Here is a 55,784-nt window from a genome sequence, read left to right as displayed (position 1 = left end):
CACGCGGGGATGGTCCCAACCAGGGCGCCTGGTCAGCGGTGGAGACGGCGTGCTCCCCGCGCACGCGGGGATGGTCCCAATGGCGTGTTCTTCCTGCGTAGCGCTACGTCGTGCTCCCCGCGCACGCGGGGATGGTCCCGCCAACTCGATGCTGTACGGCGCTGCCTGGCGGTGCTCCCCGCGCACGCGGGGATGGTCCCTCACGCAGGCCGCCGAGCGGCTGGAGGAATTCGTGCTCCCCGCGCACGCGGGGATGGTCCCTTTCACGTCAGCTTCCCCGAACTGGGAGAGGCGTGCTCCCCGCGCACGCGGGGATGGTCCCGTCACCGTCCACTACGACGAAGTCCGCAAGGAGTGCTCCCCGCGCACGCGGGGATGGTCCCACCCAGCGCGCGGTCGAAGACCTGAAGTCGGCGTGCTCCCCGCGCACGCGGGGATGGTCCCTATCCAAATGGTACAGAAATGACCGATTATCCGTGCTCCCCGCGCACGCGGGGATGGTCCCTGATGTCTGTTTCGACCGCCCGTTGGGCGTTCGTGCTCCCCGCGCACGCGGGGATGGTCCCATGTCTCGGTTCTCAGTGCTTACGGCGATGTTGTGCTCCCCGCGCACGCGGGGATGGTCCCTGGCCTTCCACGACCCAGCGACAGGCGAATGCGTGCTCCCCGCGCACGCGGGGATGGTCCCCTCAGCTACTCGGCCGGCCACACTGTCGCTGTGTGCTCCCCGCGCACGCGGGGATGGTCCCGCGGCGGGCAGGTCGCCTTGGGCGGCGAGTCCGTGCTCCCCGCGCACGCGGGGATGGTCCCTCCTCGCGCGCTTCAGCGCGGCGGGCGGCCTTGTGCTCCCCGCGCACGCGGGGATGGTCCCTGGATCCTCTACGTCTCCCGTGACCCCGAGGTGTGCTCCCCGCGCACGCGGGGATGGTCCCTGCAGGACGACGACACGCCGCTCCTGCTCGACGTGCTCCCCGCGCACGCGGGGATGGTCCCAGGCCGGCCTTGATGTCCTTGAGTCCGGCCTTGTGCTCCCCGCGCACGCGGGGATGGTCCCCGTGAGCGTTCCCGGAACGGCCCCCACCCTGTGTGCTCCCCGCGCACGCGGGGATGGTCCCTCCGCAGCCTGGCGACCAGAGCCAGGCAGATTGTGCTCCCCGCGCACGCGGGGATGGTCCCGTCAATCCGTGTCAGCACCAGGGGGAAACCGTGCGCTCCCCGCACTCGCGGGGATGGCCCCGATCCGCGCAAGGGCGACATCACGGTGGCCGAGTGCTCCCCGCGCACGCGGGGATGGTCCCTCCATAGAAACCACGAAGGCCCCCGCGCCATTGTGCTCCCCGCGCACGCGGGGATGGCTCCAGGTCAGAGAAGCGCACCTTTTCGCCGCTTGAGTGCTCCCCGCGCACGCGGGGATGGCTCACGCCGACTCAATTGCCGTCGGGATGGTCTCCGTGTACTCGCCACGCAAGCGGAGATGGTCCCGAGGGTCTGAGAAGCGCTCGAACGGGCTGCCGTGGCACCGATCCCCCTTGCCAAGCGTGCTTCCGGATTACGTGTAACGTGCGTGTATGGCAGCCGGCATGGAGCAAGAGGCATGAACTGATGACTTCGGCAACACTCAACGGCTGCGTAATGGGACGGCACTTCATATGGTGGGGATGCAAGATTTGAAGCCTGCAGCTTGCTCAAGGGTGAGGTTAATATGACTGACTACTTGCAGGTCGTTTCCACCGCGAGCAGTCAGGAAGAGGCCGTACGGCTTGCTTGGGGCGCAACGGAAGCTCGACTTGCTGCCGGTGTGCAGATCATGGGCCCTATTCGATCAATATATTGGTGGGGCGGGAAGATTCAAGACGCAGAGGAGTGGCGACTTGTAATAAAGACCACCTCTGATGCCCTACCTGCACTTGAATCATATATAAAGGCGAACCACGGCTATGAGGTGCCCGAGATCGTTGCAACCCCCATCGTAGCTGGCAGTGTCGAGTACTTGTCATGGGTGAGAGCTGTAACTACCCAAGACCGCTCTTAGCTTTAGCTAGGTCTTCGAGGAACACTCGGACTGCTTGTTGGTGCTGCCAGCGACGTAGTCCCTGCGCCAGCACATCAAAGCGTGGCAACCAGATGGCCGACTCGATGTCGCGTGATGCGGCCAATCCTTCTCTTGCCAGTCTTGCCGCTTCGGTCACTGAGCCGCGTGCGAGATGTGCGGACGCCAGATCTCCGAGGATGATGGCCGTTCGCTTCTTGTCCAGTTCCGGAAGTCGAGCGATCATCAGCCGTGCCGCCTCTTCGGCCTCCTCCAATTTGCCAATTTTGGAGTACGTCGAGATGCGGAAGGAGTCCAGGCGATTTTCGTCGAGGAAGCGCGTCCAGACGCGATCGTCTGCGGGATCGGCAATGTGGAACGCGTCTTCGGCTTGGTGCCATGATCGGAGAGCTGTGGCTTTGTCTCCGAGTGCGCCGCTCTCCTCAGCGTGCCGTGCGGCCAGCCACGCCACGGTGGCGGGTGAGACGGAGTCTGACACCAACTCTAACGCGTTGCCCAGCAGCGCACGGGCGCGCCCATGGTTGCCCTTCCCGCTAGGGATGTAGCTGCGGTACCCGTACGCACAGGCCACGATCGCCGGGTCCCCAGCCTCCTTCGCGGCGCGTTCGGCGGTGTCGTAGAAGTTCCGGGCCGTGGCGGTGCTGCCCATGTCGCTGGCGATCCAGCCCGCCAGCACGCAGCTTTCTCCGGCCGTGGTTATGAGCCGGTTGCGCAATCCTTTCTTGGAGTGATCGGCTGTGCCGCGTAGGTGTGTGCTCACATCTTTGATGTGAACGGAAAGACCTCTGAAGATGACGTTGCCGGGAAGCATCTCCTCCAAGCGATGGAATCCCGCAGTGCGCGCTTCCATCTCTCGCACGGTGGCCTCACTAAGAACCGTTGAGTCACCGAGAGCATAGTCCAGCTGCTCCCATACTTCGCTTTGTGCGGATACCGCTGTTGCGCTGACCTTCGCGGCCATGCTGAGCATTTCACGGCGTTTCACGTCGTCACCCCTCCTCCCAATTGCTTCGGCAAGCAATTGCAGGTCGAACGTGTCTGTCGGCAGGTGAAGGCCGTTGCTGGTCGCGTGATTGGCCGTGCCTTGCATGCCGCCTGGTGCGGTTAACCCCATGGCCTGGCGCAACCGGGCAGGCATGGACAGACCCTCAGCAACCTTCTCAAAGGTAGCCAAATCCTCTGCCTGCCGCTTGCCGCGCTTGTACTCGCTCAGCCGGCCCTGCGCGATCCCCGTGAGTCCTGCGATCTGGCCCTGGGTGATGCCGTACTTGCTCAGAATGCGAACCATCATCCCGACATCACGCCGCTGACATGCCTCATACATGTCCTGACGTGCGAAGACACCCTCTAGGGTCTCGCGAAGATCACGCTGGTCCAAGGCCATTGTGCGTGTTTTCCGTTTCGTCTAGCCCGCCCGGAGGGGGAATGCCGGCGTGCCTGTCAATCTCATCGTGATATATCACGGCCACATTCTCCAAGGGTTCTGTCAGCTGGATTGTTGACCATGTCACCGTGATGCAGTCACGGGCGGGGCTAGGGGAACGGCACCGCGCGGCTCTTCATTTCGTATTGACGGAACTGGAGGCATGCGCATGCTGATCACTCCGAACCGCAAGCCCAGCACTCCCGCCGATGCTGCTGAGCGGCTGCGCCGCGAGCTAGAAGACTTTGATGTCGAGGCTGACATAAATGCCGACAGCAAGATCGCATTAGTGTCCATCTGGATAGATCTAGTCGTCTGGTGCGATACCACCTCCTATCGCTGGTGGTCAGGTCGAACATCGCCACGAGGTCGCGTCATGGCGTTCTGCCCAGCCGACGATCCGACCACTGCCGCACGCCGCATCGCCCGGCGATTCGAAGAACTCCAAAGCCGTCCGCCGATGTCCAGCGCCGTCATGCCAAAGGGAACCCACGATGGGGATTGCCACCTACCGCGGCAGGTATCACAGCATCCACCTGCCTCCACCACAGCGCAGCGGTGCGCCGTCCAAGATCGCATGGAATGATCCACAGCACGCTGATCGTGTCCGAGTGCGGGCATGGACATGCGACTGCCGCGCCGTCTTCTACGAGCTGTGTCACGCCTACGGCCAAGGCTTCATCCGCAGGACCGTGCAAGGCGAACACGGCCCGAGCGAGGTGTCCGAGAGCGACCGAGTATGCGTCAAGGACGCCCAAGCGCTCTGGGAGGCGCTGATCTCCGGTCACGCTCGCTAGAGCCGACGCGGCCGCACGTGGTGCATCTCCGGAAATAGCCTGGGGCTCTGCCATCCTCATCCCGCTGCCGTCGCGTCTTCAACACCCCCGGCAAGGTCTGGTAGTGCCTTTTCTGGCACTCGTTCCCACGGACCTTGCCGGGGGCCTTTTGCGTGTTGCCCCAGGTAGAAGCCTGGATTATTACACGACGATATTTCACGTCGGGATGCTTTGATCGCACCGCAATATCGCATCGCGAAATGGGTGGCCCTCGCATCTGAACTTACCTTCACGGTGTCCGAAAAGGTTCGCCACCGATCGAAGGGAGCGATGCGAAATGGCCCTCACCTCACTGATCACACAGGCGGGACTGACGGCAGCGCAGATCCTCAGCAGTGCCCGTCACCCCCACCTGATCACCGGCGTGCGTGCCCTCGCAGAGCTCTCGGACCTCGGAACCGAAACGTTCACAGGCCTGTCGGGTGTCACAGCGATCTCGCTGTTGGTGCTTGGGCTCCACGTGTTGGCGGACCTTCTCGAAAGCGGCGCAGACACTACCTCGCGCCCATCCGCCGATACGGAAGGAAGGTGATCGCAGATGCGTATCCCGGTGTCCAACAGGTTCACAGGTACCTGCGTTTGTGGCGCGATGACGGAGCGCGGAAGCCGCTCGTGCCGCAAGTGCGTGGCGCGAGGCCGCTGGCGGCGGCGCAAGGCTCCCTTCGCCATGGAGTGGAGTGGCCCATGTTCGTAGCCGTCGCCATCGCCGCCGCCACGCTCCTGGTCGTGACCGTTCTGACCATCCTCATCGCTTCTCTCGTGATGAGGCACGAGGACGCCCATCTGCAGTACGGCAAGCCGCCGACGACGCTTGCCCGGCTCACCCGCCGGCTCATGGGGCTGTACGTCAACACCCCATGCCGTACCGCAGAGCCCCCGCCGTCGCCCCCAAACCATGGCCGACGCACACCCGCCGAAAGGAGGTGAGACATCCGTGACCGTGACGATGCCCTTGGTACTGCTCACGGGCGCCGTGCTGTTCATCGCGTGGCGCTACCTGAGAATGCGGGCCTGGCACGCAGCAATCGCCGTGCTGTTCGGCTTCCTGCTGGCCGCCACCACGCTCGCCCCCGAGATCTGGAGCGCGATCCGTTCCGCTCTGGCCTGGATCACCGGCCGCTGACCTCGTCCGATCGACCGAAGGAGGGATGCCCAGTGCCCTACCGCCACCCCTATCCACCATCCGATCTTCTGGAGGTTCTCCACCGACACCAGACCGCATCACACCTGCTAGCAGTCTTCACCCGGACCACTCCCGGCCTCGACGATCTTTGGCACGAGTTGTTCGCCATGCTCGCCGACACACCGACCCTCACCACCGAGATCACCGCCCTTCGCGCCGCACTCGACGCCATGCGCGCCCAGCACGCGAACCTCATCGCCGCCGCACGCGCCACACTGGCCGCACACCACGAGGGCGAGCACGACCCGCTGTTCTACCTACGTGATGAGCTGGACGCCCAGCTCGCCGCCGGCCGGCGAGCGGGTGAGGCTCGATGAGCCGTCACCGCGCTTCCCGTCACGAGATGCGCCGCAAGGCGCGCCGCATGCGCCGCCTGGGCGTCCAGCCCATCGCCGATGTCTCCGACGTCGAGTTCGCCGAACTGATCACTTCAGGTATCGCCCGATTCCTGTGGCGCTACCGCTCCGAAGCCACGCCGATCACGATCGCAGTCCTGTCCGTCCCAGCGGGGATGGTCCTCCACCGTTGGTATCCCGCCTGGTGGCCCGCCGTGGCCCTCGTGACCGCCACCATGGCGGGCGCACTGGCCATCGCGGGACGGTGGGTCAACCTGACACGCGCCATCGAACGCGGCTATGCCGCCATCACCACAGCTGTCCTCGGGGGATGGCTGACCGCCGCCACCATCATGGGGCCGCTCTCCAACCCACTGCCTGCCGTTCTGACGCTGGGCTGCCTGGTGCTGGCGGTCCCGTGGTGGGCGCACCGCCGCCGGCGCGCTCGCGTCCGCGTCGAGCGCACGCTCGCGGCCTGGCCGGAGATCTCCCCAGCCATCGGCCTAGCCGGATCCCGCATCCAATCGGCGATCGTGGACCTGTGGGGATACCGCACCCGCATCGCGCTTGCCCGAGGTCAGACCGTAGAAGACGCGATAGCCCGCATTCCAGGGATCGAATCCGCCCTAGGCACCCGCCGTGGCGCCGTCCGCATCCAACCCGTTCCCGAGAAGGCCAACCGCCTGGAACTACGGGTGATCGAAACCGACCCGCACGCCGACGCCATCTCCTGGCCCGGACCATCCGTCTCCACCATCCGCGACCCGATAGAGCTGGGCGTCTTCGAAGACGGCAGCCCCGTGCGGGTCTCCTTCAAACGCCGTCACGCCCTGGTCGGCGGCGTAGCGGGAGCCGGCAAGAGCGGCGCCGTCAACGTCCTCATGGGCAACCTGTCCGCCTGCCCCGACGTGATCGTGTGGGGCATCGACCTCAAACGCGGCATGGAACTGCTGCCCTGGCAAGCCTGCCTCGATCGCGTCGCCGTCACGCCCAAGGAAGCAACCGCGCTACTCAGGGACGCGGTACGAGTGCTGGACGGGCGCGCCGACATGCTCGCCATGCGCGGGCTACGCGTGTGGGATCCCGCCCCTGACGCACCCGCGCTGATCATCCTGATCGACGAATACGCCGAACTGGTCGACGACGCACCCGAGGCGATCGGCTACGCCGACTCGATCGCCCGCCGTGGCCGCGCCGTGGCCGAGACCCTCATCGCCGCCACACAACGTCCGTCCCAGAAGGCGATGGGCAACAGCGCCGTCCGCTCCCAGATGGACATCCGCATCAGCTTCCGGGTGCGGGAACGCAGGGACGCCGACCTGATCCTCGGCGCGGGGATGCACAAGGCCGGATGGCACGCCGACAAGCTGGACGCGCCCGGCAAGTTCCTGCTCAGCGCCCCAGAGTTCGACATCCCCCGCCGCGGCCGCACTTACCTCCTCAACGACGACACGGTCCAATGGACAGCGATCCAGCACGCCGACCGCCGTCCTGTACTGGATGTGATCTCACTCGCAGCCCTCCACGAGCCCCCGTGCGAGCGCGAAGAGACCGCAGAGGATCCGCATCAACCTAGGGGCAGACATGCCCGCCAAGCCGCGTCACAGGCAGCAGAGGACGCGTTGAGCGCGGCTCTCAGGGACGCACCACGCGAGGGAGCCAGCATCGGCGATCTTCTGGAGGCGGCAAGCATGAGCCGTCCCACCCTGTACCGCCGGTTGGCCCAGCTCGAAGATCAAGGCATAGCCGTACAGGTCTCCCGCGGTCGCTGGCGGAGCGCGGCTACCGACGCCGAATACCCGGCGCTGGGTGACGAAGAGTAATCGTCTCAACGTCTCATTGTCTCGCCGTCTCACGCGCGCCTGCACATAGACGCGAGACCGAACGATGAGACGAGACATCGAAACGAGTACGGACTGTAGCGACAGGCCATGCGTCGGGAGCATCCGCACGCCGATCAAAGGGCGTGCGGAGATCCCGGCAGAAGGGAGCCGCATCGACCGAATCGACAAGGGAGGAGGGATGCGCATGCAGGCATACACCGTCGAACAGGTAGCCGAGATGCTCAGCATCGGCCGCGACAAGGTCTACTTCCTGCTCCGCACTGGACAGCTCAACAGCATCAAGATCGGCAAGCTCCGCCGGATCACCGATCAGCACCTTGCCGACTTCGTCTCCTCACTGGAAGCCATCGACCAAGCGTAGAACAGCGTGCTACGTTGCTCTACAGGCCCGGGTGTGCGGCGTCAGCCGTACACCCGGACAAGCGCCTCTTGATAACTCCAGGCACAGAAAGGAAGCCGCCTATGTCGGGCGACCGTACAACGCTGCCACCCGTCCGGGTGGACGCGGAGCTGAAGGAACGTCTCCGCAGGTACGCCGCCTCACAGGAGCGAGATGTGTCGTGGGTGATCAGGAAGGCGATCGAGGAGTACCTGAACCGCCACGAGCAAAAGGAGTGATTCCTTGGCGAAGATCCTGATCGGCTAGTACGAAGCGACCATCTACCCCGAGGGAGACGGGTACACCGGAGCCATCTCCCTCGGGTTCAGCCCCGACGGCAAGCGCCAACGCGTCAAGCGCAAGGGCAAGACCAAGGCAGAGGTCAAAGCCAAGCTGATCAAGGTAGCCCAAGAGCTTGAAGCAGGCGTCAAGGCGTCGGAGAACTACACGGTCCGCGAAGCCGTCGAAGACTGGCTTTCCAAGGGGCTCAAGGATCGCTCGGAGGGCACCGTGGCCAAGCTGCGGAGTCTCGCCGAAACGCACGTCATACCGGGGTTGGGGAAGGAAAAGCTCCAACGCCTCCGTGCCGATCAAGTAGAGGAGTGGCTGGACAAGCTCTCTCACGAGTTGGCCACCCGAAGCCTCGCGGAAGTCCACGCAGTTCTGAAACGGGCCATCCGCCATGCGCAAGCGCGCGACCTGGTTCTCAGGAACGTGGCTGAGCTGGTGGTCACGCCAAAAGGCAGGCGTGGCCGGCCGAGTCGAGCGCTCGCGCAACAACAAGCCGAAGCGGTGCTCAAGGCCGCAGAGTCGTCGGACCTCCACGCGTACGTGGTGCTCAGTCTCACGACGGGCATCCGTACCGAGGAAGCCCGCGCGCTGCGTTGGGATCACGTAGTCGCCTGGGTGAAGTCTCGGAGATCCTGGCGTCCGGTACCCGAGGTGGGGTTCGCTCACGAGCGGTTCGCCATCTACGTGTGGCGCGCTGATCGGGTGGGAGGCGACACCAAGACGCGTAAGTCGCGTCGAACCTTGGAACTGCCCCAGCTCGCGGCCAATGCGCTCCGAGGGCATCACGCGAAGCAGATCGCTCGCAGGGAGGAGATCGGCGAACTCTGGGAGGACTTCGGCTTGGTGTTCACCACCGATACCGGTGCTCCCTTGGACGCCGGAAAAGTCCGGCGATCCTTCAGGAAGATCACAGCTCAGGCGGGGGTCGGCAAGAACTGGACTCCCCGCGAACTCCGTCACTCGTTCGTTTCGATCATGAGTGACCATGGTGTGTCCATCGAGACCATCGCCTTGGGGCACTCCGGCACCAGCGTCACGGAGGAGGTCTATCGGCATCAGCTGAAGCCGGTGATCACCAAGGGTGCCGAGACCATGAACACGATCTTCGGCGACAGCTAGGGAAAGTCCGACTGAGGTGGCTCCCCGTTTGGCTCCCCATCGACCTTCAGAGAACGAAAAAGAGGCCTCGGATCTCTCCGAAGCCCCTTCTCACCTGCACCTACTGGGTCGGGGTGGCGGGATTTGAACCCACGGCCTCTTCGTCCCGAACGAAGCGCGCTGCCAAGCTGCGCTACACCCCGGTGCACGCCCGTCTTGTGCGTGCCTGCATGAGTCTAGCGGACTTCAGCAGTACATGTGACCCGTCAGCGCCGCGGGACCAACGTCAGCAACGAGGCCTCGGGGAAGCACGCGAACCTAACAGGCGCGTAAGGCGACGTCCCGAGCCCCGCCGACACGTGGAGCCAGGCGGACGAGTGCCGGTTCAGGCCCTTCACGCGCGCCCTGTCGATGCCGCAGTTGGTGACCAGCGCCCCGTAGAACGGGATGCAGAGCTGGCCGCCGTGCGTGTGGCCGGCGAGCAGGAGCTGGTAGCCGTCGGCGGCGAAGCGGCTCAGGTTGCGCGGCTCGGGAGAGTGCATGACGCCGAGGCGGAGGTCGGCGTCGCGGGGGGCGGGGCCGGCGACGAGGTCGTAGCGGTCGCGGTCGATGTGGGAGTCGTGGATGCCCGCGACGGCGACGTCGAGGTCGCCGACCTTTATGCGGGCGGTGGTGTTGTTCATGTCGAGCCAGCCCTCGGCGGCCATGCCCTCGCCGAGCTCGCGCCACGGCAGGGAGGGGACGTGCTGGCGGCGGTCGTTCTTGGAGGTCCGCCAGAGGTAGCGGGCGGGGTTCTTGGGCTTGGGCGCGTAGAGGTCGTTCGAGCCGTACACGAACAGGCCGGGACGCGACAGCAGCGGCTCCAGCGCGTGGAGCAGGGAGGGGACGGCGTCGACGTGGGCGATGGAGTCGCCGGTGTTGACGACGAGGTCGGGCTCGAGGGAGCCGAGGGAGCGCACCCAGTTGATGAGCATGCGGCGCCCTGGCGTCAGGTGCAGGTCCGACAGGTGCAGGATGCGCACGGGCCGCTGGCCGCGCTCCAGGACGGGCACGTCGAAGCGCCTGAGGCGGAAGCTGTTGCGCTCGACGACCGAGGCGTAACCGAGGCCGGCCAGGCCGAGGCCCATCAGGGACAGGGGGATTGCGACAGCTTTCCTCATCTCTTCATCATGCCTGAAAGGATGGAGCGCATGAGCGCATTGAAGGACAAGCTGAAGGCCGACCTGTCGGCCTCGCTGAAGAGCAGGGACGAGGTACGCCTGCGGACGATCCGCATGGCCCTGGCCGCGATCAACGTGGAGGAGGTCGCGGGCAAGGAGGCCAGGGAGCTGTCCGACGACGAGATCATCAAGGTCCTCACCAAGGAGGCCAAGAAGCGTCGTGAGGCCGCGGAGGCGTTCGGCAACGCGGGCCGTGAGGAGCAGGCCAAGGCGGAGCTCGACGAGCAGGCGGTGCTGGACGAGTACCTGCCGGCGCAGTTGTCGGACGAGGAGCTCGGCCGCATCGTGGACGAGGCCGTCGCCGAGCTCGGGGTGTCGGGGCCGCAGGCGATGGGCCAGGTGATGAAGGTCGTCAACCCGAAGATCGCGGGGCGCGCCGAAGGCGGGCGCGTGGCGCAGATCGTGCGCGCGCGTCTCTCCTAGACCTCTGCGGGCGGGGGCGCGCCACCGCGGACGGGCGCGCCTTCCCGACCTCCTCGTCCATACGGCTGGACGGCGGCGCCACTGCGGACGGCAGCGCCTCCAGCCCGTAACGGCAGGACGGCGGCGCCATTGCGGACGGGAGTGCCTCCAGCCCGTACGGCAGGCCGCCGGAGGCCCCGTGGAGCCTCCGGCGCGCGGCAGGGTCAGGCCGCGCCGTCCGGGGGTGCAGGGGTCAGCCGCGCCGTCCGGGAGTGATGGGCTTGTCCCGGCCGTTGCCGTTGCCGCCGTTGTCCGCGCCGTTGTCCCAGATGTCGAGCGGGCTCTCCTCGTCGTCGGCGTTGCCGAACGGGCTGTCGCCGCGGTCCCTGTCCTTGTCCTTCTTCGGCGGCTTCGGCGCGCAGCTCTTGGTGCACCCGCCGTACGTGTCGCTGTCGTACGGGTGGAACGAGGCGGCCTCGATGCCCTTGAGGGCCTTCATCATCGAGTCCTTCCAGATCCGCCCGGAGATCGAGGCGCCGTACACGTAGGCGTAGTAGCGGCCGCCGATGGTGACGCCGGTCAGGTCGTGGTTGAAGGCGCCGCGCGGGTCGCCGAGGCTGACGGCGGAGGCCAGGTTGGGGGTGTAGCCGGCGAACCACGCTGCGGTGTAGCCGTCGGTGGTGCCGGTCTTGCCCGCCGCGTCACGGCCGATGCCGCCGACCTCGGTCATGGTGCCCCTGGTGAAGACGCCCGACATGACCTCGCTCACCGCGTCGGCCACGCCCTCGTCGACGACCTGCTTGCACTTGGGCTTGGCGGCGGTGACCTTCCCGTTCCTGTCGCGGACCTCGGTGATGGCCATCGGCCTGCAGTACTGGCCGCGGCTGGCGAAGACGGCGAAGGCGCTGGAGACGGTCACGGGGTCCATCTCGTTGACGCCCAGCGTGAAGGTGGGGACCTGCTGGAGCTTGCCGCCGTCGGCGCGCTTGATGCCGAGCTTCTCGGCCATCTTGACGACCTTGCAGAGGCCGACCTGCTCCTCGAGCTTCATGAAGAACGTGTTGACCGAGCCCAGCGTGCCGGTCCTCAGGGTCTTGAAGCCGCCGCCGCCCTCGCTGGAGTTGAAGACCTGGTGCGAGGATCCGACCCGCAGGCCCTTGCAGTCGCGGAACGGGGTGTTCTCCACCGCCGGGACGTTGTAGGTCTTGCCGGTCGAGTTGCCGTCGTCGATCTTCCAGCCGTTCTCGAGCGCGGCCGCCAGCGTGAAGGCCTTGGCGGTCGAGCCCTGCTGGAAGCCGACGCCGCCGCCGTGCTTGCTGTCGGCGGCCAGGTTGATCAGGGTCTCGTTCTTCTTCTTGTTGTCACCGAACTTGCGGCTGGCGGCCAGTGCCTTGATCTCGCCGGTGCCGGGCACGACGATGGCCTGCGCGGCGGCGGGCTTGTCCTTGGCGAAGACGTACTTCTTGATCGCCTGTTCGGAGGCCGCCTGCATCTTCGGGTCGAGCGTGGTCTTGATGCGCAGGCCGCCCTGCTGGAGCAGCTTCTCGCGGTCCTCGGGGGTGGCGCCGAAGTCGGGGTTGGTGAGGATCTCGTGCTTGACGTAGAGGCAGAAGTACGGGTACTTGCTCTCCTCGCAGCCGCCGGGGATTTGGGTGCCCTTGAAGCCCAGCTTCTCCTTCTTGGCCGCGGCCGCCTCCGCCACAGTGATCTTCTGGAGCTCGGCCATCCGGTCGAGGACGGTGTTGCGACGGTTGAGGAGATAGTCCCTGGCGGTCTTGCCCAGCGTCGGGTCGGTACGCACCGGGTTCTGCACGGCTCCGGCCAGCGTCGCCGCCTCGGAAAGGTCGAGTTCGGCCGCCGACTTGCCGAAGAAGCGCTTGGCCGCGGCCTGGATGCCGTAGGCGCCGGCGCCGAAGTAGGAGATGTTGAGGTACTTCTGAAGGATCTCGTCCTTGGTGTACTTCTCCTCGATGGCCATGGCGTAGCGCAGCTCGTTGAGCTTGCGGTTGACGGTCGGCGCGATGGCCGCCATCGCTTCCTTCTTCGTCTTGGCCTTGTTGAACTGCACCAGCTTGACGTACTGCTGGGTGATCGAGGAGCCGCCCTGGACCACGCCGCCGCCGGTGAGGTTCTTGGCCAGGGCCCTGGCCGTGCCCTCCAGGTCGATGGCGCCGTGCTCGTAGAAGCGGAAGTCCTCGATCGAGATGATCGCGGTGCGCATCACGGGGGCGATCTGGTCGATCTTCACCGACTCGCGGTTCTGGTAGTAGAACTGCGCGACCTGCTTGCCGGTGGAGTCGTAGATCTCGGTGCGCTCAGGAAGCGGCGGTTCGTCGAGCTTCTCGGGTCTGAGGGCCAAGGTCTCGGTGGTCGACTTGGCGGTCAGGCCCACTCCGCCCACGGCGGGCAGGGCGACGGCGGCGGCCAGCACTCCCGCGGCCGTGCCGGCGGCGAGAAGCCGCACGACGTTCACGAACGGGTTCGACTGATCTTTGCCCTGAGCTTGCACGGAACCAAGACTACGTCGAAAGCGAGGCGTAATCGGTAACCGGACCTCATTTCGCCTTGACTCGGCGAGGTGACTAGTCATTCCCGGTCAAGGCCCTAGCGAGAAATTGGTCCTGCCGGGGTCTGTCGGCCCGAAGGTCTGGTTGCGTACGTTCTCCTCTGCGGCAACAGAATACGGAGGCTCGGCGCCCGCGCCCGTCGGCCCCAAATGACGACTGACCACCTAAGGGGAGTGGGGTCGAAACATGTGGATCACGGATTGGACCTCCCGTGCCGCCTGTCGGGGTGCGGACCCGGACGCGCTGTTCGTCCAGGGTGCCGCTCAGAACAGGGCGAAGCTCATCTGCCGAGGATGCCCGGTCCGTACCGAATGCCTCGCTGATGCACTGGACAACCGCATCGAGTTCGGGGTGTGGGGCGGTATGACGGAACGGGAACGGCGTGCGCTGCTCCGGCGGCGGCCCGACGTGGACTCATGGCGCGAGCTGCTTGAGTCCGCGAAGGAGGAGTACGAGCGGACGAACGAGCTGATCGCCGGCTGACGTCACGACTGTACGGCCGGCGGATCATCGCCGGCCGTACAGTCGCGTTCTCGTGGTGGGCGACTCCGCTAGGCGCTGCGTGAGACGGCGGCGTCCCCCGCCAGCAGCCGCCCGATCTCGTGAAGACCCTCCAGGTCGTGGACGTCCTGCGGCATCGCGGCGACCTCGACGACGGGCACAGTGGGGTGGGCGGAGACGAAGTGCTCGCGCTCGCGGTGCTCGCGGGCGGCCAGCTGCATCCGGCCGGCGTGCAGGCGCAGCACGGCGGCGGTCAGCTCGTGCTCGCCTCTGGTCTCCAGGTCCTCGGCCGCGGCCGCGCTGCGGGCTGCGGAGAGCCCCGCGGCGGGCGACAGGTGCACGCGGTTGATCACCAGCCCGGCCAGCGGCATGCGCTCCTCGGCGAGCCTCTCCACGAAGTAGGACGCCTCGCGCATCGCGTCACGCTCGGGCGCCGCCACGACCACGAAGGCCGTGCCGGGCGCCTGCAGCAGCTTGTAGGTCATCTCGGCGCGCTGCCTGAATCCGCCGAAGACCGCGTCGAGCGCGGAGACGAACGTCTGCAGATCCTTGATCACCTGTGCGCCGAGGAGCTTCGTCATCGCTCCGGCGACGAGCCCGAACCCGGCGTTGAGCAGTTTGAACGCGCTGCGCCCTCCGGCCTTGGCGGGGGCCATCAGCAGCCTGATGAAGCGCCCGTCGAGAAAGCGGCCCAGCCGTTCGGGCGCGTCGAGGAAGTCGAGCGCGGAGCGGGAGGGCGGCGTGTCGACGATGATCAGATCCCACTCGTCCGAGCGGCGCAGCTGGCCGAGCTTCTCCATCGCCATGTACTCCTGCGTGCCCGCGAAGCTGGAGCTGAGCGACTGGTAGAAGGGGTTCGTCAGGATCTGGCGGGCCCGCTCGGGGTCGGCGTGGGCCTCGATGATCTCGTCGAAGGTCCGCTTCATGTCGAGCATCATGGCGAACAGCTGGCCCTCGCCGGCCGTGTGGACCAGGCGGGGGGTGTTGTCCAGCTCGGTCAGGCCCATCGACTGGGCCAGCCTGCGCGCGGGGTCGACGGTCAGCACGACGGCCCTGCGGCCCCGCTCGGCGGCGCGCAGCCCCAGCGCGGCGGCGGTGGTGGTCTTGCCCACGCCACCGGAGCCGCAGCAGACCACGATGCGCGTGCCGCGATCGTCGAGGATCGCGTCGACGTCCAGAACCGGGGGGATCCTGGTCACTAACCCTCCTCCGTCGGCCTCGTGACCGAGGTGCCGCGTCCGTTGGTGACCTCGCGTCGCTCGATCACGCCACTCCCTTGGTGCAGATGGTCTCGGCCAGCTCGTACAGCCCCGCCAGGTCGACGCCGTCTGCCAGCAGCGGCAGCTCGTAGCGTGGGATGCCGGTCTCCTGCAGCGCCGCCCGCTCGGTCTTCTCCAGCTCGGTACGGCGGGCGTGCTCCACGACCTCCTCGGCCAGAGCCTCCGCCACCGCGGTGGCGTCGCTCGATCCGTCGGCCAGTCCGGCCGCCTTGAGGCCCAGCGCGATCTCCGCGGCGTCGAATCCGCCCTTGACAGCCGAGTCAAGAACGGCCTTGGGGAGCAGTGATTCACGCACCATGTTGATGAAGATTCCACCGACGGGAAGACCGGCCGAACGCAATTCGGCAATGCCATCGAGCGTTTCCTGAACCGGCATCTCCTCTAGAACCGTCACGAAGTGGACAGCTGTCTCGGGAGATTTCACCACGCCGCTCACGAGATCCGAATGGTTCTTGATCGGGCCGACCCTCGCCAGGCCGGCGACCTCCTGGGTCACGTTGAGGAAGCGGCTGACGCGGCCCGTGGGCGGGGCGTCGAGCACAACGGCGTCGTAGACGCGCCTGCCGTCCTTGCCGCGCCGCCGTACCGCCTCGGTGGTCTTGCCGGTGACCAGCACGTCGCGGAAGCCGGGAGCGACGGTGGTGGCGAAGTCGACGATGCCCATCTTGGTGAGCGCGCGGCCGGCGCGGCGCATGCCGTAGAACATCTCGAGGTAGTCGAGCATGGCCTCTTCGGGGTCGACGGCCAGCGCGTGGACGTCGCCCCCTCCGGGGGCGACGGCGATCTTGCGCTCCTCGTACGGCAGCGGCGGCAGGTCGAAGATCTGCGCGATGCCCTGACGGCCCTCGACCTCGACGAGAAGAACCTTGCGACCGCCTGAGGCAAGGGCCAGGGCGAGCGAGGCGGCCACTGTCGTCTTGCCGGTGCCGCCCTTACCGGTCACGACGTGGAGTCGCACGCCGTCCCAATCGGTGTCCCTAGCAGTCACACCTGCCAGGCTACCGAACGGTTACTTGCTGTCCGCCTTTGATATTCCTCACACTGGCGGGCCCCACGGGTCTCCCCTGCCACAGGGAACCCATACGTGGCGTCCGGTGGATCGGACGGTGGTTCGGGTGCCCGCGCACGGCCGGAGGGCAGGTGGGTCACTACGCTTGCCTCCATGAAGAAATGGGAGTATCTCACCGCTCCGGTGCTGATCCACAGCACCAAGATGATCCTCGACAACTTCGGCGCGGACGGCTGGGAGTTGGTCCAGATCGTGCAGGGTCCCGACGGCCAGGGTCTGGTCGCCTACTTCAAGAGGGAGAAGGCATGACCCCCGAGGAGAAGCTGGCCGAGCTGGGCCTGACCCTGCCCGAGGTCGTCGCGCCTCTGGCGGCCTACGTTCCCGCCGTGCGCACGGGCGACCACGTCTACACCTCGGGCCAGGTTCCGATGGTCGAGGGCAAGCTGCCCCTGACCGGCAAGGTCGGCGCCGAGGTGAGCGTCGAGGAGGGCCGCGACCTGGCGAGGATCTGCGCGCTCAACGCCCTGGCCGCGGTCAAGTCCCAGATCGGCGACCTGTCCAAGGTGAAGCGGATCGTGAAGGTGGTCGTGTTCGTCGCCAGCGCGCCGGACTTCACCGCCCAGCCGCAGGTGGGCAACGGCGCCAGCGAGCTGCTGAGGGACGTGTTCGGCGACCTCGGCGTGCACGCCCGCAGCGCGGTGGGCGTGGCCGTCCTGCCGCTGGACGCCCCGGTCGAGGTCGAACTGATCGCGGAAGTTTAGTAGAAAGTCCATCATGACCGAGTGATGTTCTAGAGGAGGTCATGTGGACAACGGGATCCCGCTCCCCGGCGAGTTCGGCGAGCGAGCACGAGACATCCTGGCAGGACGTGTCCAGCCGGTCCCAGCGCGGGACGCCGCCACGGTGGTGATCCTGCGCGAGGGGCCGCAGGTCTACCTCCTCAGACGCAAGGCGACCATGGCCTTCGCCGCGGGCGCCTACGTCTTCCCCGGCGGCTCGGTCGACCCGCGCGACACCGACCACTCCGTCGCGTGGGCCGGTCCCTCGCCCAAGGAGTGGGGCGAGGTGTTCCACGCCGAGGAGAAGACCGCCAGGGGGCTGGTCTGCGCCGCCGTACGGGAGACCTTCGAGGAGTCGGGCGTGCTGCTCGCCGGTCCCGGTCCCGACACGGTCGTCGCCGACACCACGGGCGACGACTGGGAGGCCGACAGGATCGCGCTGATCGACAGGAGCCTGGCCTTCGCCGACTTCCTCGACCGGCGGGGCCTGGTGCTCCGCTCCGATCTGCTCAAGCCGTGGGCGCACTGGATCACGCCCGAGGTCGAGCACAAGAGGTTCGACACCCGCTTCTTCGTCGCCGCCCTCCCCGAGGGGCAGCGCACCCGCGATGTGGGAGGAGAGGCGGACAAGGTCGTCTGGCAGCGGCCGGCCGAGGCGATCGAGCTGGCGCACAAAGGGGAGATCTTTCTCATGCCACCCACCTATCGGACGCTCGCCGAGCTGTCAGGACACGACGACGTCGAGTCGATCCTCGCGGCCGAGCGGGAGATCGTCACCATCATGCCGAGGGCCGTCGAACGCGACGGCAAGGTGTGGTTGACGACATGAGCGGCCTCTACGTCCCGCTGGCAGGACCCGACGGGACGCGCACCGACCACGCGGAGAACGTCCTCGCGCCCAACCCCTCGGAGATGACGCTCGAGGGGACCAACACCTGGGTCATCGGCACCACCGACGTGGTCGTCGTCGACCCGGGTCCCGACGACGAGGCGCACCTGCGCAGGGTCGCCGAGCACGTGGGCAGGCGCAGGGTCACCGCGATCCTGCTCACCCACGGCCACCACGACCACAGCGGCGGCGCCAAGCGCTTCGCCGAGCTGGTCGGCGCGCCCGTGCGGGCACTCGACCCGCGGCACAGGCTCGGCGACGAGGGGCTGTCCGACGGCGACGTGATCGAGGTCGGCGGCCTGGAGCTGAGGGTGTACGGCACGCCGGGGCACTCCTTCGACTCCCTGTGCTTCTGGCTGCCCGCCGACAGGGCCATGCTGACCGGCGACACCGTCCTCGGCAGGGGCACCACGGTCATCGCGCACGACGGGAACCTGGCCGACTACCTGAGAACGCTCGACCTGCTGCGCGCGACGGCCGAGGAGCTCGAAGCGGAGACCCTGCTACCCGGTCACGGGCCCGCGCTGGCCGACCCCGTCTTCGCGCTCGACGGCTACATCGTGCACCGGCGCGAGCGCCTCGACCAGATCAGGGCCGCGCGCGCCTCCGGCGCGAGGACGCCGCGCGAGATCGTGGAGATCGTCTACGCGGACGTCGACACGGCGCTGTGGCCCGCGGCCGAGATGTCGGTGCGCGCCCAGGTGGACTATCTGGACCGGTTGTAGAGGCGCTCCATGTCGAGGATGACCACGGCCTTGGCCTCGATGCGGAGCCAGCCGCGCTGGGCGAAGTCGGCCAGCGCCTTGTTGACCGTCTCACGTGAGGCGCCGACCAGCTGGGCCAGCTCCTCCTGAGTGAGGTCGTGGTGGACGCGCAGGCCGTCGTCGGTCTTGGTGCCGAACCGCTCGGCCAGGTCGAGCAGCGCCTTGGCCACGCGTCCTGGCACGTCGGTGAAGACCAGGTCGGCCAGCACGTCGTTGGTGCGCCGGAGCCGCTGGGCCAGCGCGCGCAGCAGGTGGAGCGCAACCTCGGGGCGGCCGGTGAGCCAGGGGCGCAGGTCGTCGTGGCCGAGCCCCGCCAGCCGCACATCGGTCAGCGCGGAGGCGGTGGCCGTACGAGGTCGGGGGTCGAACAGGGACAACTCGCCGAACATCTCGCTCGGCCCGAGCACGCTCAGCAGGTTCTCGCGGCCGTCGGGAGCTGTGCGCGACAGCTTGATCTTGCCCTCGAGAACGACATAGAGCCTGTCGCCCGTCTCGTTCTCGCTGAACAGGGTCTGTCCCTTGGACAGCTGAACCTCGGTGATGCTCGTGCGCAGCGCAGCCGCGCTCTCGCGGTCGAGCGCGGCGAACAGGGGGGCCTTGCCCAGCACGTCTTCGGTGTTCACTCTGCCTCCTCAGCAGCCATTGTGACGTACCCCACTGCAGAGGTCAGGAGTGACCCATGCGCAATGGCTTGAGGGGATGCCACCTGCTGGTCGCCACGAAGTACCCAGGACGGAGTTTACGGACTGAACACTCCAAAGCGTTACTCAATGGATCGTTGCCCGGCATGAATCGGCTGGCCATACGCTTGCGGGATGGCGACGAACCGTAAGTGGGGGTCGGAGACCCAGCTGGGGCGGGTACGGCGGGCGCGGCGGATGAACAGGATCCTCGCCGAGACCTACCCTGACGCCCATTGCGAGCTCGACTTCACCAACCCGCTCGAGCTGCTCGTCGCCACGATCCTGTCGGCCCAGTGCACGGACAAGCGGGTCAACATGGTCACTCCCACCCTGTTCGCGAAATATCCCACCGTCGAGGACTATGCGGCCGCGGACCCCGCCGAGATGGAAGGGATCATCAAGTCCACCGGGTTCTTCAGGGCCAAGACCAACAGCATCATCGGGATGGCCCAGGCCGTGTGCGCCGAGCACGGCGGCGTGGTGCCCGGACGGCTCGCGGACCTGGTCAAGCTGCCGGGAGTGGGGCGCAAGACGGCGAACGTGGTCCTCGGGAACGCCTTCGGAGTCCCGGGTCTGACCGTGGACACGCACTTCCAGCGGCTGGTGCGGCGCTTCGGGTGGACCGAGGAGACGGACCCGGTGAAGATCGAGCACGTGGTGGGGGAGCTGATCCCCAAACGGGAGTGGACCGTGTTCTCGCATCGGGTGATCTGGCACGGGCGGCGCATCTGCCACGCCCGCAAGCCGGCGTGCGGGGTGTGCCCACTGGCCGCTCTCTGCCCGTCGTACGGCACCGGGCCCACGGACCCCGAGCAGGCCGCCAAGCTGGTCCGCTCGGGCCCCTTCTCGTAGCCCGTCAGACCCCTTGAACAGACCCCTCGGACCCCTGTGAAAAGCTCCGTCAGACCCCTTGAAGAGGTCGAGGCCGGCGGCTCCCGCCGTGCTGACCTGCGAAGATCGGCGTTTCGCCGGAGACCGAGGCGACCGGCTGGAAAGGTGGCCTCGAACGGCAGGGAAGCCCGCGCAGGCGCGACGCGTTGGAGGTATGCGTGACCGACGTCCCCGACTGGTTGGACAGGCTGGCCGCCCGAGCCGTCCACACCCCCGTCCCCCAGGGCCTGCGCCCGCCCGCCAGAGGCGGCCGCCCGGCCGCGGTGCTGATGCTGTTCGGGGAGGGCCCCGACGGCCCCGACCTCCTTCTCATCCAGCGCAGCTCCCGTGGCCGCAGGCACGCAGGCCAGCCCGCCTTCCCCGGCGGCGGCGTCGACCCCGAGGACGACGGGCCCGTGGGCGCCGCGCTCAGGGAGACCGTGGAGGAGACCGGCGTCGACCCCGAGGGCGTGAAGGTGCTGTGCACGCTGCCCGAGCTGTTCGTCTGGCACAGCGACAACAGGGTCACCCCGGTGATCGGCTGGTGGCACACCCCGTGCGCGGTGTACGCCGCGGCTCCCGACGAGGTGGAGTCCGTGGAGCGGGTCCCGCTCGCCGAGCTGGTCGACCCGGCCAACAGGGTCACGATGCGCACGCCGAGCGGGCACGCGGGCCCCGCGTTCAGGGTGCGAGGGATGCTGGTGTGGGGGTTCACCGCGATGGTGCTCGACGCGGTACTGCGCGAGGGCGGCCTGGAGCGGCCGTGGGACTCCGCCCGGGTGGAGGACCTACCGCCCGAGGTCCTCGACCTGGCCGCCCGTGGCTAGCGCGAGCCCGAGCGTCGCCCAGTCGGCCACGTCGTCGTCGCCGTCGCGCGTGAGCCTGCGCAGCGCCGCGAGACCCGCCGCGTCCGGTGGCCGGCCCAGCACGTTCGGCAGCGCGTAGGCCGCGCCGTACCTGACTCTGGCGTCGAGGTGGGCGGCCAGCTCGATCACCGACGGGAGCGAGCGGGGATCCCCGAGATGGCCGAAGGCGATCAGTACGGAGAACAGCACCATGGGGTCGTCCTCGCTGGCGGCGAGGAAGCGCAGCACGGGAAGCGCCCTGTCCTTGAAGCTGACCAGCTGGCCCATGATGTCGACGCCCAGCAGGCGTTCCGCGACGTCGTCGCCCGCGCACAGCCGGCGCGCCTCCGTGAACGTCTCGAGGTCACCGCGCTCCTGCAGCGTGGAGATCACGTGCCAGCGCACCGGTCCGTCAGGATCGGTGTCGTCGAGTGCCGCCTCGATGAGCTCGCGCATCATGGGCAGGGTATTGCCCACGCAGGGCGGGTCCTAGCGGAAGACGTTCACGCTTGACCGTATCGCTGGATACCTTTGAAGCGTGCGCGGTGATCTGCTCGACCTCATACTGATCGGCCTCGTGATCGCCTTCGGCATCTCGGGGTACCGTCAGGGCTTCATCATCGGCGCGATGAGCTTCGTGGGATTCGTGGGCGGAGCCGTGCTCGGCGTCTACATCGCGCCGCCCATCGCCAAGGCCGTGGTCGACGGCGAGACCGAGCAGGCACTGCTCGCGATCGTGATCGTCTTCCTGGCGGCGACGATCGGCCAGTTCGCCTCCTCCACGATCGGGGCGGTGGTGCGCAGCCACGTCACCTGGGAGCCGGCGCGGGTGGCCGACGCCGTGGGCGGCACGTTCGCCAGCGCGCTGTCGGTGCTCGTCATCGCCTGGCTCATCGGATCGCTCGTCGTCTCCACGTCCTTCACCGTGCTCAGCACCCAGGTGAAGGACTCCCTGCTGCTCAGCACCGTCGACGAGGCCGTGCCCGACGCCGCGCGCAACTGGCAGCAGCCGTTCAAGGACTTCATCGACAGGTCCGAGTTCCCTCCCGTCTTCGACGCCATCGCCAACGGGCCGTTCGTCGAGGTGCCGCCGCCCGCGCCGCGCAGCCAGCTGCAGGGGCCCAGGCTGCAGAAGGCGCAGAAGGCGATCGTCAAGGTGCAGGGCACCGCCCCGAGCTGCAGCAAGCGCATCGAGGGCACGGGGTTCGTCTACGCCCCCGACCGCATCATGACCAACGCGCACGTGGTCGCGGGCGTCACCAGAGACCTCAGGGTCACCGACCAGGAAGGCAGGTCGCGCGACGCCGAGGTCGTGGTCTACAACCCCAAGCGCGACATCGCCATCCTCCACGTGCCGAACCTGGGCATCCAGCCGCTCGCCTTCGACAGCTCCGCCGAGAAGGGCGACAACGCGATCGTCGCGGGCTTCCCGAAGGGGCAGGGGTTCACCGCCGAGTCGGCCCGCATCAGGATCAAGCAGATGGCCAAGGGGCCCGACATCTACCGGGCCAGCGAGGTCGAACGCGAGGTCTACGCGATCCGCGGCAAGGTCCTGCCAGGCAACTCGGGCGGCCCGCTGCTGACCGTCGAGGGCAAGGTGTTCGGCGTCATCTTCGCCGCCGCGACCAACCAGGCCGAGACCGGCTACGTGCTGACCGCGGGCGAGGTCAGGCCGGACGCGGTCAAGGGCGAGCACGACACCACGCCCGCCGACACCATGGACTGCGACTAGAGCGCGTCGAGGACGGCGCGGATCGCCGCCGCCGGGTCGCTGCTCTCCTCCAGCGAGAGCGCCAGCCTGGCCACCCCGTCGTACGGCATGCCGTACCGCTGGACGCGGGCCGCGCCGCGGGAGAGCAGCGTGACGGCGCCGCGCCCGTTGCCTCGCTGCAGGTGGGTGAGCCCGACGCAGATCTGCGCGAGGCCCTGCCACAGCTCCCTCTCGTCGTCGGGAGCGCACTTCCAGCGGCCCTCGAAGACCTCGTGGGCGTGGAAGGGACGTCCGTCGGCCAGGAAGGCGCGGGCGTCGGCGAGCGCCTGCTCGGTCGTGGGCGCGTAGTCGTCGGGAACCCGGGGAACGCCCTCCGCGCCGTGGGGGAGCGGCCTGCCGTACTCGTCTCGGGGCCTCGCGTTGCGCGGCCGCCCCTGCGGGTCCCTGTCCCTCATCGGACCGGCTCCGGGTCGGCCAGCCAGGACAGCAGCTCGGCGTCGAACGTCTCGGGCGTCTCCTCGTGCGGGAAGTGCCCGGCCCCCTCCACCACCCGCCACCGGTACGGCGCGGCGACGTAGCGGCCGGAGCCGTTCGCGGTGCGCGGCAGGACGCAGGTGTCGAGCGCGCCGTGCAGCTGCAGGGTGGGCGCCTCGACCTCGGTGCGCATGGCGCGGGCGTAACGCATGCCGTCCGGGCGCAGCTGGGAACGGCCGAACCAGCGGTGGTACTCCAGCGCGCAGTGGGCGACGGCCGGGATGCCGAACGCCTCGCGGTAGACGCGCGCGGTGTCGGCGTCGGGCCAGCCCGGCCGCGACCAGTCGTCGAGCAGCCGGCCCACCAGCTCGCCCTCGCGGCGGGTCAGCCGCCGCTCCGGCAGGAAGGGCAGCTGGAAGCCGAAGGCGTAGCCGCTGACCTTGAGCTGGCCGAACGGGTCGGTCCGCAGGGCGCTGCGCAGCCGGACCGGATGCGGAGCGGACACGGCGACCAGGCGATGCACGGACTTGGGGTCGGTCACCGCCATCGTCCAGGCCAGCAGGCCGCCCCAGTCGTGGCCGACCACGATCGCGCCCGTCTCGCCGAGCGCCCGGATCAGGCCCGTGGCGTCACCGGCCAGCGTCGGCAGGTCGTAGCCGCGCGGAGGCTTGTCACTGCCGCCGTAGCCGCGCAGGTCGACGGCGACGGCGCGGTAGCCGGCGCGCGCCAGGCTCGTCAACTGGTGCCGCCACGTCCACCAGAATTGCGGGAAACCGTGCAGCAGCAGCACGAGCGGCCCCTCGCCCGCCTCCACGATGTGGAAGCGGGTGCCGCCCGCGTGCACCGCCCGGTGCGTCCACGGCCCTTCCAACTGGACGTAACTCTCGTCAGGCATCAGGTTTCACCATCTCGCCCTCCGGCGTGGCGATCTCCTTCAGGCCCTTCAGCGATCGGGTGGTCCGCCTCATCCCGGCGAGGCCCTTCAGCCTGCGGACGCCGACGAGCACCAGCACGCCGGCCACCAGCAGGTAGAACACCGTGACGATGGTGAAGGCCAGCCACGTCGGCAACCCGACCTCCACGAGCACGTACGCGATCGCGAAGGAGGCCAGGATCAGGCACAGGTGCGCCATGAAGGCGGCAGCCGCGAACAGCCCGGCGGCCGTGCCGACCCGCTTGGCGTCGAACCTGAGCTCGGCCTTGGCGAGCTCGATCTCCGAGCGGACCAGGGTCGAGATGTGATCGCTCGCCTGAGCGACCAGCGCGCCCAGGGATTCTTCCTCGGAAGTCTGCGGCATGAACGTCTCCTATCGGGGCCAGGTGCCCGTGTCAAACATCATCCAGTCCATTGCGACGCCTGCGCACGCGGACGTGGAGAAGCACAGCCGCCAGCACCGATGCCACGAGGCTGGCGGCGAGGATCCCCGTCGTCACGGCCGTGGCCCGCGACTGGTCCGCGCCGAACGCGAGGTCGCCGATGAGCAGCGACACCGTGAACCCGATGCCGCCCAGCAACGAGACCGCCGCCATGTCCCGCCATCGCAGCTCCTCCGACAGCCTGGCCATGCCCAGCCGTACCGACAGCCACGAACCGCCGAACACGCCAAGGAACTTACCGATGACCAGTCCGGCCATCACTCCCAGGACTACCCGATCACTGAAGATCATGCTCAGGCTGTTCCCGTCGAGCCGTACACCGGCCGACAGGAACGCGAAAACCGGCACCGCGAACCCCGCGGAGAACGGCCTGACGTAGTGGTCGGCCAGCTCGGCGGGCGAGCTCTCCTCGTCGCCGTCGGCCGTGACCCTGGTCAGCAGGCCGAGCGCGACCCCCGCCACCGTCGCGTGCACGCCGCTGACCTCGACGAAGTACCAGGCCAGTACGGCGAGCGGCAGCAGGATCCAGAGGCTTCTGACGCGTCTGCGCTGCAGCAGGCCGTACGCGGCGAGCAGGGCGGCGCCGACCAGCAGCATGACCACGTCGAGATGGTCGGTGTAGAAGATCGCGATGATCGTGATGGCGCCGAGGTCGTCGACGACGGCACAGGTGAGAAGGAACGCGCGCAACGCGGCGGGCATCGCGCTGGCCGTCACCGCGAGCACCGCGAGGGCGAAGGCGATGTCGGTGGCGGTCGGGATCGCCCACCCCTTGGCGGCGTTCTCCTCGCCCCAGCTCACGGCGAGATAGACGATCGCGGGGACGACCATGCCGGAGATGGCGGCGATGATGGGGAGGGCGGCTTTGCGGAGGTTGGCGAGCTCGCCGTGAACGAACTCCTCCTTCACCTCCAGGCCCGCGACGAAGAAGAAGACCGTCAGCAGGCCGTTCTGTGCCCACTTGTAGAGCTCCATGTCGAGATGGAGGCCTGAGGGGCCGACGGTGGTCGTGCGGAGTGCCTCGTATGAGTCGTACGAGACGTTCGCCCAGACGAGGGCGGCGACGGTGGCGAGCAGCATGATGACGCCGCCGATGGTCTCCGCGCGCAACGCTTCGGCGAGTGTGCGGGCGTAGCGGACGGTCGGTCGGAGCGGCCACACTTCGGCGGCTCGGCGCACGGTCTTCCCCCTTGGTGTTCGGGTGCGAACAGGTCGTGTTCCCCGCCGACCAGACTTCCCGGCACACCTGGGCATGATCCTACCCAGACCCATCACCTTGGCCTTCCACGGGGAAGGCCGGCCCGCCCCTCGACCTCCGGCCCGCTGGTGAGGAAGGCCCGCCCGCCTCTCGAGTCCCGCTCGGCTGGAAGCTCGGTCTCGCCATCAGGGCAGAGCTGCCGGAAACTCGGCCTCGCGGGGCCGGTGGAACAGGAAAGACCCCGGCCCCGCGCCCAGGACGGGCCGGTGACCGGGGTCTCTCAGAGGTCCCCGAGTGAAGGGGCGCGCTCAGTCCTCCGACTTCGCGCTGGGCAGCTTGTCGGAGATCAGGTTCATGACCGTGCTGTCCGCCAGCGTCGTGACGTCCCCGATGCTCCTGTTCTCCGCCACGTCACGCAGCAGGCGCCGCATGATCTTCCCTGACCGCGTCTTCGGCAGCTCGGGCACCACCAGGATCTGCCGCGGCTTGGCGATGGGCCCGAGCGTCTTCGCCACGTGGGCCCGCAGTTCGGCCGCGATGTCGTCGCTCTCCTCCGCGCTTCCGCGCAGGATGACGAACGACACGATCGCCTGTCCCGTGACCGGGTCGGTCGCGCCCACGACCGCCGCCTCCGCGACCTTGGGGTGCGACACCAGTGCCGACTCCACCTCGGTCGTCGAGATGTTGTGCCCCGACACGAGCATGACGTCGTCGACCCGGCCGAGTAGCCACAGGTCGCCGTCCTCGTCCCTCTTCGCGCCGTCGCCGGGGAAGTACATGCCCTCGAACCGCGACCAGTACGTGTCGATGTACCGCTGGTCGTCGCCCCAGATCGTCCGGAGCATCGAGGGCCACGGCTCGCGCACGACGAGGAAGCCGCCGCCGCCGTTCGGGACGCTGTGGCCCTGGTCGTCGACGACGTCCGCGCTGATGCCGGGCAGCGGGCGCATCGCGGCGCCCGGCTTGCCTGCGGTCAGCCCGGGCAGCGGGCTGATCATGATGGCGCCGGTCTCGGTCTGCCACCAGGTGTCGACGACGGGGCAGCGCTCGCCGCCGATGTGCTCGCGGTACCAGACGTACGCCTCGGGGTTGATCGGCTCGCCGACCGAGCCCAGGATGCGCAGGGACGACATGTCGAACTTGGCGGGGATGTCGTCGCCCCACTTCATGAACGTCCGGATCGCCGTGGGCGCGGTGTAGAGAATCGTGATCTTGTACTTCTGGATGATCTCCCAGAAGCGGCCGCGGTGCGGGGTGTCGGGCGTGCCCTCGTACATGACGCTGGTCGCGCCGTTGGCGAGCGGGCCGTACACGATGTAGGAGTGTCCGGTCACCCACCCGATGTCGGCGGTGCACCAGTAGATGTCGGTGTCGGGCTTGAGGTCGAAGACGGCGTGGTGGGTCCACGCGGTCTGCGTCAGGTAGCCGCCCGTGGTGTGCAGGATGCCCTTCGGCTTCCCCGTGGTGCCGCTGGTGTAGAGGATGTACAGCGGGTCCTCGGCGTCGTGCGGCTGCGCCTCGTGCTGGTCGCTCTGCCGCTCGACCAGGTCGTGCCACCAGATGTCGCGCTCCTGCGCGGCGACCTCCTGGCCGGTGCGGCGGACCACGAGGACGTGCTCGACGCCGGGGGTCTGCGCGACGGCCTCGTCGACGGTCGGCTTGAGCGCGGAGGGAGCGCCGCGGCGGTATCCGCCGTCGGCGGTGATGACGAGCTTGGCGTCGGCGTCCTCGATGCGGCTCTGCAACGCGCTGGCGGAGAAGCCGCCGAACACCACCGAGTGGATCGCGCCGACGCGGGCGCACGCCAGCATCGCGACCGGCAGTTCGGGGATCATGGGCATGTAGATCGCCACACGGTCACCCTTGGTCACGCCCAGCTCGGTGAGGGCGTTGGCGGCCTTGTTGACCTCGCGCTGAAGGTCGGCGTACGTGATGGTACGGCTGTCGCCCTCCGGCTCGCCCTCCCAGTAGTAGGCGACCTTGTCGCCGTTGCCCGCCTCGACGTGCCTGTCGACGCAGTTGTAGGCGATGTTGAGCTCGCCGCCGACGAACCACTTGGCGAACGGCGGGTTCCATTCGAGGGTGGAGTCCCATCGTTTGGCCCAGGTCAACCGTTCGGCTGCACTCTCCCAAAACGCCAGCCGGTCCGCCTCGGCCTCCGTGTAGGCGGCGGCGGTGACGTTGGCGGCCGCGGCCAGGTCCGCTGGTGGTGCGAACCGGCGGTTCTCCTGTAGCAGGTTGGACAGCGCCTGAGGCTCGGTGCCAGGGGTCTCCGGGGCCACTTCATGCTCCTTCATATGGCCAGATTGAGTGTTGCTGTCCCACTTCACCAGGCCACCTGGGGGCACCACAAGAGGTCTAGACAGGTCTGTACCGAGAGCTTGCCGCTGACCAGGGCCGCTGACAAGTGCTATTAAACCGTTGTAATCCTGAAATCTGAGAATTACGGAATGGGTCGCGGCGAATTGCTAGCTACTGGCGGGTAAGGTCGGATCCTGTGAGTGACCCATTGGCAGTCATTGCCGACCTTCCCGGAGTTCCCGAAGCCGTTGAAGAGGCGCGCGAGGCCGTCGACCGGTTGTACCGGCACCGCGTTCTGCGCCGCCGCAGCCCCGAGGTGTCGGCCGAGGCGGCGCTGCGCGGCGCGCGGGCGTCGGCCGCGCTGGCGGGCCACGACGTGCCGCTGGACGTGCTGCGCAGGGGAGAGGCGTCCTCGCCCGTCGTGCAGGGCGCGCTGAGGGCGTCGGCGGAGCTGGGAAGGCTGGGCTCCACCTGGAGAAGCGCTCCGCGGCAGGTCCTCGCCAGGCTGCACACGCTGGCCGCCGTCGGCCTGGCCGCGCAGGAGGACCTCGGCCGTCCCCGCCACGGCTCCGGCGACTTCGCGCCCGACCCGCTGGGTCTCGGTCCTGTCCCCGGCGCTGAGGAGACCGCCGTCAGGATGGACGCGCTCGCCTCGCTCGTCGGCAGCCCGTCCAAGGCGCCCGCACTCGTCCTGGCCGCGATCGTGCACGCGGAGCTGGCCGTACTGCGCCCCTTCGGGGTGGCCGACGGCGTGGTCGCGCGCGCGGCCGAGCGGCTGACGCTCGTGGAGTTCGGCCTGGACCCCAAGTCGCTGGTCCCTGCGGAGGTCGGCCACCTGGAACTGCCCTACGCGGAGGGACTTCGCTCCTACCTGTCGGGCACGGCTGAGGGCGTCGCGGCATGGGTACGGCAGGCCGCCGCCGCGGTCACCTGGGGCGTCAAGGAGACCACGGCGATCTGCGAGGCGATGCAGCGCGCATAGCCGAGGGCTGTGAGGGTGGTGGCCTGGTGGTGTGGCGCGCGCGCCGGCGGCTGTGAGGGTGGTGGCCTGGTGGTGCGGCTCGCGCGCCGGCGGCTGTGGGGTGGGTGGTGGGTCGGTGCCCGCATAGCTGACGGCGCCCCATGAAGAGACGCCGTCCGCCGGCGCGTCACACCGGGTTACCAAGCGTGCAACTTTCATTCGTCGGAGCGGGTCAAGCCCGTCTCGACGCGCCTCCCGCGGCTGGTCGCGCGTGGGTACCCGGCAGACGCACCCGGACATGTCGTCCGTGTCACCTTTCTACGTCGAATCGGGGTCGATGGGAACCCCTTGGACCAAGACCTTTACTCGGGTCCATGGATCACGGAGCGTGATCTAGCGGTCTGTAGTCGTTCAACTACGCCCCAAAAAAACTAGCGAAAATTGGAGATTGCTCCTCGACGAAACTCGAGTCGATCGGGCAGCATACGGGGGTATCTCCCGAAACTGGAGCGACTGTGCATGGGATAGCTTTGCAAGTCCCTTGCCATGCTCTGGTTAAGTGTTGAAAGCTTTCTTCTGAAACGGGACCGGCTCTACCCCCCCGGAGCCGGACCGGTCAGGCGACCCCCGCTCTCCCCCCCGGCGGGGGTCGCCGCTTTTTATCCACAGAACCTCGTTCTGTCCCGCGCGCCGACCCGTCCCTCACACATGCTGTGCCTCCGCTCGTCAGGAGGCACCCATGACCCGACCCCTCGTCATCACCGAGGACCGCGACCTGCTCGACGACCTGGTGCGCGTCGCCGCCGCGGCAGGCGCCCAGCTCGACGTCGCCCACGCCCCCGCGCTCGCCCGCCCCTTCTGGGCGCACGCGCCGATCGTGGTGGTCGGCGACGACCTGGCCGACCCGGTCGCAGAGACGGGCCCGCCCCGAAGGTCCAGGGTGTTCCTGGCCACGCGGAAGCCCGGCGAACCCGAAAGCTGGCGCAGATGCGTCGCCGTGGGCGCCCAGGCGGTGGTCGAACTGCCCGAGGGCGAGCTGCGGCTGGTGGAGGAGTTCGCCGACGCGCTCGATCCTTCACCGAGGGCCGGGGTCGTCGTGTGCGTCGTGGGCGGCAGCGGCGGCTCGGGCGCCAGCCTGCTGTCGGCCTGCCTCGCGCTCGCGGCCGCGCGCCGCAAGCTCCGCACGCTGCTCGTCGACGCCGACCCCCTCGGCGGCGGCATCGACGTCCTGCTCGGCCAGGAGGAGGCGCAGGGCGCGCGGTGGGCCGACTTCGTCTCCCGCGAGGGCCGCGTGAGCTCCGCGGCGCTGCGAGCCGCCCTGCCCGCCTTCGGCGACCTGACCGTGCTCGCCTTCCACAGGGGCGAGGTCGCCGCCATCCCCGCCGAGGCGATGCGATCGGTGCTGGAGGCGGGCGGGCGCGGCTTCGACCTCGTGGTCGTCGACCTGCCACGCCACCTCGATCCCGCCTCGGCCGAGGCGCTCAGCAGGGCCTCGGCCACCCTGCTGCTGGTCACGGCCGACGTCAGAGGGGTGCTCGCGGCCGCCCAGGTGCTCGGCGAGGTCAGGCGCCACACCGGAGAGGTGAGCATGGTGCTGCGACCGGGGGTGCTCGAGGAGGCGGTCGTGGCCACCTCACTCGGCCTGCCGTGCGCGGGCCACCTCGCCGACCAGCCGCGCCTGGCGGGCGCGCTCAACAAGGGCGACCTGAGCCTCATCGACGGCCGCTCGGTGCTCGGGCACTTCTGCGCCACCCTCCTGACCGACCTCATGGCCGCATGAACGGCGTCTCCAAAGAACTGGTCGAGGCGGTCAGAGTCCGCCTCGCCCGCGCGGGAGTCGAGCCGAGTGCCGCGCAGGTCGCCGTCGCCCTGCGTGCCGAGAAGTCCGTGTACGGCGACGCCGAGATCCTGGCCGTGGCCCGCGCGCTGTGCGCCGACCTCATCGGCGCCGGGCCGCTGGAGCCGCTGCTGGCCGCGCCGGACGTCACCGACGTGCTGGTCAACGGGCCGCGCGAGGTGTGGATCGACGACGGCCGCGGGCTGCGGCGCACCGCCGTCACCTTCCCCGACGACGGCGCGGTCCGCCGCCTCGCCCAACGACTGGCCGCCGCGGCAGGACGCCGCCTCGACGACGCGTCGCCGCACGTCGACGCCCGTCTCGCGGGAGGTGTTCGCCTCCACGCGATCCTGCCGCCGATCGCCTCCGAGGGCACGTGCGTGTCGCTTCGCCTGCCGCCCCGCCGTACCTTCACGCTCACCGACCTGGTCGCCGCCGGAACCATCCCGCCCGAGGCGGTCGCCGTCCTGACGGCCGTCGTCGAGGCCCGGCTCGCCTTCCTCGTCACAGGCGGCACGGGCACCGGCAAGACCACCCTGCTCAGCGCCCTGCTCTCCCTGGCCGACCCCGGAGAACGCCTGCTCCTCGTCGAGGACTCCGCCGAACTCCGCCCCCTCCACCCCCACGTGGTCCGCCTCGAGACCCGTCCCGCCAATCTGGAGGGAGCCGGTGGCGTCGGCCTGCGCGATCTCGTACGGCAGGCGCTGCGCATGCGACCCGACCGGCTGGTGGTCGGCGAGGTACGCGGCTCCGAGGTCGTGGACCTGTTGGCCGCCCTCAACACCGGCCACGAGGGCGGCTGCGGCACCCTCCACGCGAACACGGCGGCCGACGTGCCGCCCCGTCTGGAGGCGCTGGCCTGCGCGGCGGGGCTCAGCCGGGAGGCGGTGCACAGCCAGCTCGCCGCGGCGCTCGACGTGGTGATCCACCTGTCCAGGCGGCGGTCCGACGGACGGCGGCGGGTCTCGGAGATCTGCCTGCTGTCGCGCAGGACGTCAGGGTTCGTCGAGGCGGATCCTGCCTTGACGTTCGACGAGCAGGGACGTCCACGCATCGGCCCCGCCTACACGGCCTTGACCACCAGAGCCTCCTGCGCCGCCTCCCCCTGACCCCGCCACTTCACGAGCAGTCACCGAACCCCGCCACCGCCTCACCTCTCGGATGTGTCGCGTCTCGGATGTGTCGCGTCTCGGATGTGTCGCGTCTCGGGTGCGTCGTGCCTCGGACGTGTCGCGCCTCGAACGTGTCGCGCCTCGGATGTGTCGCGCCTTAGGGAGCGCGCGCCTCGGAGAGGCCGTCGTGCCTTGGGCGGACCGCGACGGGGAGAGGTCACGTCTTGGACGCGCCGCGTCTCGGAGGGGTCGTGCACTGGACGCGCCGCGTCCCGGATGTATCGCGCACTGGACGCGCCGCGCCTTGGAGAGGTCTCGCCCTTGGACACGTCGCGCTTGGAGAGATCGCGCCTTGGACGCGCCACGCCTCGGACAGCAGGTCGTCGAGCTCGTCGCCCATCGATTCACAGGAGCACCCATGACCGTCATCGCCGCGCTCTGCGGAGCGCTCGCCCTCTGGCTGTGGACCGGACCCACCCACGCCCGCCTCCGCCTCGACCGCCTCTTCGGCGCCCCACCATCACTCCCGTGGTCGTCGTCTCTCTGGGACACGCTGACACGCCCGTCCGCCGCGCGCCGAGCCGAGTCCTGGCACGTCGCCTCGATCGAGCTGTGCCAGGCGCTCTCGGCCGAGCTGGCCGCCGGCCGTACCCCAGGAGAGGCGCTCACCAGGGCCCTGGCCGCCGTCGACCTCCCCGGCCCGCTGGACTCCTTGGCGGCAGCCGCCAGGGACGGCGGCGACGTGGCGGCGGCCCTGCGTGAGGCCGCCCCCGCGCAGGGCGGCGAAGGGCTGCGACGGCTCGCGGCCTGCTGGGAGGTCAGCGTGTCCGTGGGCGCGGGTCTCGCGGTGCTGGTCGATCGGGTCGGCAACTCCCTGCGCGTCGCCCAGTCCCATCGAGCGAGGTGTCCGCCCAGCTCGCGGGCCCCAGAGCCACGGCCAGAATGCTCGCCGCCCTGCCCGCTCTCGGCCTGCTCATGGCCGCAGGCCTCGGCATGAACCCGCTGGGGTTCCTGTTCGGCAGCCTGCCAGGGTTGGGCTGTCTCGTCGTGGGGGTGGCCCTCGACGCCTGCGGCCTGTGGTGGACCCACCGGATGTCGTCCCGAGCGGAGTCCGCATGATCATCGCGATCTGCTGCGCGTTCCTTGCCGTCTGGCTCTGGTTTCCCTCGCGGAGCCCCACGGACCGCCTCCGCGCCCTGCGCCCCACCGTCCCGCCCGACAGCGGGGAGCGGCCCTCGCCCGCCGACTGGTTCCCTCATCCCGTCGTCGTCAGTGGACCGCGTCCCGCCAACGGACCGCTTCCCGTCGGCACCGGCGGCCATCGTCTCGTCGGTACCGATGGCTCTCGTCCCGTCGGCACCGGTGGCCATCGTTCCGTCGGTACCGATGGCTCTCCTCCCGCCGCCGCCGGTGGCTCTCGTCATGTCGGTGCCGGGGGACCTCGTCATGTCGCGGGTATGGGACGAGGCCCGGACCGTCGTGCGGTCATGTCCGGCTGCGGGATCGCCGTCATCGTCGCGCTCCTCCTCGGCGGTCTCTCAGGCGTCATGGCAGGCCTGGTCGTGGGGAGCGCGGCCACCGTACTCGTCCACAGGAAAGCCGCCCATCAGTCACGCGGGGACCGCGAGCGCATCGCCGCCGACCTGCCGTTCGCGACGGACCTGATGGTCGCCTGCCTCCAGGCGGGCCAGCCCGTCAGCGCCGCCACCGAGATCGCCGCAGCGGCCGTCGGCGGCCCTCTAGGACAGCGCCTCGCCTGGGTGAGCGGTCAGCTCCGCCTCGGCGCCGACCCCGAACCTGCCTGGATGGTTCTCGCGCGGGAGCCCTCCATGGGTCCGCTCGCCCGCGCCATGTCCCGTGCGGCCCAGAGCGGCGCGCCCATCGCCGACGTGCTCACCCGCCTCGCGGACGACGCCCGCCAAGCCTCTCGTACGGCCTCCCTCGCTGCTGCCCGCAAGGTCGGCGTGCAGGCCGTCGCCCCCTTGGGCCTGTGCTTCCTTCCCGCCTTCGTCCTGCTGGGCATCATCCCCGTCGTCGCAGGTCTCGCCACCGGCGTCCTCATCCCTTGAAGCGCCGAGGATCCGTTGTCCCTGAAGCGCCGAGAGACCACGGTGTCCCTTGAAGCGCCGAGACCACGGTTGCAGGACCGAGACCACGTTCTCCCTTGAAGGACCGAGACCACGTTCTCTCCTGAAGGATCGAGACCACGTTTTCCACAACCTCTCTGAAGTGCGAGAACGCGTTGTCCACAACCCCTCCGCCCGTCCCCCGCTCATCCACAGAACCGCGCTCGGCTCCTCCTCACCTCCCGCCGCCCAGCGAACCTGGACCCCGAGCGCCGGACACCGCCCGGCCCCACCCCTGGGAGGCAACGATGCGACACCCCCGCACCATCACCCCGATCACCCTGCGCGTCCGTGCCACCGTCCACAGGCTGTGGACCACCCGGACCGCCCAGGCCGCCCGCCTCGGCCTCGACCGGGGCATGTCGACCGCCGAGTACGCCGTCGGCACCATCGCCGCATGCGGCTTCGCGGCCCTGCTCTTCAAGGTCGTAACCAGCACCGAAGTCCAGGAGATGCTCACCACCTTGGTCAACCGCGCACTCAACACCGCCGGCTGAACCTCGCAGACCCTCACCTGACACGTTCCGACCTCACGCCTGCCACCTCGGGGGCCACGGCCCGTACCCGGCCCCCGAGACCCCCTCCCCATCCACCGCGGAGCCCCCGATGCCTCGCTTCCCGGCCAATGGCCACGCCAGCCACGATCGATCCCCAGGCCCCGTCCCCTCGCCCAACCCGGCCACCCCATGACCAACGACCCAAGCCTTCGGCCGCTGCACCCTCCCTCCGATCCGCCAGGTCGGCCGGCGACGGTTCGCCTCGACCCGCCAGGTCGGCGGCACCCTCCCTCCGATCCGCCGGGTCGGCCGGCGACGGTTCGCCTCGACCCGCCAGGTCGGCCGACGACCGTTCGCTTTGACCTGTCAGGTCGGTTGACGGTCACGTGCCTCGTTCCAGCCGGTCGGCTGGCGGCTGTTCGACTCGGTCCGCCGGGTCGGCCGGTGGCTGTTCGCTTTGGCCCGTCGGGTCGGTCGACGGCCACGTGCCTCGTTCCAGCCGGTCGGCCGGTGACCGCTCGGCTCGACCCGCCGGATCGGTCGATGAGCATGCGCCTCGCTGCGCTCGGTCGGTTGATGGCCGCTCGCCTCGTCTCCTACCGCAGGCCGATGACCATGCGTCTCGTCTTCCACGGTTGGCTCACATCACACGGTTGGTTCACGCGCGCTCGCCCCGCTTCTCTCGTTCGGCTAACGAGGCCGGCCTCGGATGGGCGCGACCGGCCCTCGGACGACCGGCTTTCGGACGGCGACCGACCTTCGGACAAGGGCCACACTCAGCTGGACAGCACCTCCCGGCCACCCCTACCGGCGTGCCGATCGAGGGGCTCCGTGACTGCGGAGACCGCCGCCGTGCTCCCGGCCCTCATGGTCGTCCTCGCCGCGGCCCTGTGGGCGGTCACCGTGGTCAACACCCACCTGCGCTGCGTCGACGCCGCACGCACGGGCGCCCGAGCAGCCGCCCGCGGAGAACCCCTCGCCCAGGTACGCGAACGAACCAAGGCCATCGCTCCCCGCGGTGCCCGGGTGGACATCACGAGAGGGGCCGACGTCACCCGCGTCGACATCACCACCCAGGCTCGACCGCCCTGGGCCTCCGCCCTTCCTCCCGTGGAAGTCAGAGCCTCGGCCACCACGGCCACGGAACCCGGCGCCGCCCAACCCTGACCCTGCCGACGCCCGCCAACCGCCGTACCCTCACCAGCTCAGGAGTCGCCATGAAAGGCCCCCAGCCACCCGTCGCCAGCACTGCGGAAGCCAGACGAAGGACGTCATGCGACGCTCGTCGGACAACCGTGCGATGTGACCTCGAACGGCCGCCCACGCCGCGCGATCCACGGCGTCCACTGTCGAAAGGTCTTCAACGGCCAGTCGCACCGCGTGGTGGCCAGAAAGTCGCTGTGTCACGTGAGAGAGGCTCGGCGACGTTGTGGTGTGTGGCCCTGTCGGCCGTGCTGTTCACGGTCGCGATGGCCTTCGCGTTGGTCGGAATGGTCAGAGTCGCCCACCATCGCGCCCAGAGCGCTGCGGACCTGAGCGCCTTGGCGGCTGCCAGATGGGCGCTCGCGTCCCCGGAGAAGGCCTGCGCGCAGGCGTCCCGCCTGGCGGCCCGGAACGGCGCCGAGCTGGTTCGGTGTGCGCTTACAGAGGCCACGGTCGACGTGACGGTCTCCGTCGGCCTCTCCCTCCCCGGCGTCGGCGAACGCACCGTTCATGCCCGCGCTCGCGCCGGTCCGGCCATCGCCACCCCGGGTCTCCCGACGTCCTCAAGTCCGTGAATCGACCCGTCCACACTGTCGAGTCCACGGCTGTTGCACCGAGGCCGCGACCATGGCCGAGCCGACCCTGCCTCGTGTGGGATGGAGCCAACCGCAGGGCGGACTGGGATGTCAGCGGCCGGGTCGGGACGCCACAGCTGGGCGGGCCGGATTCTGACGGTCGATCCAGGACGTCAGCGCCCGCGTGAGCCGGCTGTTGGTCGGTGTCGGAGTCTGGATGGGCCGGGCGCTGGAGGGCGGGGCGGATTCCGATGGTCGGTCCAGGACGTCAGCGGTCGGGTGAGCCGGCTGTCGGGTGGTCGGTGTCGGAGTCTGGGCGGGCCGGGCGCTGGAGGGCGGGGCGGATTCCGATGGTCGGTCCAGGACGTCAGCGGTCGGGTGAGCCGGCTGTCGCGTGGTCGGTGTCGGAGTCTGGGCGGGGCGGACGCTGGAGGGCCGGCCGGGATTCAGCGGCGGTGCGCGCTACATGCTGGCGGGGTGGCTGGAATCAGTCGCGGGGCGAATCGGGATGTCAGGAAGCGGGGTGGGCCGGGATGTCAGGAAGCCGGGTGGGCCGGGATCTCAGGGAGAAGGCGGTTGCGGAACTCAGCGGAAGAACAGGTACACCGCGGCATCGCGAGCCAGGAGGAAGCCGACGATGGCGAGCGCCCAACTGACGGCCGATGCCGAGTGCTTGGCCATCCAGGCGCGTAACCGCTCAAGCTTGGGCTCCAGCCAGCCTCGTGCGACGCCACGAAGCCCGATGAGCACCAGAGGCGGCAAGATCATGATGAGGACATATGCCACGAGCAACGGCACCCACTGCGTCGCGGTCAGCTTCGACGTCGTCATGATCCCGATGGCGGCGAGGTACGGCACCATGGTCGCCACCTCGAGCAGCCCCGCGGTGAGGCCCAACGTCACCATCGCCCGGGGCCCGCCCACGCGTGGTTCGAAGCGGTGCTCGGGCTTGCCGAGCTTCTTGCGCCGTTTGGGGTCGAACCGGAAGCTCAGCGCGAACAGGCCGACGCCGAGGGCGAGCTGGACCATGTAGGCGCCACGGCTGTGCAGCACGTCACCGAAGCTCTCCAGCAGCGTGGACAGGCCCAGCATGAGCGCTACGCCGACCAGGAAGTAGAAGATCGCGACCGTGGCGAGATAGATCATCAGGCGCGAGACCTGCGACCGTTGCGAGGACAGCAGCAGGAAGACGGGGATCCCCAGAGTGCCGAAGCTCGTGCTGTCGACGATCGCCAGTGCGGCGAGGGTCAGCAACAGGGCGATTGTCATGATTCGATTCTTCCGGCCGGCAGCTCGGATCACCTCCTCCCGCGGACCCAGCGCGGCATACATCTTTGTGCTCACCCGGGCGCCCGTGCCGAAGGGGCCGTGGATTCAGAACGCCGGGCTACCGGAGGGTTGAAGGGCACGGCGTGGCGGAAATGCGGATGCGGTGCCGATGCGTGGCTCAGCAGGATGGCGGGGTGGGATCAAGCACAGGGATCGGTGGTGGCGGGAGGGGCGGCCACCGCGCAGGGTGGGTGGGTCGGCGCGTTCGGCAGGACGGCGGGTGCCGCTGTGCAGGGTGGGTCGGAAGGATGGCGAGCTGGGGCGGTCACCGCGCAGGGTGGGTGGGTCGGCGCGTTCGGTAGGACGGCGGGTGCCGCTGTGCATGGTGGGTCGGAAGGATGGCGGGGTGGGATGGGCCACTGGCGCAGGGTGGGTCGGCCGCCGCGATCGACAGGAGGCTGGCATGGTGCTCGTTCTACCGCCCCGTTCGGTCCTCGATGGCTTCGGGCTAGGGGGCGATCCTGTCCCGCTTCCGGGGGGTGAAGGGCGGAGCGTGCGGGTCGGGGATGCCGTCCTCAAGCCTGTGGACGACCGTGAGGAGGCCGAGTGGTCCGCGAATGTTCTCGCGCGGCTGGCCGGGGACGGGTTCAGGGTGCCGCGTCCGCTCGCCTCCCCCTCAGGAGATCACGTGGTCGATGGCTGGTCGGCCGCCGAGTTCCTGTGCGGGCGAGCCGGTCCGATAGGCCGATGGCCCGAGTTGCTCGCGGCGGGCAGAGCCCTGCACGAGGCGCTGCGCGGGACGCCCAGGCCGGCGTTCCTCGATCGGCGTTCGCATCCGTGGGCCGTGGCCGATCGGGTGGCGTGGGAGGAGGTGACGGTTGAGCCGCTCGCCGTACTGAGAGAGCCGTTGGCGAGGTTGGCGGCGATGAGGCGGCCGGTTGACGCGCCACATCAGATCATTCACGGGGATTTAGCCGGCAACGTGCTTTTCGCTGACGGGTCAGATCCCGCGGTCATCGATTTCTCGCCATATTGGCGACCCGCCGCGTACGGCGAGGCCATCGCGGTGGCCGACGGGTTGTTGTGGTGGGAGGCGGGGCCGGAGCTGATCGGCTTGGCCGACGGAGGCGACGACTTCCGCCAGTTGCTGGTACGGGCCCTCATCTTCCGGCTGTTCGCGCTGGACGGGTTGTGCAAGGAATCCGGGAGGGAGGTACCTGAGCGCGAGGTCGAGGGGTTCGTCTCCGCGACGGACGGCCTCGGCTGACGTTATGGGATGGAAGGGGCTTGAGAGGGCAATGTCGCAATCGAATCACGACTTCTTAGACGACGTGTCCAAGAGCGGGAATTCTCACATAAGGTCGCGCTTACTTCGGTCCATGCCGTCTGGTGTCGAGGTCTGTAATCTCGCGGACCTTTGTCGCTAGGCTGCACGACACCGTCGAGGCTGACGGTTGCGGATTCGAGGAACTGGCACTTCCGGTCGCCGTTTGGTCGCTCGTCGGGGGCGAGGGGTCGGGCGGTGCGAGGCTCTCGATGAAGGGGAAGCGTCGTGACGGCAGTTCGCAGGCTGATGGCCGCAGGCGTGGTGATGCCGATCGTGATCGGCGTCGCGGTGTTCGGCGTGGCGACGCCGGCGCAGGCGCGAGCGGATATCGACATGCCGTCACGGGTGACGACGAACGCGCCGGTCACCATTCAGGGCACCGTCGACCTGGCCTTCGACGCCGTCCTGTACGTCGACGGCACCGAGGTCGCCAAGGGCAACCAGCGCGTCACCTACACGTGGAACCCCGCCGAGCACGCCAACGGCAGCTTTCAGATCCGGCTGGTCCAGAAGGGCAAGCTGCTCGGCGGCAAGTGGGACGAGAACACCTCGACGTTACGGCAGGCGATCCCCGCGGAGCCCCCGTCGGGCGTGGCCGCCGCGCTGTCCGGCGATGACAAGATCGTCGTGACGTGGAGCAAGGGGTCCGAGCCCGACCTCCAGTCCTACGAGATCTCCACCAGCCAGTCGGGCTCGGTGGGCAAGGTGTCGGCCGACAGCGCGTGTTCGGGCGGCTCGTGCAAGGCGACGCTCGCCGTACCGGGCAAGGCCGCAGGCCAGCAGGTGGGCTTCACGGTCAAGGCCTTCAGGAGCGACGGCGAAGGCGGGATGCTCGGCTCGGCCAACTCGAGCGCGGCGTACGTGACGATCCCCGCGCCGGCGCCGCCCGCGCAGCCGAAGGCGGCGCAGACCAAGCAGGCACAGAGCGACCAGCAGGCCAAGAACACGCGGAAGAGCGTGGCGTCGTTGCCGTCGATCCCGCCGAAGAAGCGGGTGACGCCGACGGTCAAACCGCAGCAGACCGTCCCGAAGAGCGTGAGCAAGATGCCGGCGTTGCCCGCCACGGAGACGGACAAGAAGGGCGAGTACCGGCTCCCCACCGCCAAGCCCAAGACGTCCGACGACGAGACCCTGGTGCCGGCCGGCGAGGACGAGGCGGCGAAGAAGCCCGAGGCGGAGGCCGTCGACACCAGTGTCAGGGCACAGTCGTCGCAGTCGCCGATCGGGAACATCGGACAGTACGGCATCTATGTGGCGGGCGGGCTTCTCCTCCTGCTGCTGGCCGCGCACGGCGGCGCGTGGGCTCGCAGGCGGGCGCTCGCTTCCGCCGGTGGCGGGCCCGCCACCGCGCCCGCGCCGCCGACGGCCGACACGTCGCAGCCCGGCGACAGCATCCCGCCCACCGCGACCGCGCCGCGCCGTCCCGCCGTCGTGCTGGCGGTGGCCAAGACCCGCAAGCCGCAGCCGCACGTTCCCGAGCAGCCGGGACCTGAGAGTGCGGGGCTGCGCCTGCCGCTGTACATGAGCGCGGAGGAGGCCAAGACGTCCGAGCCCGCGGTACGGCCCGAGCCGATCAGGCTCGCGCTGCCCAGTTCGGCGGTGACGACCGTGGCGCCCGAGCCCGAGATCCCTCCGGTACTGCCGGCGGCGGTGCGGATCGAGGACCGCTGGGACGACTACCTGCCGCCGGCGCCTCGCTCGATGGAGGACAGCGGGTTCTGGGAGCGTCCGCAGCCTGGCGCGGGCGACTTCTGGGCGGCGGACGATGACGAGGCCGCGTACATCGGACGCCGGCACCTGGGCGGCGAGAGCTGACTTCCTTCCGGTTCGGGCCGCCGTCCGGTTAGCCCGCCTTCCGGGTTAGGCTCGCCTCCGGTTAGCCCGCCTTCCGGGTTCGGCCCGCCTTCCGGTTCAGCCTGCCTTCCGGTTCGGCCCGCTTTCCGGGTTCGGCCCGCCTCCGGTTAGCCCGCCTTCCGGTTCAGCCTGCCTTCCGGTTCGGCCCGCTTTCCGGGTTCGGCCCGCCTCCGGTTAGCCCGCCTACTGGTTCGGCCCGCCTTCCGGTTCGGCCCGCTTTCCGGGTTCGGCCCGCCTCCGGTTAGCCCGCCTACTGGTTCGGCCCGCCTTCCGGTACGGCCCGCGTCCCCAGAGTGGGACGCGGGCCGTACCGCGTTGAGGGGGTGCGCGGTGGGCGGAACGGCGTTGGGAGGAGACCTGGGCCGGCTGGGATGGTCAGGCGGGTGTTGTGGTGGCTCCGCCGGGGTGGGAGCGGGGGAATGCGCTAGTGGGGTGGGGGAGTCGAGTCCGAGGGGTCCGGCGTGGAGCTGGGTGCGCTGGGGGAGACGGAGCCGGATGTGGAGCGGGGGGCGGGTGCGGCGGAGGGCGCAGGGGCGGGTGCGGCGGTGGGCGCGGAGGCGGGGGGCGGCGGGGTGGTGAGGAGGGTGTCGAGGAGGCGGATGGCGCCGGCCTTGTCGAGGGGCTCGTTGCCGTTGCCGCACTTGGGCGACTGGATGCATGAGGGGCAGCCCCGCTCGCACTCACACGACGCGATCGCCTCGCGGGTGGCGGTGAGCCAGTCGGTGGCGCGGGCGTAGCCGCGTTCGGCGAACCCCGCTCCACCCTCGTGCCCGTCGTACACGAACACCGTCAGCAGTCCCGTGTCGGCGTGCAGTTCGGTGGAGACGCCGCCGATGTCCCAGCGGTCGCAGGTGGCGAACAGCGGGAGGAGCCCGATGGAGGCGTGCTCGGCCGCGTGTGCCGCGCCGCCGAGGTCGATGCCCTCCTCGGCCAGCGGGGCCACCTGGGAGGCTGGAAGCGTCCACCAGACGGCGCGGGTGCGCAGCGTGCGCGGGGGCAGGTCGAGCGGTTCGTCGCCGAGCATCTCACCGCTCTGGAGACGGCGTTTGAGGTAGGAGACGACCTGCCGGGTGACCTCGACCTCGCCGAAGTTCAGGCGGGCCGTACCGAGGTCGTGGGAGCGGAGGGTGGACAGCACGGAGATGTCCGTGACGTCGCGGGCGAACGTGCTGTATTCGGGCTCGGCGGACGACACCAGGGCGACGCCCGCCTCCAGGTCGAGGAGTTCGACGAGGAAGGTCTCGCCCTGGTGCAGGTACACGGCGCCGGTGTGGACGGTGGCGTGCGCGGAGGGTTCGTCGACGGTGCCGAGCAGGCGGCCGGTGGACGACTCGACGACCTGGACCGGCGCGCCGCCCGAGCCGCGGATGTCAGCGAGGTCGGTGGCGCGTTCGCGGCGGGTCCAGAAATATCCGGCGGGGCGCCGGCGGAGCATGCCCTGCTCCACGAGGTCGGCCGCCAGTCCCTCGGCGGTCGGGCCGAAGAGCGGGAGGTCGTCGTCGGTGAGGGGGATCTCGGCGGCGGCGGCGCACAGGTGCGGGCCCAGGACGTAGGGGTTGTCGGGGTCGAGCACGATCGCCTCCACCGGGCGGCCGAACAACGCCTCGGGGTGGTGGACGAGATAGGTGTCGAGCGGGTCGTCGCGGGCGATGAGGACGGCGAGCGCGTCCTGGCCCGCGCGTCCCGCCCTGCCGGCCTGCTGCCAGAGGGAGGCCCTGGTGCCGGGCCAGCCCGCGATGAGGACGGCGTCGAGGCCGGAGACGTCGACGCCGAGTTCGAGAGCGTTGGTGGTGGCCAGGCCGAGGAGCTCGCCACTGCGGAGGGCCTTCTCCAGGATCCTGCGATCCTCCGAGAGGTACCCGGCCCGGTAGGCGGCGATCCGGTTGGCGAGATCCGTGAGACCGGTCTTCAGCTCGGCCGACTCCTCCGCCGGCTCGGGCGTGGGGACGGCGGGCCCCTGCGAGGCGGGCCCGGGAACATCGGGCCCCTGCGAGGCGGGCCCGGGAACATCGGGCCCCTGCGAGGCGGGCCCGGGAACATCGGGCCCCTGTGAGGCGGGCCCGGGAACATCGGGCCCCTCCGGGGCGGGTGCGGGGACGGCGGGCCCCTGCGAGGCGGGCCCGATGACATCGGGCTCCTCCGGGGCGGGCGCGGGGACGGTGGGCTCGTGCAAGACGGGCGCGGGTGCGGCGGGCCCCTGCGAGGCGGCCGCGGGTGCGGGTGGCGCGGGTTCGGGTGACCCGGGCGAGGACACGGGGGGCGAGGCGGGTGCGGCGGGGTCTTGTGACGGGGGTGCGGGGGAGGAAGTCGGCACGGGGAAGGTGTGGGCGAAGTGGCGGGGGGTGCTGAAGGCGACGTCCTCCAGTCGGGACCGCGCCGTCAGCGCCACCGTCTCCGCGCCCCGGCGTGACCGGACGAAGGCGAGCGTCCGGACCTCGGCGAGCACCAGATCCGCCAGCAGGTCGGCCGTCTCGGCGGTGGCGGTCCGCCGTACCGGCGCCCCTCTCTCGCCCCGCAGGTCGGTCAGGGGCGGTTCCCAGAGCGCGAAGGTGGTCGCACCCTTCGGTGAGGCGTCGGACGTCACCTCGTCCATCTCAAGCCCCGTCAGCCGCATCCCGAACGCCGCGGGCTCGCTCGCGGTGGCCGACGCCAGCACGAACACCGGGGCCGTGCCGTACCGGGAGCACACTCTGCGCAGCCTGCGCAGGATCTGTGCCACGTGGGAGCCGAAGACCCCGCGGTACCCGTGGCACTCGTCCACGACGACCATCCGCAGCCGCCGCAGGAACGACGACCAGCGTGAATGCTGAGGTAGCAGTGCGCGGTGCAACATGTCGGGATTGGTCAGGACGTAGTTGGCGTGCTGGCGCACCCAGGCGCGCTCCTCGAACGGCGTGTCGCCGTCGAAGGTCGCCGCGCGGAGCTGGGCGATCCGCAGTTCCCTCAGCCCGCGCAGCTGGTCGGCCGCCAGCGCCTTGGTGGGGGTGAGGTAGAGGATCGTGCCGCCTTCGAGGGCGGCCGTGACCGCGGGAGTGAGGTAGGCGAGCGACTTGCCCGACGCCGTGCCTGTGGAAATGATCACGTTTCGGCCACGCCGGGCCAGGTCCGCAGCCTCATATTGGTGCGACCAAAGTCCCGCGATCCCCTGGTTCGCCAAGCGCGTAATCAGAAGGTCATGGACCCACTCCGGCCAGCGAACATTACCCGCTTGACGTGCGGGAACGTGCTCCACGTGGGTGACGCGCTCGCGGCGCGCGGGAACGCCGAGCAGGTGATGGAGGAGTGGACCGACTCGGTGTGGGGAGGAAGCGGAGGAACTCACTGGTTTCCAGTCTGACATCCATGGGCAAAGTGGCCGGGAATCGTGATTTCGTATAGACACAAGCAGCGACCGTGGTTGAATGCCGCGCGTCGGGGTCGGGCAGTTCCACACTGCCAGGCCCGCAAGGGTACTTTCGCAGGCGAGGCGCTGGAGGATCTGTGGATCTGAAGTTGGATCACCACCAGGACGACCGACTCACCATCGTTGAGGTCGAGGGTGAGATCGATGTCTACACCGCGCCAAGGCTGCGTGAGCTTCTGATCGACCTGGTGAACAAGGGGAGCTACCACCTTCTCGTGAACATGGAGAAGGTCGACTTCCTGGACTCGACGGGACTGGGCGTCCTGGTCGGCGGGCTCAAGCGGGTTCGGGCGCACGATGGCTCCCTCGAGCTGGTGTGCACGCAGGAGCGCATCCTGAAGATCTTCAGGATCACGGGCCTGACCAAGGTCTTCGGCATCTACGCTTCGGTCGACGAGGCCAAGGAAGCTCACGGCCGAGACAAGTAGTCATGGCTACCGTCGAGCTGACGTTCAGCGCTCTTCCCGCGCACGTGCGGACCGCGCGGTTGGTCGCCACGGCGATCGCCCGTCGCACCGGCGTGGAGGAGTCGCTCCTTGACGAGGTCAGGCTCGCCGTCGGAGAGGCTTGTTCCCGGGCCGTGGAGGCGCATCGCGCCCACTGCCCGGGGGAGCCGATCCGGATCGAGCTCAAGGACGACTCGGGGCGCTTCGAGGTCACAGTCAGCGACCAGGCTCCGAGTGACGAGATCAAGCAGGAGCAGCCCCTCGACCTCGGGGCACTGTCCGATTCCTTCATGTCCGGCTTCGGCATCGCGGTGATCGCGGGCCTGGCCGACGACGTGGAGGTGTTTCCCAGCCCCAAGGGCATGCGCATCCGCATGAGCTGGCCCGCCCCCACCAACGCGCGCCTGGTCTAGCCGCCCGTCCCGCCCGCCGATGGCGGGCGTCGCGGGAGGATCGCGCCGCAGGTCACCGCCGTGTGGGCGGTGTTCGTCGTGGGCTGGCGCGGCGGATCGGCACCGCGCCGCGCCCGCCATCCCGTACGGCAAGCCGGTCCGGCCCCACCCGCCGCGCGGGGCCGGCGTCCCTCCAGGGAGACGCCGCTCCAGCGCACGGGGCCGGGCTTCGTGACGCGCCGCGCACCGACATTTCGGTCTGACCTTAATTAGCACCCTGCGGCAGCCGTAACGCGCGGGAAATTCTTCCCTGTCAATACCAAATCGGCCCACTGTCAGGGACTTAGTCGACGCGCCGATAATTGGCGACCCCAAGAGCCTTCATATCCGCGGAACCCCTGCGTAGACTCCCGGCACCGGCCAAGGTGATCCGGCACAACAGCGGGACTCAACCGGAAGCGGCAGCCCATAACCCGGACGCCGCTGGAACCGCCCGCCGCATATCACAGCGCCGTCCGGGCAGGACGTACCCGTCTTGCCGAGGAGAACGGATGTCTAGCCTCTATCTGGCCGCCGAGCCAGCCTCAGCGCTGTCCCTGAGCGGAAACAATCTCACCATCGTCGTCGTGGTCGCCGCGGTGGCCTTGATCGCGCTGGCCGTGGCCGGCGGCCTCGTGCGCGAGGTCCTGGCCGCCGACCAGGGCACCGAACGAATGCAGAACATCGCACGCGCCGTACAAGAAGGCGCGGCGGCGTATCTGACCCGTCAGTTCAGGACCCTCGCGATCTTCGTGATCCTGATTCCGATCGTGCTGTGGTTCCTTCCCGGAGCGACCGATGTGAAGATCGGGCGCTCCATTTTCTTCGTGGTCGGCGCGGGCTTCTCCGCGTTGACCGGCTTCATGGGCATGTGGCTGGCCGTACGTGGAAACGTCCGCGTCGCCGCCGCCGCCCGCACGTCGGGTGAGAAGAGGGCGATGCGCATCGCCTTCCGCACCGGCGGCGTGGCGGGCATGTTCACCGTCGGCCTGGGCCTGCTCGGCGCCGCCGTCGTCGTCCTGATCTACCAGGGTGACGCCCCCGGCGTGCTCGAGGGCTTCGGCTTCGGCGCGGCGCTGCTGGCGATGTTCATGCGTGTCGGCGGCGGCATCTTCACCAAGGCCGCCGACGTCGGCGCCGACCTGGTCGGCAAGGTCGAGCAGGGCATCCCCGAGGACGACCCGCGCAACGCGGCGACGATCGCCGACAACGTGGGCGACAACGTCGGCGACTGCGCGGGCATGGCGGCCGACCTGTTCGAGTCCTACGCGGTCATGCTGGTGGCCAGCCTCATCCTGGGCAAGGTCGCCTTCGGCGAGCAGGGCCTGATCTTCCCGCTCATCGTCCCGATGATCGGTGTCGTCACCGCCATCATCGGCATCTTCGTCACCGGCCTGCGCGACAAGGACCGCAACGGCATGGCGGCCATCAACCGGAGCTTCTTCATCTCCGCGGCGATCTCCGCGGTGCTGGTGGCGGCCGCGGCGTACTGGTACCTGCCGGCCAGCTTCAGCGAGCTGTCGGGCGCGTCCGTGCAGTCCACCGCCGACCCGCGGATCATCGCCATCGGCGCCGTGCTGATCGGTCTCGTGCTGGCCAGCGCCATCCAGATCCTCACCGGCTACTTCACCGAGACCAACAGGCGCCCGGTGAAGGAGATCGGCGAGAGCTCACTGACCGGCCCCGCCACCGTCATCCTGTCGGGCATCAGCGTCGGCCTCGAGTCGGCGGTCTACTCGGCGTTGATCATCGGCGGCGCGGTCTACGGCGCGTTCCTGCTCGGCTTCGGGAACGTGACGATCGCGCTGTTCGCGGTCGCCCTCGCGGGCACCGGCCTGCTGACCACGGTCGGCGTCATCGTCTCCATGGACACCTTCGGCCCCGTCTCCGACAACGCGCAGGGCATCGCCGAGATGTCCGGCGACGTGGACGGCGAGGGTGCCCGCGTCCTGACCAGCCTCGACGCGGTCGGCAACACCACCAAGGCGATCACCAAGGGCATCGCGATCGCCACGGCCGTGCTGGCGGCGACAGCGCTGTTCGGCGCGTTCCGCACCGCCGTCGAGGGCGAGCTGGCGTCGGCCGGCGCGTCGGTCAAGAGCGCGCTCGGCGCGTTCCAGACCTTCAACCTCGGCATCGACCAGCCGAACGTCCTCGTCGGCCTGGTCATCGGCGCCGCGGTCGTGTTCCTGTTCGCCGGCCTGGCGATCATGGCCGTGGGCAGGGCGGCGATGCGCGTGGTGTTCGAGGTGCGCGACCAGTTCCGCAACAACCCGGGCATCATGGACGGCACGGTCAAGCCCGAGTACGGCCGCGTGGTCGACATCTGCACCCGCGACTCGCTGCGCGAGCTGGCCACGCCAGGCCTGCTCGCCGTGATGACGCCGATCGCGGTCGGCTTCGCCTTCGGATACGCGCCGCTGGGCGCGTTCCTGGCGGGCGCGATCGCGTGCGGCACGCTGATGGCCGTCTTCCTCGCGAACTCCGGTGGCGCGTGGGACAACGCGAAGAAGCTGGTCGAGGACGGGCACCACGGCGGCAAGGGCTCCGAGGCGCACGCGGCGACCGTCATCGGCGACACCGTCGGCGACCCGTTCAAGGACACGGCCGGTCCCGCGATCAACCCGCTGATCAAGGTGATGAACCTGGTGGCGCTGCTGATCGCACCGGCCGTGGTCGTCTACGCGGACAACGCCGTCCTCCGGGTGGGCGTCACCGCGGTCGCCGTGATCGTCGTGGTCGCGGCGATCATCGTCTCCAAGCGTCGCTCGGTCAGCGTCGCGCCCACGGAGAAGAGCGACAGGGCGCCCGAGTCCGTCACCTCCTCCTGACCTGCTTTCCCGTACGGCCCGCGCCACCCGTTGGCGCGGGCCGTCCGCATGTCCGGGCGCCGTCGCATGCGCTCCCTGCACCCCGCGTGGAGGGACGTGCGGGCGGGGGTTGAGTCATTGGGAGGGCATCGAGTGGGGATGGTGGGGTTTGGTGCGAGTCGCGAACGTCGGGTGGATGCGCGAGGGAGAGGCCGGAAAACGGGCCCATGAGGGGGAAGGGCGTTTACCGGGGCGGCGCTGCCAGGTGGAAGACTGTGGGGCATGGGAGAGCCTGCCAATTCCGGCGCGAAGACGCTGGTGATCATCCTGCTCGCCATGCTGGCGATCCTCGCGGTCATCGCCGGTCTGGCCGTGTGGGCGTCGAGCGGGGGCTGAGCGCGTGCGCACGCTGATCGTGCTGCGGCACGCCAAAGCCGCCCACGTCCCCGGGCTGGCCGACCGGGAGCGTCCCCTCACCGACAGGGGTGAGCGCGACGCCGTCAGAGCGGGCGAGGCGGTCAAGGCGCTCGGCCTGGCTCCCGAGCTGGTCCTGTGCTCGCCGTCCCGCCGTACCAGCAGGACGGCCGAGCTGGCCTTCCCCACGGTCGAGACCAGCTTCGAGCAGGACATCTACGAGGCCTACCCCGAGGACCTCTACGAGCTGATCCGTCGCCTCGACCCCGACGTCGAGACGCTGGTCCTGTGCGGGCACAATCCCTCCGTGCACGAGATGGCGATGAGCCTGACCGGCGGCGACTTCACCTTCAAGCCCGGCGCGTTCGCCGTGGTCGAGGTCGATGCCCCGTGGGTAGACCTGTGGCCAGGGGAGGGACGCCTGGTCACACACTGGGATCCCAAGGAGCACTGAACCGGGGGATCGGATGCGGGGGGCGATCGCCACGCTGCGCGACGGGTTCCTGTCGCTGCCCGCGAAGCCCCCTTGGCGGTACGGCCTGCTGTGCGGCGTGGCGGTGGCGCTTCCGCTGGCGGTGGGCGCGCTGGCCGGGCGGCCACGCGAGGGCGCGGTCGTCGCGCTCGGCGCCTATTTCACCGCCTTCGGCGACTCCTACGGCCAGCCGTACGGGGAACGGGCCAAGACCCTGTTCCGCACGGTGCCGCTGCTGATGGTGGGCTTCTGGCTCGGTTGCTTCCTGGCGCTGAACGAGTGGTACGCCGTGCTGGGCGTGGGGCTGGCCGCGGCGGCGGGCGCGCAGTGGAAGATGATCGGGTTGCCGCCGGTGCTGGCGGTGGTGGCAGGGTTCTTCAGCGGCCTGGCCCCGGGTGCCGTCCCTCCGTTGCTGATGGGGCTCGGCGGGATCCTGTACTGCGCGATCACCCTGGCGCTGTGGCCGGTGCGCAGGCTCGACCCGCTGAAGCAGGCGCTGGCGACGGCGAGTACGGCGATGGCCGACCTGCTGGACGGGTTCGACGAGCCGGAGGAGGAGTGGGCGCAGCTCCGCCGGCGGGCGGCGGACGCGCTGGCGGAGGCGGAGACCGCCGCGGCCGCCTTCCACAGTCCTGAGGACAGCGACCACTCGCCCGACGCGTTCGTGTCGTCGCTGACCAGGATCTTCCACGAGAGCGTCGCGCTGCGGTCGTTGCGCGCCCAGGCACTGGAGGCGGAGGCGACCCCGCCGGAGCTGGACGAGGCGGTCGTCGCGCTCTCCAAGGCGCTGCGGGTAGTGGCCCTTCCCGGAGGCAGGCCCGACATCAAGGCGGCGCTGGCGTCGGTGGCGCACTTCGCGGAGCGGGTGGCGGACGCGCGCGATCGGCTGACCCCCGTCCAGCGGGCGATCCTCGCCCAGATCCGCAAGTGCCTGGACCGTGTCGGGCTGGCGGTCAGGGCCGTGTCGGTGCAGGCCACCGAGGGCCTGCGGGCGCCGACGACGCTGCCGCACCTGACCTTGCAGGCGCCCTCGCTCAGCAACGACGCCACCGCTCATGCGATCAGGTCGGGCATCGCCGTCGCGATCTCGGTGGCGCTCGTGGTCGGCCTGCACGAGCACTACGGCAGGTGGCTGGTGTTCACGGTGCTGGTGGCGCTGCGCCCCAGCTACGGTGACACGATCGACAGGGTGGCCCTGCGGGTGGCGGGCACGGTGATCGGCTCCTCGATGGCCGCGCTGCTGCTGGCGGCCGTTCCCGGGCACGCGACGCTGGTGGTGGTCGTGTGGGCGTTCGCGACGGTGGGGTTCGCGCTGCGCGAGGTCAGCTACGCCTACTGGTCGGTGGTCGCGACGCCGCTCACGCTCATGCTGTCCGACTTCTCCATCACGCTCGACTGGGGCGCGGCGGGGGCGAGGGTGCTGCTCACGATCGGCGGTGGCGTGCTCGCCCTGCTGGCGGCCAGGCTGCTGTGGCCGAGGGGCGAGCAGAGCAGGCTCAGGGGCCGCGTGGTCGACCTGCTGAGGGAGCACGCGCGCATGGTGCGCACGCTGGCCGGGCGCGGCCTGGACGAGCTGCAGCAGCGAACGGAGGCGGCAGGCCAGGCGGCCGACCGGCTGGACGAGTCGCTCGACAAGGTGGACAAGGAGCCAGGCGGCCGGGCGTCCGAGCGGCTACGGCAGGCGGTGACCGACGCCCGCAAGCTGCGGGACGACGCGATCCTGCTGGGGGCGGTCATGAGGGGCGCCCCCGACGGTACGGACGCGACCGTCGCCGTGCTCGACGCCGTGGCCGACAGGATGGAGGCGGTGGCTCATGCCGTACGGCACGAGAAGGCGCCCCCGGAGACGGACGAGCTGGACGCCAGCCTCGCCGAGATGGCCGAGCGGGTGGACGCGCTCATCGAGGAGGCGTCCGCCACGGACGACATGGCGGTCAGGCGGCAGCTGCGCCACGCGGCCACGGCGCATCCGGCGCTGCGGACGCTGACGGCCGACGCGCTGCGCCTGACCGCCGACGTCACCGGGTGATCGCCTGCTCGCGGTGGCCGCGGCGCCCCGACAGGGCCGCGATGGACGACTCCGCGTCAGCGTCCGAGGGTCAGGCCGGGGTCTGGTCCTCGGCGTCGGCGGCCTCGATCTCGTCGCGGGAGATGCCGAGCAGGTAGAGGATCGAGTCGAGGTAGGGCGTGTTGACCGCGGTGTCGGCGGCCTGCCGTACGACGGGTTTGGCGTTGAAGGCGACGCCGAGACCAGCGGCGGCGATCATGTCGAGGTCGTTGGCGCCGTCGCCGATGGCGACGGTCTGGCTGATCGGCACCATCGCCTCGCGGGCGAACCGCTCCAGGGCGCGCGCCTTGCCGGGACGGTCGACGATCTCGCCGACGACCCCGCCGGTCAGCTTGCCGTCGACGACCTCGAGCGTGTTGGCCGCCGAGTAGTCGATGCCGAGGTCGTGCACCAGGGCGTCGGTGATCTGGGTGAAGCCGCCGCTGACGATGGCGAACTTGTAGTCGAGCCGCTTCAGCGTCCGTACCAGCGTGCGCGCGCCTGGGGTGAGCACGACCTCGTCGCGGACCTTGCGGAAGGTCTCCTCCGGCAGGCCCGCCAGGAGCTTGACCCTGCGGCGCAGCGACTCGGCGAAGTCGAGCTCGCCGCGCATCGCCTCCTCGGTCACCTTGGCGACCTCGTCGAGGCAGCCCGCGTGGGCGGCGAGCAGCTCGATGACCTCGCCCTGGATGAGCGTGGAGTCGACGTCCATGACGATCAGGCGCTTGGCCCTGCGGGACAGTCCTGAGCGCTGCACGGCCACGTCGACCTGCTGGGCGGCGGCCTCGGCGGCCAGCTCCACCCGCAGGGCGTCGGGGTCGGCGCCGGAGACCGACAGCTCGATGCAGGTAACCGGCCACTGGGCGAGGCGCTCGATACGGTCGATGTTCGCGCCCGCGGCGGCGATCCGTCCGGCGATGCCGCCGATCGCGGCCGGCGGCAGGGCGGCGCCGAGCACGCTCACCGACAGGCGGCCACGGCGGCGCTTTTCCTTGGTCATGGAGCCGGTGGCGAGGTCGATCTCCATGCCGAGGTCTTCGGCGACCCGCTCGGCCGCGGTCCAGAGGGCGCCGATCGTGCCGCCCGTGCCCGTCGATGGGCCTCCGGAGTAGGCGACGAGGACGCCGAGGGTGAGGCGGCCGCGGATGACGACCTGCTCGATGTCGGCCACGGTCACGGGGAAGCCCGAGAGAACCGAGAAGAGCCGCGAGGTGACACCGGGCCGGTCGGGCCCGGTGAGAGTGATCAGGAGCGTGCGCTGGTCCACATCAGGCCACGCTACTGGCACCGGCAGGATGCTCGGCATCGAGGTTCACCATTCGGACGGCTGACCTTGGGCGTGTGGCCATCATGGGCTGCCTTCATAGGTACATGCACCGCTACACCGTGGGACTGGCCCGCACGCCCGCTGATCTCCAGGCCGCCCAGCGCCTGCGCTATCGCGTGTTCGCCGAGGAGCTCGGCGCGCGGCTCGACTCGCCTGTCACGGGGTTGGACACCGACCCCTTCGACACCTACTGCGACCATCTGCTCGTCCGCTCCGGCGACGAGGTGGTCGGCACCTACCGCCTGCTGCCTCCGAAGCGGAAGGACCGCCTCTACTCGGACACCGAGTTCGATCTGGCGGCCCTGTCTCATCTGCGCGACGACCTGGTCGAGGTCGGGCGCTCCTGCGTGCATCCCGATCATCGCGCGGGCTCGGTCATCGGGCTGATGTGGGCGGGGATCGCCCGCTACATGACCGAAGGCGGGTACGGCTGGCTCGTCGGCTGTTGCTCGGTGCCGCTGGAGGACGCCGCCGCCATCATGGACAGGGCGCCGCTCGCTCCCGAGGAGTACCGGGTCAAGCCGCTGCTGCCGTGGACGGATCTCGGCGAGGGCTCGCCGACGTTCGTGATGCCGCCGCTGCTGCGCGGCTACCTCAGGCTCGGCGCGTGGATCTGCGGAGAACCCGCCTACGACCCGGCGTTCGGGTGCGCGGACTTCCTCGTGCTGCTGTCGATGGACCGGGTGGACCAGCGCTACCTGCGGCACTTCCTCAAGGACCCGTCATGAGCCCGTGGTTCCCGACCTCGCCCTGCACGACCACCAGATGCGTGGACGTGCCGATGCGGGCCGCGGGCGTGCTGCGCAAGGTGCTGCGCGGGCTCGCCGCCGTCCTGGTGGTGCTCGCAGGCGTGCCGCTGGCCCGCCTGGTCAGGGGTACGGCACGGCGACGCGTGACGCTGGCGTGGTCGCGCGCGCTGCTCAGGGCGCTGGGCGTCAAGGTGGAGGTGCGACAGGGGTTCGCGTTCTTCGCGGGCGCCGTGCCGTCCGCGGAGGAGACGCCGTCGGAGGAGACGGATCCCGCGCAGGGGGCACGGCTGGTCGTGGCCAACCACATCTCGTGGCTCGACCCGCTGGTGGTCGCCGCCGCGCTGCCGTGCAGGCTGGTCGCCAAGAGCGAGGTGTCCACGTGGCCGGTGGTCGGCGGCCTGGCCACCGGGTCAGGCGCGCTGCCCATCGCCCGCGACTCGCTGCTCGAACTGCCGGGCGCGGTGGCCAGGATCGCGGACGCGCTGCGGTCCGGCGAGACGGTCGCCGCCTTCCCTGAGGGGACGACCTGGTGCGGCAGGGGGAGTGGGACGTTCAGGCCCGCGGTCTTCCAGGCGGCGGTGGACGCGGGCGTGAGCGTCACGCCCGTCGCCATCGCCTACAGGGAGGCCGAAGGGCCGAGGACCACCGCTCCCGCGTACGTCGGGGACGACACGCTGGCCGCCTCCCTGCTGCGGGTGATCGCGGTGCGGAACCTCGTCGTCGAGGTCACCATCCTGCCGCCGGTGAACGCCGCGGACAGGAAGGAGCTCGCGGGCCTGGCCGAGGCGGCCGTCGCCTCCGCCACGGGCCGCCTGCCTCTGCCCCGCCACACCCCTGCTCCCGCCCTCACCTGAGCCCGACGGGTCCGGCGGTGCCGGGAACGCCCGACCCCGGATACGAGAACGCCCGCTCTCGACGAGGCGAGAGCGGGCGTCGGTTGAAAGGTCAGCGAACGACCTTCGTCGTGGCGCTCTTGACGTAACCGAATCCGGGAACGCCCAGGCGGTCGAGCTCCTCCTTGCTGAGGTTCTCCATGCCGGTCTCGACGTTGTAGGAAACGACGCCGAGAACGGCCTTCTGCGAACCCGCTGCCTTCTTCGTCAGTTTGGCGTCGAAGACCATGGCGATCGACTCGCCCTTCTTCACCGTGGCGGGAAGGACGCAGAACAGCTCACGCTTGATCAGCTCGCAGGCCGTGTCGTCCACGCTGGTCCGGTAGCTGATCTTGCGCAGGTCGACGCCCTTGGGGAACAGACCGCCCACGAACCAGGTGCCAGCGGTCGCCTCGTGCGGTCCGGTGTTGACGGCGGTGATCGTGTAGCGGATCTTGCCGCCCGCCTTCGCCTTCTTGGTCGCGGTGAGCTTGACGTCGAAGACGGAGAACGGGTCGGCGGCCGACTTCGCGGCCGCGACAGCGGCGACAGGTGCCGTGGGTGCGGCCGAAACGGGCGCGGCGGTGAAGGCAAGAGCGCCCGCCAGCGGGGCGGCGAGCATGAAAGAAGCGATGCGGCGCATTCACGTCTCCGATGAGGAAGAGGACGAGGATGCCCAGGTTTATGAGCCCCCGTTAAGACCGCAGATTTTTATCACGTTTGGCCAGGAAAGATCTACCTTTTATGGGAGAGGAGTAGGTGCGAATCCCCGAATTCATGCCACAAGTAGCCCTCTTGCAGGGCCGCCGCGTAGGAACGTGCCAACGTCTCCTCTCCCGCGATCGCCGTCAGCATCATGAGATGCGTCGAGCGCGGCTCGTGCAGACCGGTGATGAGGCCGCTGACCGACGTGACGCCCTTCGCGGGTGTGACGATGTGGTCGGTCCAGCCTGAGGCCGCGTGCACCAGCCCGTCGGAGCACACCGCGGTCTCCAGGGCGCGCACGACCGTGGTGCCGGCCGCGATGATCCTGCCGCCCTCCGAACGGGTCAGGTTCACCAGATGAGCGGTCGTCTCGGGTACGGCGAAGCGCTCGGCATAGGGGGGTTCGTCCTTCTCCACGGAGGCGACGCCGGTGTGCAGGGTGACGGGCGCGACCCTGACGCCGCGCGCCACCAGCTCGGTCACCAGCGAGGTCGTGAACGGCCGTGCCGCGCTCGGCATCTCGGCGCTGCCCGGCACCGTCGCGAACACCGTCTGGTAGTCGGCGAGGGGCCAGTCCTTGTCGACGTACGAGTACCGGATCGGCACGCCGTACGACATCAGGTACTTCTCGACGTCGCGGTCGAGGGTGGCCCGCCAGAGGCGGGGCGTCTCCCGCGCGACCAGACGCAGCGTCGCGCCACCGGGCAGCGGCAGCCACTCACCTGGCGCGCCTCCCGCGTAGGGCTCGAAGGACAGGCGGCGCAGCTCCACCAGCCACGTGCCGTCCTCGCGCGCGGTGGAGAAGTGCACGGCCAGCCGGTCGAGCCTGACGGCCGCGGGCAGGGTGGCGGAGTTGTTGACCACCACCAGGTCGCCGGGCGCCAGAAGTGAGGGCAGATCCGCGAAGGTGCGGTGGGAGTCGCCCTCCGCGTCGGACACCATCAGCCGTACGGCGTCGCGCGCCACCCCCCTCGCCTCCGGCGGCTCGTGTGCGGACAGCGCCTCGGGGAGCGCGAAGTCAGTGCTCATGGCGTTCCG

The 55,784-nt window shown here is 69.5% G+C and carries 53 protein-coding genes, 1 tRNA gene, 2 pseudogenes and 1 CRISPR repeat array (1 of these 57 only partly in view); of the genes and pseudogenes, 36 read left to right on the top strand and 20 right to left on the bottom strand.

Annotation, left to right across the window (positions count from 1 at the left end; translation table 11 throughout):
* Positions 1-1,482: direct repeats of the CRISPR family, unit length 29 nt; unit sequence GTGCTCCCCGCGCACGCGGGGATGGTCCC; it reaches 561 nt to the left of the window's first position.
* Positions 1,483-1,702: 220 nt separating this feature from the next.
* The gene (cutA, locus tag AC3EO4_RS43625) at positions 1,703-2,032 is read left to right on the top strand and encodes a divalent-cation tolerance protein CutA (protein ID WP_431901591.1); all 330 of its coding nucleotides are present in this window, start codon (positions 1,703-1,705) and stop codon (positions 2,030-2,032) included.
* On the opposite strand, the gene AC3EO4_RS43620 is transcribed toward cutA, so the two are convergent.
* A complete protein-coding gene (locus tag AC3EO4_RS43620) occupies positions 2,013-3,428 on the bottom strand; it encodes a helix-turn-helix domain-containing protein (protein ID WP_431901588.1) in 1,416 nt (471 codons plus the stop codon). The two genes, cutA and AC3EO4_RS43620, sit on opposite strands and share 20 nt — an antisense overlap.
* Positions 3,429-3,636: 208 nt before the next feature.
* Between AC3EO4_RS43620 and AC3EO4_RS43615 the strand changes: the two genes are divergently transcribed.
* The 9 genes from AC3EO4_RS43615 to AC3EO4_RS43575 all read left to right on the top strand — a co-directional run bounded on the left by AC3EO4_RS43615 (position 3,637) and on the right by AC3EO4_RS43575 (position 9,460).
* Positions 3,637-4,059, top strand: coding sequence for a hypothetical protein (locus AC3EO4_RS43615; protein ID WP_431901587.1), 423 nt, complete (start codon positions 3,637-3,639; stop codon positions 4,057-4,059).
* Between the two features lie 25 nt (positions 4,060-4,084).
* Positions 4,085-4,270 carry a hypothetical protein gene (locus AC3EO4_RS43610; RefSeq protein ID WP_431901585.1) on the top strand — a complete coding sequence of 62 codons (186 nt, stop codon included), beginning with the start codon at positions 4,085-4,087 and terminating at the stop codon, positions 4,268-4,270.
* Positions 4,271-4,993: 723 nt separating this feature from the next.
* Positions 4,994-5,236, top strand: a complete 243-nt coding sequence (locus AC3EO4_RS43605) for a hypothetical protein (protein WP_431901583.1) — start codon at positions 4,994-4,996, stop codon at positions 5,234-5,236.
* Between the two features lie 7 nt (positions 5,237-5,243).
* A complete protein-coding gene (locus tag AC3EO4_RS43600) occupies positions 5,244-5,432 on the top strand; it encodes a hypothetical protein (RefSeq protein ID WP_431901581.1) in 189 nt (62 codons plus the stop codon).
* Between the two features lie 32 nt (positions 5,433-5,464).
* Entirely contained in the window at positions 5,465-5,809 is a 345-nt protein-coding gene (locus AC3EO4_RS43595; protein ID WP_431901579.1) for a hypothetical protein, read from the top strand.
* Between the two features lie 26 nt (positions 5,810-5,835).
* A complete protein-coding gene (locus AC3EO4_RS43590; protein WP_431901576.1) occupies positions 5,836-7,650 on the top strand; it encodes a helix-turn-helix domain-containing protein in 1,815 nt (604 codons plus the stop codon).
* A 205-nt stretch (positions 7,651-7,855) separates the two neighbouring features.
* The gene (locus AC3EO4_RS43585) at positions 7,856-8,032 is read left to right on the top strand and encodes a helix-turn-helix domain-containing protein (protein WP_431901575.1); all 177 of its coding nucleotides are present in this window, start codon (positions 7,856-7,858) and stop codon (positions 8,030-8,032) included.
* A gap of 101 nt (positions 8,033-8,133) precedes the next feature.
* Positions 8,134-8,289: a CopG family ribbon-helix-helix protein gene (locus tag AC3EO4_RS43580; RefSeq protein WP_431901573.1), complete on the top strand. Its 156-nt coding sequence runs from the start codon at positions 8,134-8,136 to the stop codon at positions 8,287-8,289.
* A 271-nt stretch (positions 8,290-8,560) separates the two neighbouring features.
* On the top strand, positions 8,561-9,460 hold the full coding sequence (locus AC3EO4_RS43575; protein ID WP_488186377.1) for a tyrosine-type recombinase/integrase: 900 nt from the start codon (positions 8,561-8,563) through the stop codon (positions 9,458-9,460).
* Between the two features lie 108 nt (positions 9,461-9,568).
* Here the strand turns inward: AC3EO4_RS43575 and AC3EO4_RS43570 are convergent.
* Positions 9,569-9,642 (bottom strand) — tRNA-Pro (locus AC3EO4_RS43570).
* A 63-nt stretch (positions 9,643-9,705) separates the two neighbouring features.
* On the bottom strand, positions 9,706-10,599 hold the full coding sequence (locus AC3EO4_RS43565) for a metallophosphoesterase (protein WP_379578142.1): 894 nt from the start codon (positions 10,597-10,599) through the stop codon (positions 9,706-9,708).
* Between the two features lie 30 nt (positions 10,600-10,629).
* On the opposite strand from AC3EO4_RS43565, the gene AC3EO4_RS43560 reads away from it, so the two are divergent.
* A complete protein-coding gene (locus tag AC3EO4_RS43560) occupies positions 10,630-11,082 on the top strand; it encodes a GatB/YqeY domain-containing protein (protein WP_379578140.1) in 453 nt (150 codons plus the stop codon).
* A gap of 232 nt (positions 11,083-11,314) precedes the next feature.
* Here AC3EO4_RS43560 and AC3EO4_RS43555 read toward each other — a convergent pair whose 3' ends face one another.
* Positions 11,315-13,570, bottom strand: a complete 2,256-nt coding sequence (locus tag AC3EO4_RS43555) for a transglycosylase domain-containing protein (protein WP_379578139.1) — start codon at positions 13,568-13,570, stop codon at positions 11,315-11,317.
* A gap of 244 nt (positions 13,571-13,814) precedes the next feature.
* Here AC3EO4_RS43555 and AC3EO4_RS43550 point away from each other — a divergent pair, with 244 nt between their 5' ends.
* The gene (locus AC3EO4_RS43550) at positions 13,815-14,111 is read left to right on the top strand and encodes a WhiB family transcriptional regulator (RefSeq protein WP_148036282.1); all 297 of its coding nucleotides are present in this window, start codon (positions 13,815-13,817) and stop codon (positions 14,109-14,111) included.
* Between the two features lie 68 nt (positions 14,112-14,179).
* On the opposite strand, the gene bagB is transcribed toward AC3EO4_RS43550, so the two are convergent.
* Together bagB and bagA are read right to left on the bottom strand one after the other, a co-directional pair.
* Positions 14,180-15,328 (bottom strand): ATPase BagB, encoded by a 1,149-nt coding sequence (gene bagB, locus AC3EO4_RS43545; protein WP_379578138.1) that lies wholly within the window; start codon positions 15,326-15,328, stop codon positions 14,180-14,182.
* A 64-nt stretch (positions 15,329-15,392) separates the two neighbouring features.
* A complete protein-coding gene (gene bagA, locus AC3EO4_RS43540) occupies positions 15,393-16,397 on the bottom strand; it encodes an ATPase BagA (RefSeq protein WP_379578136.1) in 1,005 nt (334 codons plus the stop codon).
* Between the two features lie 174 nt (positions 16,398-16,571).
* On the opposite strand from bagA, the gene sp36 reads away from it, so the two are divergent.
* From sp36 to AC3EO4_RS43520, 4 genes are read left to right on the top strand one after another with little or no spacing between them, the layout of a single operon-like run.
* Positions 16,572-16,727, top strand: coding sequence for a Sp36 family protein (gene sp36 / locus AC3EO4_RS43535; protein ID WP_379578134.1), 156 nt, complete (start codon positions 16,572-16,574; stop codon positions 16,725-16,727).
* Entirely contained in the window at positions 16,724-17,179 is a 456-nt protein-coding gene (locus AC3EO4_RS43530) for a RidA family protein (RefSeq protein WP_431901569.1), read from the top strand. The genes sp36 and AC3EO4_RS43530 overlap by 4 nt, the downstream gene beginning before the upstream one ends.
* Positions 17,180-17,222: 43 nt before the next feature.
* A complete protein-coding gene (locus AC3EO4_RS43525) occupies positions 17,223-18,026 on the top strand; it encodes an NUDIX hydrolase (RefSeq protein ID WP_379578130.1) in 804 nt (267 codons plus the stop codon).
* Positions 18,023-18,811, top strand: coding sequence for an MBL fold metallo-hydrolase (locus AC3EO4_RS43520; protein WP_379578128.1), 789 nt, complete (start codon positions 18,023-18,025; stop codon positions 18,809-18,811). Before AC3EO4_RS43525 ends, AC3EO4_RS43520 begins: the two co-directional genes overlap by 4 nt.
* Here the strand turns inward: AC3EO4_RS43520 and AC3EO4_RS43515 are convergent.
* Positions 18,793-19,473, bottom strand: a complete 681-nt coding sequence (locus AC3EO4_RS43515) for a Crp/Fnr family transcriptional regulator (protein ID WP_358128959.1) — start codon at positions 19,471-19,473, stop codon at positions 18,793-18,795. The genes AC3EO4_RS43520 and AC3EO4_RS43515 overlap by 19 nt on opposite strands.
* Before the next feature lie 192 nt (positions 19,474-19,665).
* Between AC3EO4_RS43515 and nth the strand changes: the two genes are divergently transcribed.
* Together nth and AC3EO4_RS43505 are read left to right on the top strand one after the other, a co-directional pair.
* The gene (nth, locus tag AC3EO4_RS43510) at positions 19,666-20,385 is read left to right on the top strand and encodes an endonuclease III (RefSeq protein ID WP_379578126.1); all 720 of its coding nucleotides are present in this window, start codon (positions 19,666-19,668) and stop codon (positions 20,383-20,385) included.
* A 197-nt stretch (positions 20,386-20,582) separates the two neighbouring features.
* On the top strand, positions 20,583-21,230 hold the full coding sequence (locus AC3EO4_RS43505; protein ID WP_379578124.1) for an NUDIX hydrolase: 648 nt from the start codon (positions 20,583-20,585) through the stop codon (positions 21,228-21,230).
* On the opposite strand, the gene AC3EO4_RS43500 is transcribed toward AC3EO4_RS43505, so the two are convergent.
* On the bottom strand, positions 21,192-21,704 hold the full coding sequence (locus AC3EO4_RS43500; RefSeq protein WP_379578123.1) for a HEAT repeat domain-containing protein: 513 nt from the start codon (positions 21,702-21,704) through the stop codon (positions 21,192-21,194). The genes AC3EO4_RS43505 and AC3EO4_RS43500 overlap by 39 nt on opposite strands.
* Before the next feature lie 82 nt (positions 21,705-21,786).
* Between AC3EO4_RS43500 and AC3EO4_RS43495 the strand changes: the two genes are divergently transcribed.
* The gene (locus AC3EO4_RS43495) at positions 21,787-22,980 is read left to right on the top strand and encodes a MarP family serine protease (protein ID WP_379578121.1); all 1,194 of its coding nucleotides are present in this window, start codon (positions 21,787-21,789) and stop codon (positions 22,978-22,980) included.
* Here AC3EO4_RS43495 and AC3EO4_RS43490 read toward each other — a convergent pair.
* From AC3EO4_RS43490 to acs, 5 genes are all read right to left on the bottom strand, one after another.
* Positions 22,977-23,414, bottom strand: a complete 438-nt coding sequence (locus AC3EO4_RS43490) for a DUF309 domain-containing protein (RefSeq protein WP_379578119.1) — start codon at positions 23,412-23,414, stop codon at positions 22,977-22,979. The genes AC3EO4_RS43495 and AC3EO4_RS43490 overlap by 4 nt on opposite strands.
* Entirely contained in the window at positions 23,411-24,328 is a 918-nt protein-coding gene (locus tag AC3EO4_RS43485) for an alpha/beta fold hydrolase (RefSeq protein ID WP_431901561.1), read from the bottom strand. Before AC3EO4_RS43485 ends, AC3EO4_RS43490 begins: the two co-directional genes overlap by 4 nt.
* The gene (locus AC3EO4_RS43480) at positions 24,321-24,731 is read right to left on the bottom strand and encodes a phage holin family protein (RefSeq protein WP_379578115.1); all 411 of its coding nucleotides are present in this window, start codon (positions 24,729-24,731) and stop codon (positions 24,321-24,323) included. Before AC3EO4_RS43480 ends, AC3EO4_RS43485 begins: the two co-directional genes overlap by 8 nt.
* Positions 24,732-24,762: 31 nt before the next feature.
* Positions 24,763-25,989 carry a Na+/H+ antiporter NhaA gene (nhaA, locus tag AC3EO4_RS43475; RefSeq protein ID WP_379578113.1) on the bottom strand — a complete coding sequence of 409 codons (1,227 nt, stop codon included), beginning with the start codon at positions 25,987-25,989 and terminating at the stop codon, positions 24,763-24,765.
* Between the two features lie 327 nt (positions 25,990-26,316).
* Complete coding sequence (gene acs, locus AC3EO4_RS43470) at positions 26,317-28,305, bottom strand: acetate--CoA ligase (RefSeq protein WP_379578111.1); 1,989 nt, start codon at positions 28,303-28,305, stop codon at positions 26,317-26,319.
* Positions 28,306-28,505: 200 nt separating this feature from the next.
* Between acs and AC3EO4_RS43465 the strand changes: the two genes are divergently transcribed.
* The 8 genes from AC3EO4_RS43465 to AC3EO4_RS43430 all read left to right on the top strand — a co-directional run bounded on the left by AC3EO4_RS43465 (position 28,506) and on the right by AC3EO4_RS43430 (position 36,620).
* Positions 28,506-29,291: a Fic family protein gene (locus tag AC3EO4_RS43465; RefSeq protein WP_379578109.1), complete on the top strand. Its 786-nt coding sequence runs from the start codon at positions 28,506-28,508 to the stop codon at positions 29,289-29,291.
* A 718-nt stretch (positions 29,292-30,009) separates the two neighbouring features.
* The gene (ssd, locus tag AC3EO4_RS43460) at positions 30,010-31,050 is read left to right on the top strand and encodes a septum site-determining protein Ssd (protein WP_431901556.1); all 1,041 of its coding nucleotides are present in this window, start codon (positions 30,010-30,012) and stop codon (positions 31,048-31,050) included.
* Positions 31,047-32,216, top strand: coding sequence for a TadA family conjugal transfer-associated ATPase (locus AC3EO4_RS43455; protein ID WP_431901554.1), 1,170 nt, complete (start codon positions 31,047-31,049; stop codon positions 32,214-32,216). Before ssd ends, AC3EO4_RS43455 begins: the two co-directional genes overlap by 4 nt.
* 421 nt (positions 32,217-32,637) lie before the next feature.
* The gene (locus tag AC3EO4_RS43450) at positions 32,638-33,216 is read left to right on the top strand and encodes a hypothetical protein (protein ID WP_431901552.1); all 579 of its coding nucleotides are present in this window, start codon (positions 32,638-32,640) and stop codon (positions 33,214-33,216) included.
* Positions 33,217-33,676: 460 nt separating this feature from the next.
* Entirely contained in the window at positions 33,677-34,288 is a 612-nt protein-coding gene (locus tag AC3EO4_RS43445) for a type II secretion system F family protein (protein ID WP_431901549.1), read from the top strand.
* Positions 34,289-34,593: 305 nt separating this feature from the next.
* A complete protein-coding gene (locus AC3EO4_RS43440; RefSeq protein WP_379578099.1) occupies positions 34,594-34,842 on the top strand; it encodes a DUF4244 domain-containing protein in 249 nt (82 codons plus the stop codon).
* Positions 34,843-35,673: 831 nt separating this feature from the next.
* Positions 35,674-36,009 (top strand): TadE family type IV pilus minor pilin, encoded by a 336-nt coding sequence (locus tag AC3EO4_RS43435; protein WP_379578097.1) that lies wholly within the window; start codon positions 35,674-35,676, stop codon positions 36,007-36,009.
* Between the two features lie 50 nt (positions 36,010-36,059).
* Positions 36,060-36,620, top strand: coding sequence for an Rv3654c family TadE-like protein (locus tag AC3EO4_RS43430; protein WP_431901545.1), 561 nt, complete (start codon positions 36,060-36,062; stop codon positions 36,618-36,620).
* Positions 36,621-37,205: 585 nt separating this feature from the next.
* Here the strand turns inward: AC3EO4_RS43430 and AC3EO4_RS43425 are convergent.
* The gene (locus AC3EO4_RS43425; protein WP_379578093.1) at positions 37,206-37,889 is read right to left on the bottom strand and encodes a GAP family protein; all 684 of its coding nucleotides are present in this window, start codon (positions 37,887-37,889) and stop codon (positions 37,206-37,208) included.
* 553 nt (positions 37,890-38,442) lie between these two features.
* Between AC3EO4_RS43425 and AC3EO4_RS43420 the strand changes: the two genes are divergently transcribed.
* Both AC3EO4_RS43420 and AC3EO4_RS43415 read left to right on the top strand, forming a co-directional pair.
* Entirely contained in the window at positions 38,443-39,156 is a 714-nt protein-coding gene (locus tag AC3EO4_RS43420) for a hypothetical protein (protein ID WP_431901542.1), read from the top strand.
* Between the two features lie 285 nt (positions 39,157-39,441).
* Positions 39,442-41,031, top strand: coding sequence for a fibronectin type III domain-containing protein (locus AC3EO4_RS43415; protein ID WP_431901540.1), 1,590 nt, complete (start codon positions 39,442-39,444; stop codon positions 41,029-41,031).
* 463 nt (positions 41,032-41,494) lie between these two features.
* Here the strand turns inward: AC3EO4_RS43415 and AC3EO4_RS43410 are convergent, their stop codons facing one another.
* The 3 genes and pseudogenes from AC3EO4_RS43410 to AC3EO4_RS43400 form a co-directional block, all read right to left on the bottom strand.
* Entirely contained in the window at positions 41,495-42,949 is a 1,455-nt protein-coding gene (locus AC3EO4_RS43410; RefSeq protein WP_431901611.1) for a Zn-binding domain-containing protein, read from the bottom strand.
* A gap of 124 nt (positions 42,950-43,073) precedes the next feature.
* A pseudogene (locus tag AC3EO4_RS43405) lies at positions 43,074-43,610 on the bottom strand (hypothetical protein); the annotation flags it as partial.
* Between the two features lie 149 nt (positions 43,611-43,759).
* Positions 43,760-44,410, bottom strand: a pseudogene (locus tag AC3EO4_RS43400) (DEAD/DEAH box helicase); the annotation flags it as partial.
* A 140-nt stretch (positions 44,411-44,550) separates the two neighbouring features.
* Here AC3EO4_RS43400 and AC3EO4_RS43395 point away from each other — a divergent pair.
* The 5 genes from AC3EO4_RS43395 to AC3EO4_RS43375 all read left to right on the top strand — a co-directional run bounded on the left by AC3EO4_RS43395 (position 44,551) and on the right by AC3EO4_RS43375 (position 51,075).
* The gene (locus tag AC3EO4_RS43395; RefSeq protein ID WP_183652283.1) at positions 44,551-44,901 is read left to right on the top strand and encodes an STAS domain-containing protein; all 351 of its coding nucleotides are present in this window, start codon (positions 44,551-44,553) and stop codon (positions 44,899-44,901) included.
* A gap of 2 nt (positions 44,902-44,903) precedes the next feature.
* Positions 44,904-45,332, top strand: coding sequence for an ATP-binding protein (locus AC3EO4_RS43390; protein ID WP_358128899.1), 429 nt, complete (start codon positions 44,904-44,906; stop codon positions 45,330-45,332).
* A 530-nt stretch (positions 45,333-45,862) separates the two neighbouring features.
* Complete coding sequence (locus tag AC3EO4_RS43385) at positions 45,863-48,181, top strand: sodium-translocating pyrophosphatase (RefSeq protein WP_431901538.1); 2,319 nt, start codon at positions 45,863-45,865, stop codon at positions 48,179-48,181.
* Between the two features lie 379 nt (positions 48,182-48,560).
* Complete coding sequence (locus AC3EO4_RS43380) at positions 48,561-49,028, top strand: SixA phosphatase family protein (RefSeq protein WP_379578085.1); 468 nt, start codon at positions 48,561-48,563, stop codon at positions 49,026-49,028.
* A 13-nt stretch (positions 49,029-49,041) separates the two neighbouring features.
* Positions 49,042-51,075: an FUSC family protein gene (locus AC3EO4_RS43375; RefSeq protein ID WP_379578083.1), complete on the top strand. Its 2,034-nt coding sequence runs from the start codon at positions 49,042-49,044 to the stop codon at positions 51,073-51,075.
* A gap of 70 nt (positions 51,076-51,145) precedes the next feature.
* On the opposite strand, the gene serB is transcribed toward AC3EO4_RS43375, so the two are convergent.
* Complete coding sequence (gene serB, locus AC3EO4_RS43370) at positions 51,146-52,360, bottom strand: phosphoserine phosphatase SerB (RefSeq protein ID WP_379578081.1); 1,215 nt, start codon at positions 52,358-52,360, stop codon at positions 51,146-51,148.
* A 104-nt stretch (positions 52,361-52,464) separates the two neighbouring features.
* Between serB and AC3EO4_RS43365 the strand changes: the two genes are divergently transcribed.
* Both AC3EO4_RS43365 and AC3EO4_RS43360 read left to right on the top strand, forming a co-directional pair.
* Positions 52,465-53,148: a GNAT family N-acetyltransferase gene (locus AC3EO4_RS43365; RefSeq protein ID WP_379578079.1), complete on the top strand. Its 684-nt coding sequence runs from the start codon at positions 52,465-52,467 to the stop codon at positions 53,146-53,148.
* Positions 53,145-54,023, top strand: a complete 879-nt coding sequence (locus AC3EO4_RS43360) for a lysophospholipid acyltransferase family protein (RefSeq protein ID WP_379578077.1) — start codon at positions 53,145-53,147, stop codon at positions 54,021-54,023. The genes AC3EO4_RS43365 and AC3EO4_RS43360 overlap by 4 nt, the downstream gene beginning before the upstream one ends.
* A 91-nt stretch (positions 54,024-54,114) precedes the next feature.
* On the opposite strand, the gene AC3EO4_RS43355 is transcribed toward AC3EO4_RS43360, so the two are convergent.
* A complete protein-coding gene (locus tag AC3EO4_RS43355; RefSeq protein WP_379578075.1) occupies positions 54,115-54,684 on the bottom strand; it encodes a hypothetical protein in 570 nt (189 codons plus the stop codon).
* 92 nt (positions 54,685-54,776) lie between these two features.
* A complete protein-coding gene (locus AC3EO4_RS43350) occupies positions 54,777-55,775 on the bottom strand; it encodes an S-adenosylmethionine:tRNA ribosyltransferase-isomerase (protein ID WP_431901533.1) in 999 nt (332 codons plus the stop codon).
* Between the last annotated feature and the right edge of the window lie 9 nt (positions 55,776-55,784).

The organism is Nonomuraea sp. bgisy101 (genome assembly GCF_057708945.1).
Note: the sequence above shows the minus strand (reverse complement) of the source record. Positions and strands in the feature narration are given on the sequence as shown.

Excerpts from the sequence above, each read along its gene's own strand:
- cutA (WP_431901591.1), top strand. The coding sequence starts at position 1,703 with ATGACTGACTACTTGCAGGTCGTTTCCACCGCGAGCAGTCAGGAAGAG.
- AC3EO4_RS43615 (WP_431901587.1), top strand. The coding sequence starts at position 3,637 with ATGCGCATGCTGATCACTCCGAACCGCAAGCCCAGCACTCCCGCCGAT.
- AC3EO4_RS43605 (WP_431901583.1), top strand. The coding sequence starts at position 4,994 with ATGTTCGTAGCCGTCGCCATCGCCGCCGCCACGCTCCTGGTCGTGACC.
- AC3EO4_RS43590 (WP_431901576.1), top strand. The coding sequence starts at position 5,836 with ATGCGCCGCAAGGCGCGCCGCATGCGCCGCCTGGGCGTCCAGCCCATC.
- AC3EO4_RS43585 (WP_431901575.1), top strand. The coding sequence starts at position 7,856 with ATGCAGGCATACACCGTCGAACAGGTAGCCGAGATGCTCAGCATCGGC.
- AC3EO4_RS43580 (WP_431901573.1), top strand. The coding sequence starts at position 8,134 with ATGTCGGGCGACCGTACAACGCTGCCACCCGTCCGGGTGGACGCGGAG.
- AC3EO4_RS43565 (WP_379578142.1), bottom strand. The coding sequence starts at position 10,599 with ATGAGGAAAGCTGTCGCAATCCCCCTGTCCCTGATGGGCCTCGGCCTG.
- AC3EO4_RS43560 (WP_379578140.1), top strand. The coding sequence starts at position 10,630 with ATGAGCGCATTGAAGGACAAGCTGAAGGCCGACCTGTCGGCCTCGCTG.
- AC3EO4_RS43550 (WP_148036282.1), top strand. The coding sequence starts at position 13,815 with ATGTGGATCACGGATTGGACCTCCCGTGCCGCCTGTCGGGGTGCGGAC.
- sp36 (WP_379578134.1), top strand. The coding sequence starts at position 16,572 with ATGAAGAAATGGGAGTATCTCACCGCTCCGGTGCTGATCCACAGCACC.
- AC3EO4_RS43530 (WP_431901569.1), top strand. The coding sequence starts at position 16,724 with ATGACCCCCGAGGAGAAGCTGGCCGAGCTGGGCCTGACCCTGCCCGAG.
- AC3EO4_RS43520 (WP_379578128.1), top strand. The coding sequence starts at position 18,023 with ATGAGCGGCCTCTACGTCCCGCTGGCAGGACCCGACGGGACGCGCACC.
- nth (WP_379578126.1), top strand. The coding sequence starts at position 19,666 with ATGGCGACGAACCGTAAGTGGGGGTCGGAGACCCAGCTGGGGCGGGTA.
- AC3EO4_RS43500 (WP_379578123.1), bottom strand. The coding sequence starts at position 21,704 with ATGCGCGAGCTCATCGAGGCGGCACTCGACGACACCGATCCTGACGGA.
- AC3EO4_RS43490 (WP_379578119.1), bottom strand. The coding sequence starts at position 23,414 with ATGAGGGACAGGGACCCGCAGGGGCGGCCGCGCAACGCGAGGCCCCGA.
- AC3EO4_RS43485 (WP_431901561.1), bottom strand. The coding sequence starts at position 24,328 with ATGCCTGACGAGAGTTACGTCCAGTTGGAAGGGCCGTGGACGCACCGG.
- AC3EO4_RS43480 (WP_379578115.1), bottom strand. The coding sequence starts at position 24,731 with ATGCCGCAGACTTCCGAGGAAGAATCCCTGGGCGCGCTGGTCGCTCAG.
- acs (WP_379578111.1), bottom strand. The coding sequence starts at position 28,305 with ATGAAGGAGCATGAAGTGGCCCCGGAGACCCCTGGCACCGAGCCTCAG.
- ssd (WP_431901556.1), top strand. The coding sequence starts at position 30,010 with ATGACCCGACCCCTCGTCATCACCGAGGACCGCGACCTGCTCGACGAC.
- AC3EO4_RS43455 (WP_431901554.1), top strand. The coding sequence starts at position 31,047 with ATGAACGGCGTCTCCAAAGAACTGGTCGAGGCGGTCAGAGTCCGCCTC.
- AC3EO4_RS43450 (WP_431901552.1), top strand. The coding sequence starts at position 32,638 with ATGACCGTCATCGCCGCGCTCTGCGGAGCGCTCGCCCTCTGGCTGTGG.
- AC3EO4_RS43445 (WP_431901549.1), top strand. The coding sequence starts at position 33,677 with ATGGGACGAGGCCCGGACCGTCGTGCGGTCATGTCCGGCTGCGGGATC.
- AC3EO4_RS43440 (WP_379578099.1), top strand. The coding sequence starts at position 34,594 with ATGCGACACCCCCGCACCATCACCCCGATCACCCTGCGCGTCCGTGCC.
- AC3EO4_RS43430 (WP_431901545.1), top strand. The coding sequence starts at position 36,060 with ATGAAAGGCCCCCAGCCACCCGTCGCCAGCACTGCGGAAGCCAGACGA.
- AC3EO4_RS43425 (WP_379578093.1), bottom strand. The coding sequence starts at position 37,889 with ATGACAATCGCCCTGTTGCTGACCCTCGCCGCACTGGCGATCGTCGAC.
- AC3EO4_RS43390 (WP_358128899.1), top strand. The coding sequence starts at position 44,904 with ATGGCTACCGTCGAGCTGACGTTCAGCGCTCTTCCCGCGCACGTGCGG.
- AC3EO4_RS43385 (WP_431901538.1), top strand. The coding sequence starts at position 45,863 with ATGTCTAGCCTCTATCTGGCCGCCGAGCCAGCCTCAGCGCTGTCCCTG.
- AC3EO4_RS43375 (WP_379578083.1), top strand. The coding sequence starts at position 49,042 with ATGCGGGGGGCGATCGCCACGCTGCGCGACGGGTTCCTGTCGCTGCCC.
- AC3EO4_RS43365 (WP_379578079.1), top strand. The coding sequence starts at position 52,465 with ATGCACCGCTACACCGTGGGACTGGCCCGCACGCCCGCTGATCTCCAG.
- AC3EO4_RS43360 (WP_379578077.1), top strand. The coding sequence starts at position 53,145 with ATGAGCCCGTGGTTCCCGACCTCGCCCTGCACGACCACCAGATGCGTG.
- AC3EO4_RS43355 (WP_379578075.1), bottom strand. The coding sequence starts at position 54,684 with ATGCGCCGCATCGCTTCTTTCATGCTCGCCGCCCCGCTGGCGGGCGCT.
- AC3EO4_RS43350 (WP_431901533.1), bottom strand. The coding sequence starts at position 55,775 with ATGAGCACTGACTTCGCGCTCCCCGAGGCGCTGTCCGCACACGAGCCG.